The sequence below is a fragment of the Streptomyces sp. NPDC096193 genome (assembly GCF_040302905.1).
Lineage (GTDB): Bacteria > Actinomycetota > Actinomycetes > Streptomycetales > Streptomycetaceae > Streptomyces.
On record NZ_JBEOSJ010000013.1, the window covers coordinates 38,866 to 96,536 of the forward strand.

Here is a 57,671-nt window from a genome sequence, read left to right on the forward strand (position 1 = left end):
CGAACGACGGCGCGCCACTCACTCCTGCGCCGGGTCCTGCGGGGCACTCATTCCAGCCCGTCCGGCGTTTGAGGATGCGGCCGCAGGCCGTGCGGCACACGCGGGGGCTCAGTCGAACGACGGCGCGCCACTCACTCCTGCGCCGGGTCCTGCGGGGCACTCATTCCAGCCCGTCCGGCGTTTGAGGATGCGGCCGCAGGCCGTGCGGCACACACGGCGACGCGCGGCCGAACAAGGCCCCCGCACCGGACCGCGAGCCCGAGGCGCAAGCCCGGGTGCCGCAACCCCCGGACCCCCACTCCCGCCCCACCCTCCGCTCACCCCTTCAGCAACGCCTCCGCCCCGTCCAGCGACCTCTCCACCGTCAGCCGGAAGAACGCGAGGTCCTGCGCCCCCGGGTCCTTGCTCCGGGCCACCGCCTGCGCGCCCGCCGCCGCGAGGCCCGGGCGGGTCGGGTCCGCCGCGAACGCGGCCATCGTGCGGCCCATGTCCGCCCGTGCGCTCGGGAAGAAGCTGTCGCGGTCGTCCTCCACCGCCACCAGCATGAACGCGCTGTTCAGCAGATAGCGGTAGATCTCCGTCGCGTGGTCGCCGAACCCCGCGAGCAGGAGCACCTTGATGCCGGTGTCGATCGTCGGCAGCGCGGACGGCACGTTCGGCCCCACCACGACCAGCCGCCGCGCCACACCCGGGTACTGCTTCAGGACCTCGCGCCCGTCGAAGGTGAGCGAGCTGAACCAGTCGCGCCACGGAACATCCGGATCCGGTACCGGTATACGGCCGATCACCTGGTCCGTGACCGCCATGACGACCGCTTCCCGGTCACCCACGTGATGGGCGACCACACCGGGCCAGACGTCCAGCTTGGTGGCGATCTGCCGGATCGACCAGCCGTCGAGGCCGCGTTCCGCGGTCAGTTCGACGGCCGCGTCGATGATCTTCTCCGCCGTGATCGGCGGCAGGCCCGCCGAGGCGCGTGAGCGACGGCGCGGCGCTGACTCAGACATGACGAGAAACCTAACGCTGAGGGGAAGTGGCCGGAGCGACTTGACGCCCGGCGACCCGCAGGGCATAGAGTCAGCCTAACCTATTAGCCACTGTCTAAGAGGTGCCCGAACAGACCTGCCCGCTGCCGATACCGCCGCTCACGGCGCTGGTCGAGGCGTGCCCCGCTCGCTCGGGCCGCCGGCCGACCCGACCTGCCGACCGGCGCAATTGTCCGCATTTCGGCTCGCTCCCTGAGAGGCTCCGCGTCATGCGCAAATGGATGCCGCTGCTGGCGGTCTGCTTAGGCACCTTCATGCTGTTGATCGATGTGACCATCGTCAGCGTGGCGCTGCCCCAGATGACCGACTCACTCGACGCGTCGTTCTCCGCCCTGCAATGGGTGGTCGACATCTACGTTCTGGCGCTCGCCGCACTGCTGATGGCGATCGGTTCGCTGTCCGACCACACCGGCGCCCGCCGGGTCTACCTCGCCGGCCTGGCCGTGTTCGCCCTGGCGTCCCTCGCCTGCGGGCTCGCGGACAGCAGTGGCATGCTGATCGCCGCGCGCGGTGTCCAGGGCCTCGGTGCGGCCGCGATGTTCGCCACCAACACCGCGCTGCTGGCGAGCAATTACCGCGGCAAGGACCGGGGCATCGCCTTCGGTCTGTGGGGCGCCGTCAACGGTGCCGCCGCCGCGGCCGGCCCGATACTGGGCGGCCTGCTCACCGAGCATCTGAACTGGCGGTGGATCTTCCTGGTCAACCTGCCCGTCGCGGCCATCGCCCTGATCGTCGGCCACAAGTACCTGACGGGCTCGTCCATCAGGACCGACCGCAGGGTCGACATCCCGGGCACGGTCGGCTTCACCCTGGCCTCCACCCTGTTGATCTTCGCCCTGATCCGTGCGGGCGAGGACGGCTGGGGCGCGGACATCACACTCGCGCTGTTCGGCGGCACGGTGGTCGCGTTGATCGCCTTCGTCCTGGTCGAACGCGGCCGGCGCGATCCGATGCTCGATCTGAAACTGCTGCGGACACCGTCGTTCGGCGGACTGATGGCGGGCGCGGTCGTCTTCAGCGCGGCCGCCTTCGCCAATCTGGTGTTCGTCTCCGTCTGGGCGCAGTCGGTCCTGGAGCTTAGCCCGGTGAAGGCCGGACTGATCCTGATGCCGCTCAGCGGAATGTCCTTCGTGGCGGCGGGCCTTGCCGGCCGCTTTCTCGCGAACGTCCCGCCCCAGTGGCCGATCGGCGCCGGTCTGCTGCTGATCGGCGCCGGCACGCTGCTGGAGATGCTGCTCACCGGCACCTCCGGCTGGACGGCGCTGCTGCCCGGCATGCTGCTGACGGGTATCGGTGTCGGTATCGCCTCGCCGATCCTCGCCTCGGCCGCGCTGGCCGCCGCGCCGGCGAGCCGGGCGGGCATGGCGGGCGGAGCGGCGAACACGTTCCGGCAGCTGGGCTTCGCCGTCGGCATCCCGGTGGTCGGCGCCATCCTGTCCGGCGCGATCGGACGGAAGCTGGCCGACAACGGCTCGTTCGCCGATTCCGACGCGGCGGCCGAACTGGTCACCGGCGGAAGGTCGGCGAGTGTGGTCGCCGAACTGCCCGCCCAGGCGCAGGCCGCGGGCGCGCGGGCCGTCGAGGACGCGTACGCCGCGGGACTCGACCAGGTCTTCCTGGTGAGCGGGCTCGCCGCCCTGCTGGCCGGGGTGCTGGTCCTGCTGCTGGTGCGCCGCTCTCCCGAACACCACGACACCGCGGTACCGGACGACGACGACCGCCCGAAGGCGGCGGCGGAGGGTTCGCTCCGGCCCGTGTGAGAACCGTTTTCCGGGGCCCGCGGCCAACCGCGCGCGGGCCCCGGAAAACGGATGACCGTCCGGTCGGTAGGTCGGCCTTGACGAATTCCTAAATCGGAATGATCGCTTCCGTGAATTTTTCGCAATAGAGTGATTGCGAGCGGAGCGTAGGTCGGTGCTTTTGGCGCCGGTTTTGTCTATACCTGCTTGAAGGGTGGGGGGATGGTTGAGGATTGTACGGGGTTCCGGACTGCGTGCCGCGCGCATCAAGGCAGGATTAACGCAGGACGAGGTGGCCAGACGCGCCGCCATCAGCGTACGAACCGTCCGTCACATTGAACGCGGGCACGTGAAGAATCCGCGGCACGAGACCCTGGCCCGTATGGCCGAGGTCGTCGGATATGAGGCCGCGGCTCCGGACGACGCCCCCGATATCAGCACCCCTGCCGAACCGCCCGCATTCGCCCAGGAGATACGGCTGCTCGGACCGCTCACCGTCCTGAGCGCCGACGAGCCCGTGTCCATGCCGCTCAAACAGCGCGCCCTGCTCGGCCTGCTGGCCGTGCAGCCCGACCAGATCGTCAGCCACGAAGAGATCGCCGACGTCCTGTGGAACGGCGAGGCGCCGCCCGCCTACCCGCAGTTGGTGCACACCTACGTCGCCCGGCTGCGCCGCATCATCGAGCCCGGCCCGGGCCACGGCGGCACCACCCGCAGGATCAGCACCGTCCGCGGCGGATACATCTTCAACAGCGGCGGAGTGCGACTGGACCTCACCCGGTTCGAGGAGCACGCCGCCCTGGCCGCCCGGACCGCGACGGACGACCCGTCCGCCGCGCTCGACCTCTACCGCCAGGCCCTGCGCTGCTGGCAGGGCCGGCTGCTCCAGGACCTGCCCCAGCTCTGGCACCACCCCTCCGTGGTCAGGGTGGCCCAGCGCCACATCGACGTGGCCATCGAGTTCGCCGATCTCGCGCTGCGGCTGAACCGCTCCGCGTTCGCCGTCGAGTACCTCAGGGTCGCCTCGTACGAGGAACCGCTGCACGAGTCGCTGCAGGCCCGGATCATGCTGGCACTCGCCGGTTCCGGCCGCCGTGCGGCGGCCCTGCGCCTGTTCACCGACCTGAGGATGCGGCTCAAGAAGGAACTCGGCGTGGAGCCGAGCGAGGAGATCTGGCAGGCACGCAACAGCATCCTCGTCCAGGACGGCGCCGAGAACCGCCCCGAGGCCGCCGGCCCCGCACCGGGCGAACGGTACGGCGCGCCCGACCACTCCTGGAACGGGCCGCCCGCGGCCCGCACCCCGCCGCCCTCCTCCGCCCGTCCCCGCAGCCTCGCCCCGCCCGCACAGCTTCCCCCGGTGATCGCCCCCTTCACCGGCAGACAGCAGCAACTGGCCGCCCTCGACGGGCTGCTGGCACAGCGGCACAAGGGATACGCGGCGGTCGGTATCGCGGCCATCCACGGTCCCTCCGAGATCGGGAAGACCGCACTGGCCGTCCGGTGGGCCCACCAGCGCCACGACGAGTTCCCCGACGGGCAGTTGTACGCCGACCTGCAGGGCAGCGCCGACCCGTCGGAGCGGCCGGTGAACCCGAGCACCGTGCTCACCCGGTTCCTGCGCTCCCTCGGCGTGCCCGACGAGTGGATTCCGGACAACCCGGAGGAGGCGTCCGCCCTCTTCCGCAGCCTGCTCGCCGGCCGCCGCTTCCTCGTCGTGCTCGACGACGCGGCGGACGCCGCCCAGGTCCGCTGCCTGCTGCCCGGGACACCGGGCAATGTCGTGCTCGTCACCAGCCGGGCACCCCTCATCGACCTGGTGACACGCGAGGGCGCCATGACCATGGCCCTCGACGTCCTGTCCGCCACCGAGGCGTACGAGCTGATCGAGACGTATCTCGGTCCGGAACGCACGGCGGCGGAACCCGAGGCCACCCAGGAACTGGCCGCCGTCTGCGGGCAATATCCGCTGGAGCTGCGCATGGCCGTCGCCCGGCTCGCGGCGACGCCGCACGTCTCCATCCGCGCACTCGTCTCCGAACTCGGCCGCGGCGGTGAGGCGGACAACCTCTACCCGCTGCGCGCCCACCGCGGCCGAGCCGTACGAACAAAGCCGCTGACAGCCGGCGGCAACGGCTGACATGAGCGCTGACAGCCTTACGCCAGGCTGACAGGAAATTCCGTCCCGTCCGCTCCGAAGGAATCATCGCAGCTCAGCGCAGGAATTCCGCGGGCCGCAGGTTGACAGGCCGATTAACCGCACGTAAATCGGCGTTTGCGGCAGCGGAGTTCGGTTGCCCCGGCAGAGGGGCCCACCTAGGGTCACGATCGCGGGCAAGTCCCGATTGGCGGCCGATCCGGCCAATGCTGATGATTCTTAGGCGCCTCGATGTGCGAGGCGCCCTTACGGGGAAATGCCGAACATTCCCCGAAGGCATGCAATAAGCCGTTTGGAGAGGATGGGAAATGGCGAACGTGACGGCCGAAGAAGCCCAGAAATGGCTGATCGAGGAGATCGCCCAGCGCCTGGGTGTGGCGGCGACAGAGGTTCCGCCCGACCAGTACTTCGACGAGCTCGACCTCGACAGCACCCAGGCGCTGATCATCGCCGGTGAGATGGAGAACTGGCTGGGCTTCGAGCTCGGAACGACGGCCCTCTGGTACCACCCCACCATCGAGGCCCTCGCCGCACACATCGCCGAGGAGAGCGAGAAGCGCACCGCCGCGGCGTAGCGCCACGGCGCACCGGACGGCCACTGCCGGACGGTGCGGCCAGGCGAGCGCGACCAGCCGGTTCCGTACCGCTGGTGCCCGGCAAGGCCCGACGAGGCACCGAGAACGTGCCGTTCGGCCGGAGCGGAACCCCGCCACCGACGGCCTTGCCTCCCACATCGCACCAGGCGACTCCGGTACGGCGCCGGCCGCCCGCCCACCGCCGCGACAGTAGCCGATCCGGTCCGCCGCCCCGAGGGCGGCCGCCGACCGCCTCGGTCCCACACGGACCGGGAGCCGGGGCGCCGAGACCGAAGTCCCTGTTCGCCCAGATCCAGAGAGACTTGCCGTGAACTCTTCGCAGGAATCCGACCTCGACCGTCGGCTCGCCCGGGACCCCATCGCCATCGTCGGCCTCTCCGCGCTCTACCCCAAGTCCAGCAATCTGCGGGACTTCTGGGCGAACGTCGTCTCGGCCGCCGACTGCATCGACGACGTGCCCGCCGGACACTGGGACGTCGACGAGCACTACGACCCCGACCCCTCGGTGCCCGACAAGACGTACTCCAAGCGGGGCGGCTTCATCCCCGACGTCCCGTTCAACCCGCTGGAGTTCGGCCTCCCGCCGAACACCCTCGAGGTGACCGACGTCCTCCAGCTGCTCAGTTTGGTGGTCGCCCGTGACCTGCTGAAGGACGCCGGGGCCGACAAGCCCTGGTACGACGCCTCCCGCACCGGGGTCGTCCTCGGCATCACCGGCGCCAACCAGCTCACCCAGCCGCTGACCGCGCGGCTCCAGAGCCCGGTTCTCAAGGAGGTCGTCCGCAGCTGCGGTCTCTCCGACAAGGACGCCGAGGAGATCGTCGCCAAGTTCCGCCTCGCGTACGCCCCGTGGGAGGAGAACTCCTTCCCCGGCATGCTCGGCAACGTCGTCGCCGGACGGGTCGCCAACCGGCTCGACCTCGGCGGCATCAACATGACCATCGACGCCGCCTGCGCCAGCTCCCTCGGCGCGGTCAGGACCGCGGTGAGCGAGCTGCTCGAAGGCCGCTCCGACACGATGCTGGTGGGCGGCTGCGACGCCGAGAACACCATCTTCATGTACCTGTGCTTCAGCAAGACGCCCGCGCTGTCCAAGTCCGGGCGCATCCGCCCGTTCGACAAGGACGCCGACGGCACCCTCATCGGTGAGGGCATCGGCATGCTGGCCCTGCGCCGCCTCGCCGACGCCGAGCGCGACGGCAACCAGATCTACGCGGTGCTGCGCGGCATGGGCACCTCCAGCGACGGCCGGTTCAAGTCCATCTACGCCCCGCGCAAGGAAGGCCAGATGGTCGCCCTGCGCCGCGCGTACGAGGACGCCGACTGCACGCCGTCGAGCGTCGAGCTCTTCGAGGCGCACGGCACCGGCACCGCCGTCGGCGACGCGACCGAGCTGAGCGCGCTGTCCGCGGTGGTCTCCGACGGCAACGACAGCCGGCAGTACGCGGCCGTCGGCAGCGTCAAGTCCCAGATCGGGCACACCAAGGCGGCCGCGGGCGCGGCCGGCCTGATCAAGCTGGCGCTCTCGCTGCACCACAAGGTCCTGCCGCCGACCATCAACGTCGACGAGCCGAACCCCGCCATCGACTTCGCCTCCGGGCCGTTCTACGTCAACACCGAGGCGCGGCCCTGGATACGCGACCCCGAGCGCCCCAAGCGCCGTGCCGCCATCTCCTCCTTCGGCTTCGGCGGCACCAACTTCCACATGGTGCTGGAGGAGCACGGCGACGGAGACGACCTGCGGGTCACCTACCCCGTCGCCCGGGTGCACCTATGGCACGCGCCCGACACCGCCGCCCTCACCGAACTGCTCGCCGACGGCGTGCCCGCGACCGGCGGCCCGGCCCCCGCGGGCCACGCCCGTGTCGCGCTGGCCGCGCGCGGCGAGGACGAACTGACGTCCCTGCGCGACCTGGCGCTCGGCGAACTTCGCGCCCGGCCCGACGCCGACGCCTGGTCGCACCCCAAGGGAGTCCACTACCGCCGCAGCGCCGCTCCGGCCGGCAAGGTCGGCGCGCTCTTCGCCGGCCAGGGCAGCCAGTACGTCAACCTCGGCCAGAGCGCCGTGATGGCGCTGCCGCCGCTGCGGGCCGCCTTCGACCGCGCCAATGTGCACTTCGAGGGTTCCGCGCCGCTGTCCCGCGTCGCGTTCCCGCCGCCGCTGTTCGGCGCCGATGTGCGCGCCGCGCAGGAGACCGCGCTCCAGGCCACCGCGTACGCGCAGCCCGCGATCGGCGCCCTGTCCGCCGGCCAGTTCCGCTATCTGTCCGAACTCGGCTTCGGTGCCGAAGGGTTCCTCGGCCACAGCTTCGGCGAACTGACCGCGCTGTGGGCCTCCGGCGCCCTCGACGACGACGCCTTCTTCGCCCTCGCCCGGGCCCGCGGCAAGGCCATGGCCCCGCCGCCGGAGTCCGGCTTCGACGCCGGCGCGATGGCCGCGGTCTCCGCCCCCGAGGAGCGGGTCGCCGAACTCCTCGCCGACCGCCCCAGCGTGGTCGTCTGCAACCGCAACGCGGCCGACCAGATCGTGGTCGGCGGCGCCACCGAAGAGGTCGAGCGCCTGGTCGCCGCGGCCAAGGAAGCGGGTCTGCGGGCCAGTCGGCTGCCGGTGTCCGCCGCGTTCCACACGCCGTTCGTCGGCCACGCCGTCGACGCCTTCCGCGGTGATGTGGCGCGCGTCGAGGTCCGCCGGCCGAACGGCACCGTCTTCGCCAACACCCGCGGCGCGGCCTACGGCGACGACATCGACGCCAACCGCACGGTCCTCGCCGAACAGCTGATCAACCCGGTGGACTTCGCCGCCCGCGTCGAGGAGATGTACGCCGCCGGGTTCCGCGTCTTCGTGGAGTTCGGTCCGAAAAGCGTCCTCACCCAGCTCGTGCGCCGCATCCTCGGCGACCGTGAGCACACCGTGGTCAGCCTCGACGCCGGCCCCGGACGGGACGCGGACGTCGCGCTGAAGCAGGCCGTCGCCCAGCTCGCCGTCCTCGGACTGCCGCTCGCCACCACCGACCGCTATGTCGCCGAGGCCGTCGCCGACGTGCCCGCCAAGGGCATGTCGATCCTGCTGAACGGCATCAACTACGTCTCGCCCGAGCGCAGGGCGGCCTACCGCGACGCGATCGACAACGGCTACCGGATCGCCGTCCCGGCGACACCCGCGGTACCGGCTCCCGCCGCGGCCCCGACCCCGTCACCGGTGGCCGCAACGCCCCGACCGGCCCCGGTGACGGTCCAGCCCCCGGCCCCCACGCCCGCCGCACGGCCGGCAGCCGCGTCCGCCCCCGCCGCACGGCCGGCAGCCGCCTCCGCACCGGTCCCGGCCCCGGCCGCGACCGCCACGGCGGTGCTTCCCGCGCCCGCGGCCGCGGTGGCGCCCACCCCCGCCCCCGCTCCCACCGTCATGGAGACAGCCCACGTGGACAGTGATCGCCTGGCCGGTCTGGTGGCCGACCATCTCGCCCTGCACGACGACTACCTCAACGGCCAGTTGCAGAGCGCCGAGCGCCTCACCGGTCTGCTGGAGCGCGCCGCCGACCAGGGTCAGCTCGGCCAGGTACTGGCCGGGGTGAACGCCGTCAAGGAGCACGGCCTCGACATCGGCCGCAGCCACCTGCGCGCCAACGAGATCCTGCGCGACCTGGCCGGCCTGGAACTCGGCACCGCGCCCGCCCCGGCGGGCCGCGTCACGGCGGAGCGGACCGCGCCGGCCGTGGCCGCGCCGGTCGCGCAGCCGGTGGCCGCGGTACCCGTCCCGGCCGCACTCGCCGCCGCCCCGGCCACCGCCCGGCCCCTGGCGCCCGCACCGCAGGCGCTGCCGGCGGCCCCGGTGGCCACCGCGCCCGCCATCGCCGCCCCGCCCGCCATCGACGCACCGGTCGCGGCCGGCCCCGCGCCCGCGGGTCTGGACGCCGCGACGGTGGAGGCGGCTCTGCTGGAGGTCGTCGGTCAGAAGACCGGCTATCCGGCGGACATGCTGGAGCTGGATATGGACATCGAGGCCGATCTCGGCATTGACTCCATCAAGCGTGTCGAGATCATGGGTGTGCTCCAGGAGCGGTTCGAGGGCGGGATGTCCGCCGGTCCCGAGCAGTTGGCGGAGCTTCGTACGCTGCGTCACATCGTGGAGTTCATGAGCGCCAACGCGGCGCCGCAGGCGACCGCGCCCGCCACCTCCGCGCCTGCGGGTCTGGACGCCGCGACGGTGGAGGCGGCTCTGCTGGAGGTCGTCGGTCAGAAGACCGGCTATCCGGCGGACATGCTGGAGCTGGATATGGACATCGAGGCCGACTTGGGCATCGATTCCATCAAGCGTGTCGAGATCATGGGTGTGCTCCAGGAGCGGTTCGAGGGCGGGATATCGGCCGGTCCCGAGCAGTTGGCGGAGCTTCGTACGCTGCGTCACATCGTGGAGTTCATGAGCGCCAGTGCCGCACCTCAGGCTCCCGCTCCCGCAGCCGCAGCCCCGGCCGGTCCGGACGCGGCGCGTGTCGAGTCCGTTCTGCTGGAGGTCGTCGGTCAGAAGACCGGTTACCCGGCGGACATGCTGGAGCTGGATATGGACATCGAGGCCGATCTCGGCATTGACTCCATCAAGCGTGTCGAGATCATGGGTGTGCTCCAGGAGCGGTTCGGCGAGAGCATCTCCGCCGGTCCCGAGCAGTTGGCGGAGCTTCGTACGCTGCGTCACATCGTCGACTTCATGAGCGCCAGTGCCGCACCTCAGGCTCCCGCTCCCGCAGCCGCCGCTCCCGCCGGTCCGGACGCGGCGCGTGTCGAGTCCGTTCTGCTGGAGGTCGTCGGTCAGAAGACCGGTTACCCGGCGGACATGCTGGAGCTGGACATGGACGTCGAGGCCGATCTCGGCATTGACTCCATCAAGCGTGTCGAGATCATGGGTGTGCTCCAGGAGCGGTTCGGCGAGAGCATCTCCGCCGGTCCCGAGCAGCTCGCCGAGCTTCGTACGCTGCGTCACATCGTCGACTTCATGAGCGGCGGCGCCTTTGAGACGGCTCCCGCCGCCCCGCAGACAGCCGCCCCCGCGGGCGACACGCCCGCGGCCGCCAAGCCCGGCGGCGGCATCGGCCGCGCGCAGGCCGCGCTCGTCGATCTGCCCACCCCCGACCGGCTCGTCGGCGCGTACGCCGAGGGCTCGGGCGCGCTCGTCGTCGACGACGGCGCCGAGCTCGCACCGGCGCTGGTGAACCGGCTCATCGAGTCGGGCCGCCATGTGCACGTCCTGCGTCTGCCGGGTGTCGCCGAGCGCATCAGCGGCGTCAAGGACCACGCCCTGTCCGGCTGGGGCGTGACCGAACTGGCCGAGCAGATGGAGGAGATCCTCGCCGACCGCATCAGCCTGGTGCTCGACCTCTCCGCCGCGCGGGGTGCCGACTGGTCCGAGGGCGTACGCCGCCTCGCCCACACCCTGCTCGCCGCCAAGCACGCCGTCCAGCCGCTGACCATCGCGGCCGCCTCCGGCCGTGCCGCCTTCGTCACCGTCACCCGCCTCGACGGCGCTTTCGGCCTCGGCGGAGTCCCCGAGGAACTCGCCCCCGCCGGCGGGGCCGCGGGTCTCGTCAAGACCCTGGCGGTGGAGGCCCCGGAGCTGTTCTGCCGGGCCGTCGACATCGCCCCCGCGCTGAGCCCGGACGCCGGAGCCACGCTGCTCCTCACCGAGGTCGAGGACGCGGTCACCGACACGGTCCAGGTCGGCCTCGACGGCGCCCGCCGCGTCGGTCTCACCCTCGCCGAGCAGTCGCTGACCGCCACCGACACCGAGACCGCGCCGCAGCTCACCCCCGAGGACCTGCTCGTCGTCACCGGCGGCGGCCGTGGCATCACCGCCGCCTGCGTCGTCGAACTGGCCAAGCGCCACCGGCCCGGACTGCTGCTCCTCGGCCGCACCCCGCTGGAGGAGGAGCCCGCCTGGGCACAGGGTGTCGACGCGCCCGCTCTCAAGGCCGCCGCCGCCTCCCACCTGAAGTCCGCGGGGGAGAAGCCCACCCCGAAGCGGGTCGAGCAGCTCTACCAGGCCGTCATCGGCGCCCGTGAGATCCGCAGGACCCTCGCCGACGTCGAGGCCGCCGGCAGCCGGGCCGAGTACCTGGCCGTGGACATCACCGACCCGCAGGCGACCGCCGCCGCGCTCGCCCCGCACAAGGCCCGCATCACGGGTCTGGTGCACGGCGCCGGCGTCCTCGCCGACCAGCTCATCGCCAACAAGAAGGCGTCCGAGGTCGAGCGGGTCTTCGCACCCAAGCTGACCGGACTGCGCACCGTGACCGCCGCGCTCGACCCCGAGACCCTGCGGCACGTCGTCCTCTTCTCCTCGGTCGCCGGATTCTTCGGCAACCGCGGCCAGTCGGACTACGCCATGGCCAACGAGGTCCTCAACGCCTGGGCGTCGTCCTGGAAGCAGCGCCACCCCGCTGCCCGTGTCACCTCCCTCAACTGGGGTGCCTGGGACAGCGGGATGGTCTCCCCGGAGGTCAAGGCCGTCTTCCAGGAGCGCGGCATCACGCTGATCCCGGTAGACACCGGAGCCCGGATGTTCACCGAGCAGTTCGCCCCGGAGCGCGCCGGTGACGTCGTCACGGTGCTCGGCCCGACGACGCCCCTGTCCGAGCCCGAGCGGACCGCCACCACGGCCACCGTCACCGTCGAACGCCCGCTGGCGGCGCTGGAGACCGAGCAGATCCTCACCGACCACGTCATTGGCGAATCCCCCGTCCTCCCGGCGGTTGTCGCCCTCGGCTGGGCGATCGGCGCGGTGGAGCGCGCGGGCGGCACCGAGGTGCGCCAGGTGCACGACTTCTCGGTGCACAAGGGCATCGTCTTCGACGCCGACCGGCCGCAGCGCATCAGCCTGGCGATGACCCCCGACGGCGACAACGTCCGTACCGCGATCCACGCCGTCGACGCGCAGGGCGCCGCACGACCGCACTACGCGGCCCTCGTCACTCCGCAGGCCCCGCCCGCCGCGGGCACGGTCGGCGCACTGCCCGCGCTCGGCACCGGCCGCGACGCCGCCGAGCTCTACAGCGACGGCACGCTCTTCCACGGCCCGTCCCTGCGGGGCGTACGCCGGGTGCTCGCCGAGGACGCGTCGGTGAACCGGCTGGTCCTGGAGTGCGCGCTGACCGAACACCGCCCGGCCGGCGGCGCGTTCGCCGGCTCCCGCTTCGCCCCCGGCACGGCGGACCTGCTGCTCCAGGCGGGCCTCGTCTGGGTGCGGCTGTTCCGCGGCACCGCGGGGCTGCCGTTGTCCGTCGGCCGCGTGGACCTGCACCACCCGCTGCCCGACGGCGAGCCCTTCGTGATCGTGGTCGAGCCCGCCGCCACCGGCGGCAACGGCTCCGGCGCCTCGCTCACCATCACCGCCTGCACACCCGACGGACGGGTGCTCACCCGCTTCGACGGCGTATCCGTGGTCTCGGCCCCCCAGTTGGCGGCCAAGTTCATCAGCGGCTGATTCCGCTTCGTACCCGACGCAAGCGATCGGGTCGGCCCGGACGGCGCACACCCGTGCCCGTCCGGGCCGGCCCCGCCCCTCAGAAGGGACCCGAAAGCTCTCATGAGCAAGTACGCCATCGTTGGCCTCTCCTGCCTGTTCCCGGGAGCGGAGACACCTGCCGAGTTCCGGCAGAACCTCCGCGCCGGGGCGGACAGCCGCCGGGAAGGGGGCGAGCAGGTCTTCGGGCCCGCCCTCGACGCCAGGGACACCGACCCGCAGCACGGCATCTACTGCACGCGCGGCGGCTTCATCACCGACTTCGCCTTCGACCCGTCCGGCTACCTGCTCGACGCCGGTCACCTCTCCGGCCTCGACCGGATCTTCCACTGGTCCCTGCACGTGGCCAGGGAGGCCCTGCGGGACAGCGGTCACCTCGACAGCCCCGAGATCCTCGGACGCACCGGACTGATCCTCGGCAACTACTCGTTCCCCACCCCGACCTCCGCCGGGGTCAGCGTCCCGCTGGTCCAGGAAGCCGTCCTGGAGGGGCTGCGCCGTGCCGGGCATCCGGCACTCGGCGCCCTCGCCGACGAGGAACGGCGCATCGACCACGCCGGCCTGCGGCCCGAGGACCTGCGTGTCAGCGGCTCACCGGCATCGGTGGCGGCGAGCGCGCTCGGGCTCGGCGGTCCCCGCTACGCCCTGGACGCCGCCTGCTCCTCCGCGCTGTACGCACTCAAGCTGGCCTGCGACCACCTCGCCGCCGGCCAGGCCGATCTGGTGCTGGCGGGCGGTGTCTGCGCGCCCGACCCGACCCTGATCCACCTGTCCTTCTCCGATCTCCAGGCCTATCCCCGCGACGGGTTCAGCCAGCCCTTCGACGACCGGTCCGGCGGCATCCTCACCGGCCAGGGCGCCGGCATGGTCGCCGTCAAGCGGCTGGCGGACGCGCTGCGCGACGGCGACCGCATCCACGCCGTCGTGGACGGCATCGGCCTGACCAACGACGGCAGCGGACGCCATCTGCTGGTCCCGCAGGGCGGCGGCCAACTCCAGTCGTACGAGCTGGCGTACGCCCGGGCCGGGGTCGACCCGGCGACCGTCGACTACCTGGAGTGCCACGCCACGGGCACCCCCATCGGCGACGCCACCGAGGCCGAGTCCGTCGCGGAGTTCTTCGGCGGCGCCGGCCGGGTGCCGCTGATCGGATCCGTGAAGGGCAACATCGGCCATCTGCTCACCGTCGCCGGACTGAGCAGCATGCTCAAGGTCGTCCTGGCGATGGGCGACGGCCACATCCCGCCGACCATCGGTGTGGAGCGGCCCGTCACCTCCAAGGACGGCCGTGTCGGCGACGCGACCCTCGTCCGCACCGGCCGGGAATGGCCGAGCGGTGACGGGCCGCGCCGGGCAGCGGTCTCCGCGTTCGGCTTCGGCGGCACCAACGCACACGTGGTGCTGTCCGAGCCGGCCACGGCTGCCGCCGCGACCGAGACGGACGAGGCCGCGTCCGTGCCCGCGCTCGACATCGTCGGACTCGGCGCCCACTTCGGCTCCCTGGACTCCCTCGACGCCTTCGAGCGTGCGGTCCACGACGGCAGCGACGCCCTGGTCCCGCTGCCCGAACGCCGCTGGCGCGGGCTGGACCAGACCCGCGGCGGCTCCCTGGAGGACGCCACCGGCGTCTCGCCCGACGCGCTGCCGAGCGGCGCGTTCGTCGACGGCCTCGGCATCGATCCGGTCGACCTCAAGATCCCGCCGGCGGACCTGCGGACGTACAACCTCCAGCACGCGCTGGCGACCAAGGTGGCCGACGAGGCGCTGCGGGACGCCGGCTACAGCCGCGATGTGCCCAAGGGCAGCAGCGCGCCCGAGCCCCGCCGGATCGCGGTGGTCGTGGGCATGGAGATCGAGCCCATGACCCATCTGCGGCTCACCCGCCGCACCCTCGGCGCCTTCGTCCGCGAGGAGTTCGCGCGGGCCGGTGTCCCCGTCGACGAGGAGCAGCTCGCCGCGTTCAGCGCGGTGGGCCGGGACGCGGTGGTCGACCCCATCGTCGCCAACGAGGTCCTCAGCTTCATCGGCAACGTCATGGCGAGCCGTATCTCCTCGCTGTGGAACCTGACCGGCCCTTCCTTCACCGTCTCCTCCGACGGCTCCGGGACCGCCGAGGCCCTGGAGGTCGCCCGGCTGCTGCTGCTCGACCCCACCATCGAGGCGGTCCTCGTCGGAGCGGTCGATCTCGCGGGCTCGGCGGAGAACCTGCTGCTTCGTCCCGATGTCGTCGCCGAGGCCGGACTGACCTTCGGCGAAGGCGTCCGGGGCCGCCGGATCGGCGAGGGGGCGGGAGCGGTCGTCGTCACCCGGCCCGGTGAGCGGGAGCGGCCCGCGTACGCGCGGCTGGACGCCGTCGCCATCCGGCACGCCGTGCCCGTGGACGGCGCGGTGCCCGAGGCGGACGCCGCGGCCCTCGCGGCGGCGGCCGGCGAAGCACTCACCGCCGCCGGCGTCACGGCCGGCGACATCGGCTACCTGGAGGCCCACGCGGGCGGCACCGAACTCCAGGACCGCGCCGAGATCGCCGCCCTGGCCGCCGTCTACCCGGCCGCCGGCGCGGACGTGGCCCTCGGCAGCGCCAAGGCCCAGATCGGCGACGCCGGCTGCGCCGCCACCATGGCCGGGCTCATCCGCTCCGTGCTGTGTCTGCACCACGGCTATCTGCCCGGCACCCGCGGCTGGACCCGCCCGGCCGGCGACCTGGCCGAGGACTTCACCGCTTCCGCGCTCTACGTCCCGGACGCCTCCCGGCCCTGGATGCGGCGGACCAAGGGCGCCCGCAGGTACGCGGCCGTCAGCTTCATCGGAGCCTCCGGCGCGCACGGCCACCTCGTGCTCTCCGCCGATGCCACCCGCGGCGGCGTCACGCGGTCCGACTGGCAGCGGGCCGGCGGACCCGTCGTCCTGGCGCTGTCGGCCGACTCGTTCGACGCGCTGCACGCCACGATCGAGTACCACCTGGAACTGCTGGCCGTCGCCGACCCGTACGTCCTCGCCCGCGAGGCGGCCCGCGAACTGCCGGGCAGGAAGCTGCGTGCGGTCCTCGTCGGCCGGGACCGTGCCGAGCTGCGGGCCCAACTGGAGCTCGCGGTACGGGACCTGGCCGATGTGCACGCCAAGGGAGGGGAGTGGGCCACTCCGGCCGGCAGCTACTTCACCGCGCGGCCCATCGGACCGGACGGCAGGGTCGCGCTGGTCTACCCGGGCGCGTTCAACTCCTACCCGGGCCTCGGCCAGGACTTCTTCCGAGCCTTCCCGAGCCTGCTCGACCGGTTCGAGGAGCAGGCGGACGAGCCCGAGCGGCAGCTGCGCGCCACCTCGCTCTACCCGCGCAGCAAGGTCGCGGTGGGACGGCGCGAGCTGATGGCGCTGGAGGCGGGGCTCGGCGACGACGTGCCGTTCATGCTCGCCACCGGCACCAACTTCGCGATCCTGCACACCGATCTGGTCCGCGACCTCCTCGGCGTCAGGGCACACGGCGCGTTCGGCTACAGCCTCGGCGAGTCGAGCATGCTGTTCGCCACCGGCGGCTGGCAGCTCGGCGGCCGTCGCGACGACCTGATCAGCAACACACCGATCTTCCAGGACCGGCTGTGCGGCCCGCGGCGTACCGTGCGCGAGCTGTGGGACGTACCCGCCGACGCCGCGGACGAGTCGCTGTGGGCCAGCCATGTGCTGCTCACCGACGCGGATGCGGTACGCGCGGTACTGCCCCGCTACGACCGCGTCCACCTCACCCACATCAACACCCCGGCCGAACTGGTCATCGCCGGTGACCCGGTCCAGTGCCGCGCTCTGGTGAAGGAACTCGGCTGCCCGGCCGCCCGCTCGCCGGTCAACGTGGTCATGCACTGCCCGGTCGTGGACGCCGAACTGGACGGTCTGGCGGGGCTGAACGACTACCCGACGGGCTCGTTCGGTGATCTGGAGCTGTTCAGCGCCTACGACTACGAGGCGTTGCCCGCGCTGGACCGGGCGGAGATCGCCCGGCGCATCGCCTGGACGCTGCGCTCCACGATCGACTTCGCCCGTCTGGTGCGCGACGCGCACGACCGGGGCTTCCGCTACTTCATCGAGGTCGGCCCCGGCTCGACCTGTTCGCGCTGGGTCCGTGACACGCTCGGCGACGCCGAGCACGTCTCGGTGTCGGTGGACCGCCGCGGTGTGCCGGCGACGAAGTCGGTGGCACAGCTCGTGGCGCGGCTCGTCGGCAACGGTCTGGAACTGGATCTGACGCCCCTGCTGGGCACCGCGGACACGGCGGCCCGCTCGGCGCGTTCGACGCGGTTCCGGGTGGGGGGCGGAGACCCGGTCCCGGCCCGTGTGGCCCGCGGGATCGCGGCCACGGCGCCCGGCGCCTCGGCGGCCGCGCCCAGCGAAACCACTGCCGCGCACCGGACGCCGTCGACCGCCGCGCACATCACGCCGGTTCCGGTCGCGTCGACCGCCGGCGCGCATCCCGGTGCCGCGACGCCGGCCACCGGCTCACCTCTGGCCGCCACCGCGTCCGTGAGCACCTCCACGGCCCCGGCCGCCCTCTCCGCGCCCGGCGCTCCGGCGCACTCCGGTGCCGCGCCTTCCGTCCCGCCCGCAGCCGCGACCACCCCCGGCGCTCCCGCCGGGCCCGGTACGCCGCGTCCCGCCGTACCGTCCGCGCCCGTTCCGTCCGTACCGCCGGAGGACCCCGTCATGCCTGCCGATCCGACTCTCGCTGACGCGGAGGTCATCGCCTTCGACGGCACCCCGATCTCCTTCCTTCCCTGGGCGCCCGCGCCCGGGGAGTCGGAGGCCGTCGCGCCGGCCGCCGAAGCCGTGCCCGCGCCCGCCGCACCCGCCCCCGTCGCCAGCGTCCCGCCGTCCGGCGCCACGGCGGCGACGACGGCGACGACGGCCGCGGCGGACGCCGTGGCCACCGAATCGCCGACTCCCGCCGCCGACCTGGTCCGTGAGATCCGGCAGCAGATGGTCGCCACCCACTCGGTGGTGATGGAGACCCAGCGCATCCTCCAGGGGGCCACGCTCTCCCGCGTGGAGGCGCTGCTCGACGGAGTCGCCGCCCCGGCCTCCGTGCCTCAGGCGGCCACCCCGCCGGCCGTCGCACCCGCTCCCCGGACCGAGCCCGCGGCCCTGCCGCCCGCCCCGGCACAAGGCCCGCCCGCCCCGGCTCGGGCTCCGGCCGCCCCGGAGAGCGAGATACCGGCCGCCGCCGAAGACCGCGAGGTCAAGGAGGGCGTGATCTGGGACGAGGCGGACCTCCTGGAGTTCGCCGTCGGTTCCGTCGCCAAGGTCTTCGGGCCCGAGTTCGGCGTCATCGACGGGTACGCCAAGCGGGTGCGGCTGCCCGCACCGCCGTACCACTTCGTCACCCGTGTCACCGAACTCAGCGGCACCACCGGGGAGTTCAAGCCCGCGACCATCACCACGGAGTACGACGTCCCCGAGGACGCCTGGTACGCCGTCGACGGAGGCGTCCCGCCGGCCGTGACCGTCGAGGCCGGCCAGTGCGACCTGCTGCTCGTCAGCTACCTCGGCATCGACTTCCGCAACAAGGGCGAGCGCGTCTACCGGCTCCTCGACAGCACGCTGATCTTCCGCGGCAACCTGCCGCAGGTCGGCCAGACGCTGCGCTACGACATCTCCATCGACCGCTTCGTGCACCAGGGCGACACCACGCTCTTCTTCTTCAGCTACCAGTGCTACGCCGACGGGGAGCTGATCCTCGAACTCCACGACGCCTGCGCCGGGTTCTTCAGCAAGCAGGAGCTCGACACCCCGCTCGGCGTCGTCATGACCGAGAAGGAGAAGGCGGCGCGCGCGGCACTGCCCCGGGGGTACTTCAAGCCCCTCGCGTACACCGAGAAGAACCATCTGACCCCCGAGGACCTGGAGGTGCTGGCGCAGGGCCGCCCCGGCGACGTCTTCGGCCCGGACCACGCCCAGGACCCCGGGATCAACCCCGCGATCCGGCTCCCCGACGCCAAGCTGCGCATGGTCGACGAGGTCACCATCGACCGCAAGGGCGGCCCGCGCGGTCTCGGCACCCTCAGCGCGACCAAGCGCCTCACGCCGGACGCCTGGTACTTCACCTGCCACTTCCCGGACGACCACGTCCTGGCCGGCTCGCTCGTCGCCGAGGGTGCGGTGCAACTGCTCCAGATCTATCTGATGCACCAGGGCATGCATCTGACGCTGCCGGACGCGCGCTTCCAGTGCGTGACCGACGTCCCGATCGAGGTGCAGGTCCGCGGCCAGATCACCCAGGCCCACGAGGAGATCCGCTACGAGGTCGAGGTCATGGAGCTCACGCTCCTGCCTCGTGCCACGGTCATCGCCGACGTCCTCATCTACCTGGGCGACAAGCCGGTCATCCGGATGAAGGGCCTCGGACTCCAGGTCCGCGAGAAGGACGGCTCGCCCTACCGCCCCGAGGCGGGCGGCATCCCGCAGTTCCTCGGCCGCCGCAACAGGAACGGCGAAGCCGCCATGATCAACGAGATGCACCTGGCGCATGCGGCCAAGGGGCATCTGGACATCGCGATGGGCCCGGAGTTCGAGGTCTACCGCGACAGCCGCGCGCCGTACATCCCGAACGGCGCCTTCCAGTTCGTCGACCGTGTGATGTCCCTGAAGGGCACCCGCGGTGATCTGCGCAGCCCCGGCTCGGAGATGGTGACCGAGTACGACTCCCCGGCGGACGCCTGGTACTACGAGCAGAACTCCTACCCGCACATGCCGAACGCGGTCTACATGGAGACCTCGCTCCAGGCCGCGATCTTCCTCGGCTACTACCTCGGCGCCACGCTCGAACGCCCCGAGGAGCAGTACGCGATCCGCAACCTCGACGGCAAGGCGACCCTGGTCAAGGACATCGATCTGCGGGGCAAGACCATCCGCCACCACTCCAGGCTGCTGATGACGAGCGCGGTCTCCGGCGCGGTGCTCCAGAACTTCAGCTACGAACTCTCCGCCGACGGCGAGGTGTTCTACGTCGGCGAGTCGCTGTTCGGCTACTTCAGCGACGCGGCCCTCGCCAACCAGGTCGGACTCGACAACGGCACGTACGTCGCGCCCTGGATCGAGACCGAGAAGCCGGACCCCTCGCGGGTCCGCCGTATCGAACTCCCCGAGGGCGCACCGGCGTTCAGTGACCCCAACGGTGGTCATCTGCACCTGCCGGGCGGGCAGTTCGCGCTCGTGGACCGGGTCGACCTCGTCACCGACGGCGGCCGGCACGGCCAGGGCTATCTGCACGGCCACCGCGCCATCCGACCCGACGAGTGGTACTTCGACTGCCACTTCCACCGCGACCCGGTGATGCCCGGATCGCTCGGCGTCGAGGCGATCCTCCAGGCCATGCGGCTGTTCGTCATCGAGCAGAACCTCGCCGAGGGCATGGAGCAGCCCCGCTTCGCGATGGCCACCGACGTGGAGACGGCCTGGAAGTACCGCGGCCAGATTCTGCGGCACGACAAGGAGCTCCGGTTCGACGTGCACATCAAGGAGGTCCGGCGCGAGGCGGACCGGCTGCTGGTCATCGCCGACGCGGATCTGTCGAAGCCGGGCCTGCGCATCTACGAACTCACCGACGTGGCCATCGAGGTCCGTCCCGTCGGGGCCTGACGGCCCGCACCCGCGCTCAGCCCAAGGAGCTTCGTTCCCCATGAATATTCGCGACACCCCTCTCCGGTGGTCCGGAGAGCGGTACCCCAGCACGGACCCGGCGGGGATCTACAACGCCCTGGCCGATCTCGACCAGCCCTGTTTCATCGTCGTCACCCCGGAAGGGATCGGTGCCGTCTCCGGCGGCGCCGTGACCTCCGGAGGCGGCACCGCCGGGCTGCCGCTGCTCGCCGCCGCCCAGCCGCTGCCGCCGCGGCGGCTGGGGTCGGCCGCCTTCCTGGCCGCGCACGGTGTGCACCAGCCGTACATGGCCGGCGCCATGGCCGGCGGCATCGCGTCGGCCGACATGGTCGTCGCCCTCGCCCGGGAGGGCTTCCTCGCCTCCTACGGCGCGGCCGGGCTGCTGCCCGGCACGATCGAGAAGGCGCTCGGCCGGTTCGCCGCCGAGATCCCGGGACTGCCGTACGCGGTCAACCTCATCCACAGCCCCAGCGAGGACCGTCTGGAGCGGGAGGCCGTCGAACTGTTCCTGCGGCACGGGGTGCGGTGCGTGGAGGCGTCCGCCTACATGGACCTCACCCCGCACGTCGTGCGCTACCGGCTCGCGGGGCTGTACCGCGAGGCGGATGGCACGGTCGTCGCCGCCAACCGGCTGATCGCCAAGATCTCCCGGTCCGAGACGGCCGAGCGGTTCATGCGTCCCGCCCCGGCCACCCTCGTCAGCGCCCTGCTGGACCAGGGGCTGATCACCCATGACCAGGCCGCCCTCGCCCACCATGTGCCGCTGGCCGACGACATCACGGTGGAGGCCGACTCGGGCGGCCACACCGACCGCCGGCCGTTGCCCGCTCTGCTGCCGACGATCCTGCGGCTGCGCGACACGGTCCAGCGGGAGCACCGCTACACCGTGCCGATCCGGGTCGGGGCCGGCGGCGGCCTCGGCACCCCCGTCGCGGTGGCGGCCGCCTTCGCGATGGGCGCCGCCTATGTGGTGACCGGGTCGGTGAACCAGTCCTGCCTGGAGTCCGGCGCGTCCACGGCCTCCAAGGCGATGCTCGCCGAGGCGGGCATCGCCGACTGCGAGATGGCCCCCGCGGCGGACATGTTCGAGATGGGCGTGGACCTCCAGGTGCTGAAGAAGGGCACCCTCTTCCCGATGCGGGCCAAGAAGCTCTACCAGCTCTACCAGGCCCACGACGGCATCGAGTCCATCCCCGCCGCCGACCGCGCCAAGCTCGAACAGCAGGTCTTCCGGCGCCCGTTGGACGACGTGTGGCAGGAGTGCGTCGGCTACTTCGAGCGGCGTGACCCGGAGCAGCTCGCCCGCGCGGCCGGCAACCCCAAGCGCCGCATGGCGCTCGTCTTCCGCTGGTACCTGGGCATGTCCTCGCGCTGGGCGGTCACCGGTGACACGGACCGGGCGATGGACTACCAGATCTGGTGCGGCCCGGCGATGGGCAGCTTCAACGACTGGGTGACCGGCAGCTATCTGAAGACACCGGGCAACCGCCGAGTCGCCGACGTCGCCCACCACCTGATGCTCGGCGCCGCGTTCCACACCCGGCTGGCCCAGCTGCGCAGCTCCGGGGTGCACATCCCCGCCACGGCCGGCGACTACCGCCCGGTCCCGCTGGAGACCCCGGTCCACGACTCGCCGGCGGGCATGCGATGAGCCCGCTGACCCCGGAGCAGCTGGAGGAGCTGCTCGGCGATCCCGGGGACGACACCAACCCGCACGGCTTCACCGCGGCGGTCGAGCGCGACGAGCGGGACGAGTTCCCCACCGCTCTGTGCGACGCGCTCGTCGGCGCCGGGTTCCATCTGAACTACCTCCCCAAGGAGTGGGGCGGCACGTTCGAGTCCTTCGACCGAAGCCTCACCCTGGTGCGCTCCGCGGCCCGCCGGGACGTCAACATCATGCCCGGCACGATGTTCAGCATCATCGCCGCGACCTGCCTTCAGCTGCACGGCACCGCCGATCAGCAGCGCCGGGCCGCGGAGATCCTGTGCCGCGGCGGCGCGGTGGCCTTCGCGCTCACCGAGGCCGGGCACGGCAGCGATCTGCTGTCCGGCGACGTCAGCCTGTCGGACGGGGTGCTGGACGGCGAGAAGTGGATGGTCGGCCTGGGTATGCGCTGCGAGGCGGTCTATGTGGTCGCCCGCACCGGCGGCCGCGGTCCCGCCGCCTTCTCGGCGGTGCTGCTGGACCTGGCGGAGGTGCCCGAGGGCCAGTTGGAGCGGGTTCCCGCCGTACGTACCGGTGGGATGCGCGGTATCGACCTCGCCCGGATGCGCTTCACCGGGCTGCGCGTGCCGGACGGCGCTCTCGTCGGACGGCTGGGCGAGGGCCTGGAGGCCGCGGTCAAGGCACAGCAGGCGGTACGCCTGATGAGCATGGCCGGCAGTCTCGGCATCGCCGACAGCGCCGTACGCCTCGCGCTGGACTTCGCCTCCGTCCGCAAGGTCGGCCGCACGGTCCTCACCGAGTCGCCGCACCCCCGCCGTGATCTGGCGGTCGCCGCGGCCGCGCTGCTGGCGGCGGACGTGGTGGCGCTGACCGCGGCGCGAGGCGTCCACGTCCTGCCCGAGGTGTTCAGCGTCTGGGCGCCGGCCGCCAAGCACGTCGTGGCCGAGTCCTGCGACGAACTGATCCGCCGCTGCGGCACGGTGCTCGCGACCCGCTCGGTCCTGCGCGAGGGCGAACGCGGTGCCGGACTCTTCCAGAAACTCCAGCGGGACTCCGGCGTGGTCCGCGTGATCGACTCCAGCACGCTCGCCAATCTGCGCTCGTACGCGGGGCAGTTGCCCACCCTCACCGAGGGCGGCAGCGCCCCGGATCCCGAGGCGCTGGCCGCCGTCTACACCCTCGGCGCGGACCTCCCCGCGTACGAGACGGCCCGGCTCGACATGTTCGCCCGGGGTGCCGACCCGGTCCTCGCCGGACTCCCGGACGCCGCCGTGGCGGTGGCCGAGATCGTCGAGGACGAACAGACCGGCACCCTCCTGCGGCAGTTGGCACAGGCCGTCGCCGGGCTCGGGGAGCTGACGCGCGCCGCACAGCAGCGCGGCGCCGACCCCAACGCCCTGGTGGACGCCGCCGAACGGTACGCCTGGCTGCACGCCGCCGCGTCCTGCGTCCACCTGTGGCACGCCAACCGCGACCGGTCGCTGTACGGCACGACACCCGGCTCCGCCGGCTGGCTGGGCGCCACGCTCGGCTACCTCCTCGCCCGTGCCGACGGTGTCGACCCCCGCCGGCACGGGGCCGTTCTGACACCGGCGCTCGACGCCGTCGCGACGCTGCGGGAGACCGACCAGCTGTTCACCGCCCTGCCCGTGCGGCTGGCGCCGACCCGATAGGAGTCCGCATGTCCCAGGCCGATCTCACCGCACTGGCCGAAGAGCTCGAGAAGTACCTCGGCGACCCGTTCGACGACGGCAGCCGGATGTCCTTCCGCCGCGTGATGGACCACGACGAGCACGAGGAGTACCCCCACGGCTTCGTCAGCCAGCTGCGCCGCTGGGGCGTCCACGAGTACTCGCTCCCCGCCGAACAGGGCGGCCGCGCGGGCAATGTGGAGACCGGGTTCAACCTGATGCGTCTCGTGGCCCGCCGCGACTCCTCCACCGCCACCTGCCTGGTGATCACCAACCTCAGCTTCATGCCGCTGTGGATCGCGGGCAGCGAGGAGCAGAAGCGTACGGCGATCGAGCGGATGAAGCGGGGCGGCGGCCTGTCCTGGGGGCTGTCCGAGCGCGAACACGGCAGCGACCTGATCGCCAACGAGATGTTCGCCGAGAAGGTCGACGGCGGCTGGGAACTCACCGGCGAGAAGTGGCTGATCGGCAACGCCACCGTCGCCGACACGATGATCGTCTACGCCCGTACCGGCAAGCGCAACGGCCCCGCGGCGTACTCCGTCTTCATCGTCGACAAGTGGGAGCTCGCCCCGGACGCCGTCGAGGAACTGCCCGTCGAGAAGCTGCACGGCCTGCGTGCGCTCGACCTCAGCGGGCTGCGCCTCCGGCGGGCCTTCGTCCCCGACTCCGCACTGGTCGGGGCCGAGGGCCAGGGCCTGGAGATCGCCCTCAAGGCAACCCAGGTGGCGCGCAGTGTAATCGGCAGCCTGCCGCTGTCGGCCGTCGACACCGGTCTGCGGCTGACCCTGGACTTCACCGAGGGCCGGGTGATCTTCGGCGGCACGGTCAGCGACGTCCCCTACAGCCGCCGCCAGCTGACCGAGGCGTTCGCGGACCTGATGATCGCCGACGCGATGAGCCTGGGCGCGGTGCGCTGTCTCCAGGCAGCCCCCGAGCAGCTCAGCGTGTGGTCGTCGGCGGTCAAGTACCTGGTGCCGACGCTGCTGGAGAGAACCATGTCCCAGCTCAACACGGTCCTCGGGGCCCGCTTCTTCCTGCGCGGGCACCCACACTACGGCCCGTACCAGAAGATGCTGCGCGATCTGCTCGTCGCCAACATCGCCGACGGGAACACCGTGGTGAACCTCCGCAACCTGGGCCAGCAGCTGGACGGACTGCTGACCACGGCCCGCGAGGCCTCACCCGAGATCCGCAACGCCGCGGCGGTGCGCGCCGAGACCCTCTTCGGCATGGACCGCGAACTGCCCGTGTACGAGCCCTGGAAGCAGGAGCTGTTCAGCCGCGGCATGGACGACGCCGTCCTGGCCGCGCCCGACGGTCTGCGCCGGCTGCGGGCCCTGGCGGAGAAGGCCGAGGGCACCGATCGGGACCGCCTGGAGCGCGCGGCCGACGTGGCCGAGGAACTGCTCGACCGCGCGGGCCCGCTGGCCGACAGCGCGACCGCGCTCAAGGCCGACCTCGGGCGGGCCTACGGCCAGTCCGCCGAGCTGTTCGAACTGTCCAAGGAGTACTGCCTGTTGCACGCCACCGCGGCGTGCGTGCTCACCTTCGTCCACTCGCACGGGGCGCTGGAGAGCCCGCTGCCGAGCGGCGCCCTCCTGCTGCTCCAGCTGGAACGGCTGCGCCGGCACCTGTACCCGCACGAATCGATCACGGACCAGTCCGTCGTCGACGAGGTGATGGAGGTGCTGCGCCGGCTCCACCGGGAGGACCGGCTGTTCTCGCACTGGCAGTTCCAGCTCGCCAAGCGCGCCGGTGATCTCTCCGCCGCCCGCCTCTGAGCGGCCGGGAGTGCCCCCGATGCATCCCGACCCGGCGTTCCTGTGGCTGCTGCCCGAGCGCGCGGTGGACGACTTCGCCACCGCCCTCGGCGGCACCCGGCTGCTCACGGAAGGCGAACGGGCCGCGCTCGGCCGGCGGCTCACCGACGGTGCGCGGCGCAGGTACCTCGGGGCGCGGCTGCTGTGCCGCTACGCGCTCAGCGCCCGCACCGGCCGGCCGGTGGACCGGTGGCGCTTCCGGCGCGGCGAGCACGGGCGGCCGGAGGCCGAACCGGACCCGGAGGGCGTGCGGTTCAACCTCTCGCACACGGAGGGGCTGATCGCCTGTGTCGTCACGCGGGGCCGCGGGTGCGGGGTCGACGTCGGTCCCACCCCCTCGCCGGCCGAGCTGGTGACCCAGCTGGGCCGCCGGCTCGCCCCGGCCGAACGCGCCGAACTCGCCGCCTCGCCGCCTCGCCTGCGAGGCGCGCTCGCCGGTGAGCTGTGGGTGCTGAAGGAGGCTTATCTCAAGGCCCTGGGCACCGGGCTGTCCCGGAGCCTCGGCGGGTTCTCCTTCGGCCCCCGCGCCGACGGCCGTATCGCCGTCCACGACCCGCAGCAGCCGGCCGGCACCGACTCCCGGTGGTGGTTCGACCTGCTCTACCCCGGCCCCGGACACGTGGTGGCCGTCGCCACCGAGGACGGGCACCCCGGGGCCCTGCGCCGCACCGACCTCTCCGACCTCTCGCTCTCCGACATCTCATGCGTATGAGACCGACCCTGAAGGACATCTCCATGTCGCAGCCCACCAGTCCGCGTGTCGCCATCGTCGGAGCCGGTGTCGCCGGCCTCTCCGCCGCCTACCACCTGCGCAACCGCGCCCGGATCACCATCTTCGAGCGGGAGGACCGCCTCGGCGGCCACGCCAACACCGTCGAGGTGGAGGAGAACGGCAGGACCCTCGGCATCGACACCGCGTTCGTCGTCTTCAACCGGCCCGCCTACACCAACCTCTGCGAGTTCTTCGAGGAGCTGGGCGTCGACGCGGTCGAGCACCGCGGCGCCTTCAACTTCTTCGACCTGGACACCGGCCTCGAGTACGGCACCAAGGAGCTCGACATGAGCGAGGAGGAGGTGTCCGCGCGCTACTCCGAGGAGTTCCTGACCATCTGGCGGGAAGCGCGGCGCTTCCACACCGAGGGCCGCAAGGACTTCGTGCGCAAGAAGGCCGACATCCCGCTCGGCGAGTACCTGGACCGCGGCGGCTACAGCCAGGCGTTCCGTCACTCGTACGTGATCCTGCTCTGCTCGGCGGTGTGGTCCATCCCCGCCGAGCTGATCTGGCAGATGCCCGCCAGCACCGCGATCGCCTTCTTCATGGGCCACGACGAGGGCGGCCTCGGCGGCCGCCAGGTGGACTGGCGGACGGTGGGCGGCGGTTCGATCTCCTACGTACGCAAGGCGATCGCCGCGATCGGCCCGGAGATCCGCACGGGCGAGCCGGTCACCGCGATCCACCAGGACGACGAGGGCGCGGTGGTCACGACCGCGCGGGGCAGCGAGCGCTTCGACTACGTGGTGATCGGCGCACACGCCGACGAGGCCCTGGCCCTGCTGGACAACCCGACCGAGCGCCAGACGGAGGTGCTCTCCAAGGTCGCGTACAACGGCTCGACGGTCATCCTGCACACCGACCCGTCCGTGGTCCCGGCCGACCGCGACCGCTGGGAGGCCTGGAACTACGGCAAGGTCGAGGTGGACGGCCGGCCGAGGACGTATGTCGCCTACTACATGAACAAGCTGCACGGATTCACCGCGGAGAAGGACTACTTCGTCACGCTGGACTACCCGGGCGAGGTGGACCCGGAGACGGTCATCGCGGAATTCCCCTACACGCACCCGATCATCGACGTCGATGTCCGCGAGATGCAGAAGGACATCTACAACGTCAACGAGGGGACGCGGGTGAAGCTGTGCGGTTCCTATTTCCACGCCAAGCGCCACGGCGTGGACCAGATCGGCTCGCACGAGGCGGGTTACTCGTCGGGAATGGAGATCGCGGCGCAGCTCGTCAGCGAGCTCTGACGGGGACACGAGAACGCCCCGGGGAATCCGAGAGGGATTCTCCGGGGCGGCTTTGTTTCTGTGCGCGGGTGCCTGCGCCGAGGTCCCGGTCAGGGCGGTCGGGAGATTCCGCTTTCAGGCGCTGCCGTGGGCCATCAGCGCGGCATGAGGCAGCACGAGCACACCGTCACGCCCGGCGAACTCCGCGCACAGCGCATCGAAGTGGCCCTTGACGGCCTGAACGACGGCGGGCGACTGGCTCCGCACGATCTGCCCGATCGTCGCCACCCCCGCCGCGGGGCCGCTCCACCACTCCTCGGGAGTCGCCCGGTGGTCCCACGCCAGGGTCTCGCAGACGGCGTCCTTCAGGCCCGCATCGGCCAGCAACGCGGCGAAGCCCTGTTCATCGCGAGGAAAGTCGTCGCCGGGAGCCAACGCGGGCAGGTGGGCGGGACGGCTGACGCCCGCCGCCCGGACGGCACGCCCGAGCAGCGCCTGCCCGGCGGCTGCGGGAGCCGCCCAGATCGTGATCGCCGTCCGGCCGCCCGGCCGCGTCACCCGTCGCATCTCCTCCAGAGCCGCCCGGGGCCGTCCGACATGATTGAGAACGAAGTTGCCGACGACGGCGTCGAACTCGTCGTCGGCGAAGGGAAGGTCCGGCAGGGCGGCAAGACGCACATCGGCCGCCGGCACGTTCCGTGCGGCGACAGCGATCATGCTCGGTTCGGCGTCCACCGCTGCCACGTTCGCTCCGCGCTCGCACGCGGCCGCGGCGGCCGTTCCCGTGCCCGTCCCCACGTCCAGCACCCGCATGCCCGGCGCGATCCCGGCGGCGTCGAGCAGCCTGGGCACCGGATACGCGCAGAGCCTGGCGAAGCTGCCCGCATACGCATGGGCCTGCGCAGCCCACGCACGGCGCTCCGATCTGTCGAACGCTGTTGCCGTCATCGGTCCCTCCCCGGAGCCACCCAGGGAATCACACGCCGCCCGTGTGCAGCGCCTGTCCGCTGAGGAGTTCGGTCAGGAAGCCCATCACCGAGCGTGCCGCCGGGTCCTCCTTCTCGATGCGCTTCACCGTGAAACGCGTCCGGGTGAACTCGGGGGCGGCGGTCGGAGGGGGTTCCGCTTCGAGGCGGGTGCGGGCGTCGGGGGTCTCCGACTCGGCGCCGTACAGCACCGGGGACTGCACGCTGATCTGCTCCAGGCGCGCGGACAGCAGCGGCGTGTGGCCGTGTTCCGCGGTGAGCCGGTGCCGGGCGCGGGTGTAGACACCGATCGCCTCGGCGCCGCGGCCGGAGCGGCACAGCGCCAGCATCAGCTGGTCGTGGAAGCGCTCGCGCAGCGGATGGGCGGCCGTGACCTCCTCCAGCTCCGGGATGATGCGCCGGTGCCGGCCGGTGCGCAGCGCGGAGTCGAAGAGGATCTCCAGCGCCTGCTGGCGTTCCTCCTCCAGGCGGGCGACCAGCGCGGCGCAGACCGGACCGTGCGGGCCGCCCTCCAGGGCGGTGCCGCGCCAGAGGCCGAGGGCGCCGCGCAGGGTCGCGTACGCGCTCTGCGGTTCGGTCCGGTAGGTCCGCTGGGCCTGGGCCACCGCCAGGCAGAACTGGCCGCTGTCCATCTCCGTGCGGCGGGCCTGGAGCAGGTACCCGGACGCGTGGGCCACCAGGCGCGGTGTCGCGGCCCGTTCCGGTTCCGCTTCCGCGAGCGCCTTGCGCAGTCCCGACACATGGGCGTTGAGCGTGTTGCGGGCCTTCTTCGGCGGCAGCGCACCCCAGAGTTCGCGTACCAGCCGTTCCCGCGGGACCGGGGAATTCGCGCGGGCGAGCAGTGCGCCCAGCAGCATGCGCTGCTTGGGACTCGTCAGCGGAATGCGCCGATGCCGTTTCTCGTCGTACAACTCGGGCGCGCCCAGAATTCTGAACTGCATGCTCTTGCCTCCCCGTGCGCGGTGCACGGTATTCACCGTGCTGCATTCAGCACACGAGGAGACCATTCGTACGACCGGGCGGGCCTGAGTTGCGGCTACTCACTTCCCCGCTCCCACCCCGGTGTTCCGCGCCGTGCGCGGAGCGGGAGTACACCACCGGGGTGAGTACCGATCACTCATGTGTCGATCCCGCACACCGTGATGGCATGGACGGCACACGTGGGTCCGCTCGATTTCGGGGACTCGGGGTGCCGTTCGGGTCAGCCGCGGTGCCGGATCGTCGACTCGGCCTCCTGGGCGAGCCGGCGCAGTGCCAGCAGCGCGGGTTCCAGCAGGAAGGTCAGCAGCACGGCCCGCTCGGCCTTCTCGAGCGGATCGTCCGGTGCCTGGAGCTGGTCGAGATCGAGCACGGCCGTCTTCTCGGCGAGTTCGGCGTACGGGACGAGATCGTGCCAGTCGTAGTCCATACCGAGGGAGCGCAGGGTGTGGAGAGTCTGGGTGATGACCTGGCGGGCGGGATTGTGCTCGCTGACGGTCCAGCCCATCTCGGAGATGAGCGCCGTCACACCGGAGTGGTCCTCCTCCTCGCCGCCCTCGTCCTTGCCGCCGCCGGCCGGCCACACGCCGAAGACGAGACCGAGCAGCTCATGGGTGTCGGCCTTGCCCTCGGAGATGGTGTCGAGGACGTCCTTGGCTGCGTTGACCGTCAGACCCCGGACGCCGATGAGGGCACGGATCAGCCGGAGGCGTCGCACATGCGACTCGCCGTACTCCGCCTGGGTCGCGGCTGTGGCGCGTCCGGGCGGCAGCAGCCCTTCGCGCAGGTAGTACTTGATGGTCGCGGTGGACACCCCGCTGCGGCGGCTCAACTCGGAAATTCTCACCCTGATCCCGCTTCCCACTGGCAATTGGGCAGCACTACTGTCTAATATAGATACTGCCACTCACCAACTGTGGATGCGAGGATACCGTGCCGACTCTTCCCTGGGCGACGCCGAACCCGGCCCGGCCCGACACCACCGCCTTCGTCATGGCCTCGCGTCTCGACGTGAAGTCAGGCAAGGACGTTCCGCGCTTCTTCCTGAAGTCGCTCTCCGCCTGGGGGCAGGTGCGCAAGGCGCCGGGCGCCCTCGGAGCCTCCCTGGAGGCCCAGCTCCTGAAGGGCGTCTTCTTCACCCTCTCCGCGTGGGAGGACAAGGAAGCCCTCTACACCTTCGCGCGGACCGAGCCCCACAAGAGCATCATGACCGGGCTGCGCTCCGTCATGAGCGAGTCCACGTTCACCTTCTGGGAGGTGCCGGTGGCAGAGCTGCCGATCTCCTGGAAGGACGCCAAGCGGCGCATCGAGGACCAGGCGCGCGCGGACGCCGCAAGCGGCGGCAGCGCCCCCCGCTGACCCACCGACTCCCGGCCCGGGGCCTCCCCCGTCCCCGGGCCGGGGCACTGCACGGCCGCCGGCGAGCCCGTCACGAGACGACGCGCGCCAGCAGGGAGCCGTCGTAGCCCTTGGTGCCCACCGTCTGAACCGCCGTGGCGTCCAGCCGCGGCTCGTTCGCCACCAGTTCGTACATACGACGGATTCCGACGACCGCGGGGTCGGTGCTGTTCTCGTCCACCACCGCACCGTTGCGTACGGCGTTGTCGACGATGATCACGCTGCCGGGGCGGGACAGCGTGAGAGCCCACTCCACGTACCGCGGATTGTTCTCCTTGTCCGCGTCGATGAAGATCAGGTCGAACGGGCCTGCCCCCGGTTCCTTCGCCAGCAGCGGCAGCGTGTCCAGCGCCGCCCCCGTCCGCACCTCGGCGATCTTGTCCAGGCCGGCGCGGGCCAGGTTGGTCCTCGCCACCTCCGCATGCTCGGCGCTGTACTCCAGCGAGATCAGCCTGCCGCCCTCGGGCAGCGCCCTGGCCAGCCAGATCGTGCTGTAGCCGCCCAGCGTGCCGATCTCCAGCACCGTGCGCGCGCCCTGGACGCGGGCCAGCAGATGCAGCAGCTTGCCCTGGTTCCCGGCGACGGCGATGGCGGGGAGCCCGGCACTCTCGCTCTCCGCGAGGGCCGCGGCGAGGGCCTCGTCGTCGGGGGCGAGGAGGTCGGTGATGTAGCGGTCGACGGCGTTCCACTGCTCCTGAGTCATCCGTCCAACCTATTCCAGGCCGGGTCGTTCCCCTCCGCTCCCGCTCCCGCTCCCGCTCCCGCTCCCGCTCCCGCACCCGCGGGACCGTCCCCGACGTGCCCCTTCCCGTCGGGCCCGTACCACCGTCCGGACACGTCTCTCATAGCAGCGGCGGCGGCGCGTGGACGGGCGGCGGCGGGATCACCGGCCGGCGCCGGCGGGCCCGTACCCGCAGAAGGACGAGCACGGACACCAGCGCGAGTCCGCCGCCGACGGTCAGCAGCCACACGGGAAAACCGCCGACGGTCAGCAACTCGTCCTCGTACACCACCCGCCGGAAGGGCGTGTCCTGTTCCGCGGCCCGCAGGACGTGGTCGCCGTTGATCCGGTCCGGCCGCGGGAACCGCTGCTCCAGCGCGGTCAGAAACCTCCCGCCGCCGCCCGTGAACGCGTCCAGCGCCGCGCTCCGGCCCGCCGCCCCGGCGAACAGCACCTCCGGCTCGTCACCGCCGATGGCGCTCTGCGGCTCCATCCGGTGCGCGGCCAGCACGAACAGCCCGAGCGACTGCGGGTTCTTCGCCAGCCGGGACAGCCGCATCGGATAGACCGGCCGGTCGCTGGCGAAGCGCAGCGTCAACGGGTCCAGCGTGCCGCGCAGCACGGCGTCGTCGGCATCCGGTGCCAGCCGCACCGCCACGTACTCCCACTTCTGCCGCACATACGGGCGCAGCTCGGTCTCCAGGCCGTCCGGCAGGTCGAAACCGTTGGTTTTCAGCCAGTTTCGCAGCGCCTCGGGGTCGGTCGCCGTCAACCGGGCGACATCGAAATCGCCGAGCCTCTCGCGTCCGACGACCCCCACCCCGGGAGCGCCGCTGCCCGGGGCAGGCGCTCCGGCCGAGTCGCCCGCCGAACCGTCCGCGAGGGGCCAGTCGCCCTCGCGCGGCCAGAAGTAGTGGCGCGTCCTCTCCTGCGGCTCGATGGCCCGCTCCAGTTCGTCGAACAGCGCCTGATCACCGAGTTCGACGGTGGCGCGGGTGGGTACGGGCATGATCCACGCGGCCTCGGGAGCGTCCCCGTCGACCGTGAACCGCATCTGGATCCGCTCGATGCGCCCGTCCCAGCTCACGATGGACGTCTCACGGTCGACGGCCATCCGCGATCCCCGGTCCGGGATCATGGCGCCGCAGCCGCAGGCGTACGCCGGAGCGATCAACGATCCGAGCTGGAGCGCGAACAGTGCCAGCACCACCAGGACAACGCGCTGCCGCAGCACAGGCGCTGACGTGCCGCGCGTGTGAACCCGCAGGTGTACGCGCCGGTGTTCTTGTATGTTCCCCCGCATACCTCCTCCGACGACGGCCCGGGGCCCGTGGTTCCGGGGCCCGTTGGCGAGATATTCGGTCAAAACGGGGTGACACTCAGGCAAAGAGGGGGTTGCCTGAGTCTCCTTCATGGGGCAATGCAAGGCTCTACGGACCAGGATCACAGGACGCAGGGGAGGCGCGGCGCGACGTGGCGAACGCGGAGCACAGCGTGCGCGGAAGTGCGACGACGGACTCGAGGATGGGCGCGGCGAGGGCGGCGCTGTGGCTCGTGGCCGCCGTCCTCGCGATACGGCAGGCGACGGCGGTACTGCGCCTGCCACCGGGGGAACGGCTCATCGACCTGGAGACCTGGATCGGTGAGAACGGGGTCCTGCACGTCAAGGGCTCCCTCTACGACACCGACCGGTTCACCGGCACCCCGTTCGCCGGGCTGGTGCTCAAACCGCTGACGCGCTCCGCCGAGCAGAGCCTCGGCGTCGCCTGGACCTTCGGGACCCTGCTGCTCGTGGTCGGGATAGGCCTGGTCGTCGCCCGCGCACTGCCGGGGCCCGTCTCCCGCCGCAGCGGTCTGCTGGCGGCGCCCATCACCATCAGCCTGCTGATGCTGTCGCTGCCGGTGCGCAACAGCTTCTACCTCGGGCAGACGAGCATCATCCCGGTCCTCCTCGTCCTCGTCGGCTGCTTCGTCGCCCGCGGGGAGAGATCGTCCGGTGTGCTGGTCGGCATCGGCGCGGCCCTTCAGCCCACCGCTCTTCTCTTCGCGCCCCTGCTGTGGTTCACCGGACGCAAACAGGCCGCCGTCACCTCGGCGGGGACCTTCACCGCGCTGTCGGCGCTCGCCTGGGCCGCACTGCCCGGCGACTCCTGGACCTACTGGGTCCACCACGTGGCCGGCGCCGGCCTCGGTGCCCGCCCCGACAGCCTCGCCAACCAGTCCCTGCACGGGGCGCTGTTGCGCCTCGGCCTGGAAGGGCCGCTCGAGATCACGCTGTACGTCGCGCTGGCCGCCGCGGTCGTCTGGTTCGGCCTGCGCCGCGCGGTGCGGTACGCGAAGGACGGACAACTCCTCCTCGCCGTCGCCCTCACCGGCTGTGTCGCCGTCGCCGTCTCGCCCACCGCCTGGCAGCACCAACTCCTGTGGGTCCTGCTCGCCGTGGTCGGCCGGGTCGGCAAGCGGGCGTCCGACCGGATGCTCTGGCCGGTTCTCGTCATTCTGGCGATGACGCTGCCCGGCAAGATGCTGCTGCCCAACATGGCCGTGATGCACCCGGTGCGCGACAACGCCCTGCTGATCGCGGCGCTCGCCGCCGCCGTCGCGGTGCCGTTCCTGCCGCGAACCTCGCCGTACTTCCGCCGCCCGGTCCCCACCGAGTACGTCTCCCCGGTCCCGTCGCGCTGGAGCCGCATCCCGCTGCTGCCGTTCTGGCGGCGCGTGCTGGCCCGCCCGAACCTGCTCCTCGAACTGCTGGTGATCCGGGTCGGCTACTCCGCCTACTCGCACATCCGCACCGCCGCCACCGGCAGCGTCGGCGCGGCCGAGGAGCACGGCCGGCAGGTCGTCGCCATCGAGCGGGCGCTGCACATCGACATCGAGCTGTGGGCCAACAAGGCCATGGCGAACGCGGAGTGGGCCGAGTCCTTCTTCAACTTCTACTACACGTCCTTCCACTTCGTGGTGCCGCTGAGCATCCTCGGCCTCCTCTACGTCCGCCGCCCGGTCGACTACCGCTGGGCGCGCTCCTCGCTCGCCTTCGCCACGGTCCTCGCCCTGCTGGGCTTCTGGCTCTACCCGCTGGCCCCGCCGCGGCTGATGCCGGGCATGGGCTTCATCGACACGGTGCACGGACCGCAGGACCTCGCGAACCCCGACTACGGAGCGATGACCGCGGTCACCAACCAGTACGCGGCGATGCCGTCGCTGCACTTCGGCTGGTCGCTCTGGTGCGGCCTGGTGGTCGTCCTGCTCGCGCCGAAGCTGTGGATGAAGCTGCTGGGCCTGCTGCACCCGCTGTTCACGGCCGGCGCGATCGTGGCCACGGCGAACCACTGGATCCTGGACGCGGTGGGCGGCGCGGCGGTCGTCGGCGCGGGCTTCGGCCTGACGTACGTGCTCTCGGGGCGCCGGAAACTGCTGCCGTCGACGGCAACGGCGACCGCCGGGGCGGGGACAGGACTTCCCAAGCAACGCGCGGCGGCCCCGGCGGAGACCGCTGAGGAGTCCGCGGTCCCGGCCGCCCCGAAGTGACGTGCACGGCCGAAGCGACGTACGGCCCGACGTGACGCGCAGGCCGATGTGACCTACAGCCCGACGTGAAGGGGCAGTTGATCCGCCCCTGGGCCGGATCGCCGCGGACGCGGGAGCCGCTGCCCCCGCGGGGACGGCGTTCGGGACTGACCTCAGGCGGCGAACAGCGCGGCGAGAGATGCCACGATCGCCAGGGCCGGCTGGGCGATGTCCGCTCCGCCGGCCAGAATCTCCCGCAGCCGCTCCAGACGGGTGCGCACCGCGGAAGCGTCCGGTTCCGGTTCCCCGGTGACACGGGCCAGGTCGTGCACCGCGCCGGCCGCCTCCGCGCGTCCGGTGTCGGACAGGTCGCGGCTGGACAGCACGAGTTCGAGCAGCCGGGTCAGTTCCGCGCCGCTGGTGCCGGACGCGTAGGTGTTCTGGAAGTCCCGTACGACGACGTCCTGCGGCCGGTTGATGAAGGTGGTGTTCGTACCCTGGAAGGAGAAGTTCTCCGACACCGATGCTCCTGAAGTGATGACGACGCGGCAGTCGTGGAAGGTGTGCGTGTGGCCCGGGTGGGCCGGCTCGGCGGGACGCAGCGCATCCCTGATCGACGCGGCGGCCTCGCGCACCCGGGCGAAGGCCTCCGCGTCGGCCTCCCGGTGGGCCGCGAGCGCGCGCAGCCCGGCCCGGGGTGTCTGGCGTGCCACCACCGGTTCCTCCCACCAGCGGTCGGGGACCGCCACCTGCCGGGGCGAGCCCAGGGCCTCGGCGATCTGCCCGAACAGGGTCCTGAAGTATGGGAGGGAGACGTCCTCGATGCGGAAGACGACCTTCTCGCCCCGGTGGACCGGCCCTCGACCTGCGTGAAAGAAGACGAGGCAGGGCAGGAGCCCGACGTCCAGACCGAGGAGCCCGGCGATCTCGTAGGCCCCCTGCGGGTCGTACGGCTGCCACTGGAGCCACCGCATCCGGGACATGACCCGGTAGAGGTCGGGCGCCAGGTGTCGGCGCCAGTACGTCCGGGCGGCGCCCCGGTCGGGAAGCCGTTCCACCACGAAGATGCGGGTCGCGGGCCCCGACAGGGCGTTGAGGTCGTCGAAGTGGGTGCGCACGTACGCCGCCAGCTCCACGTCCGCCTGGGTGTAGAGCAGGACGCCCCACAGACGTGGGCCGCCGTCCGGGGCGTCGGCGTTCTCCGTCAGCTGGAGCCGTCGGAGCAATTCGGCCGGGTTCGAGGCGGGAGCCAGGCGGTAGGAGGCTTCGGGCGGGTGCTCCACGCAGAGGACCAGGACGTCACCGTCCGCCAGGTCCGTCTCGGCGAGGGTGAGTTCCTCGGGCAGCCGCTCGCCGGTCACCGGCTCGGCGAACCAGGAGTCGACGGCGTTCGCCGTGTCCGCGGGGCACAGAGCCTTCAGCTCGCGGAGGGCCAGGGACGCGGGGACCGAGACCTCGAAGGTGTCCGCAAGCGTCCGCCGGTCGAGGTCGGTCCACCGCCGGAGGCCGGCGTCGCCGTCCCGGCCGATGGCGAAGGCCCCGCTGCCGATGGCCTCGTCCAGCGCACGGGACACCCGGACGCCGTACGGCTGATGCCTGGTGTCGACGTGGTCGCCCTCGCGAATATCGATGTGCAGCCGCAACTGTCGATCCCCTGACGTCACTTGCGCGTGAGAGAAGTATGGACGACGGGGGCGGGCGAGGGCCATGGCGGATCCGGTGCGACGGGAGGCAGGGGCGGGGCGTGGGTGAGGGGCCCCCCGCCTCCCGCGTTCGGTGGGCAGATCCCCGGGCGCCGGTGCACGGCCCCGGGCGCCGGTCAGCCGTGGACGACCTGGAGTTCCTTGATCCCGTTCAGCCAGGCCGAGCGCAGCCTCCGGGGGTCGCCCGCCAGTCGCAGGTCCGGCAGCACGTCCGCTATCGCGTTGAAGATCAGGTTGATCTCCATCACCGCCAGCGACTTGCCGAGGCAGAAGTGCGGGCCCCCGCCGCCGAAGCCGAGGTGCGGGTTGGGGTCGCGGGTGATGTCGAACCGCTCGGGGGCGTCGAAGGCCTCGGGGTCGTTGTTGGCGGACGAGTAGAAGATTCCGACGCGGTCGCCCATTCTGATCCGCTGACCGCCGAGTGTGAGGTCCTGGGTCGCGGTGCGCTGGAAGGAGACGACGGGGGTCGCCCAGCGCACGATCTCCTCGGCCGCCGTCTCGGGACGCTCGCGCTTGTAGAGCTCCCACTGGTCGGGATGGGTGAGGAAGGCGTGCATGCCGTGGCTGATGGCGTTGCGCGTGGTCTCGTTTCCGGCCACCGCCAGCAGGATCACGAAGAAGCCGAACTCGTCGTTGGAGAGGTTGCCCTCGTCCTCCGCGGCGACCAGCGTGCTGACGATGTCCTTGGCCGGGCACTCCTTGCGGGCCGCGGCGAGGTTCATCGAGTACGAGACGATCTCCATCGCCGCCTCGGCGCCGATCTCCTCGGTGATGGCGTACTCCGGATCGTCGTACGCCGCCATCTTGTTGGACCAGTCGAAGATCTTGGCACGGTCCTCCTGCGGTACGCCGATGAGTTCGGCGATCGCCTGGAGCGGGAGTTCCACCGCGATCTCGGTGACGAAGTCGAAGCTGCCGTCGCTCTTCGCTCCCGCCCGCGCGTTCTCCACGATGCCGCGGGCCCGTGAGCGCAGGGCCTCCTGGAGGGACCGCACGGCGCGGGGGGTGAAACCGCGTTGGACGATCTGGCGCACCCGGGTGTGTTCCGGCGGGTCCATGTTGAGCATGATCAGCTTCTGGACCTCGATCTGGTCCCGGCTGATCGATTCGTTGAAGCGGATGACCGCGGTGTTGGTGTTGGACGAGAACAGCTCCGGGTGGGTGGAGACATGCTTCACGTCGGCGTGCCGGGTGACCGCCCAGTACCCCTCGTCCTGGAATCCGGAGATGCCGGCCGGCTGCGCGCACCACCAGACCGGCGCGGTCTGCCGCATCATGGCGAACTCGGGGTGTGGGACGCGGGCTTGGAGCAGATCGGGGTCGGTGAAGTCGAACCCTGCGGGCAGATGGGGGCAGTCCTTCGGCAGCTTCAACGTCAACTCCAGGGTCTCGCGGCGGGGTCCGGCGGCGGTGCCCAGGGGCACCCAGTCTCTGACGACCCATCAGAATTGACCGAAAGCTAGTAACGAGTTCTACAAGTGGCAAGGGCCACGGCGGGAACTGTTGCGCGCCAAGTCCGCAGCAGGGGCGTGCAAGGCCCTTGCGTACCGGGGGTAGCACTCATAAGACTTCTCAGAGAACTAGAACGCGTACTAGTTCTCGTGCGACGGCGCCGGGACGCCCCGCACATGTGGAGGAGAGGACGAGCTCATGGCCGCGGAACCCGTCATCGTCGAAGCCGTACGCACCCCCATCGGCAAGCGCTCAGGCGCGCTCGCCAATCTGCATCCCGCCTATCTCCTGGGCGAGACCTACCGTGAACTGCTCGGCCGTACCGGCATCCAGGCCGACTGCGTCGAGCAGATCGTCGGCGGCACGGTCACCCACGCCGGCGAACAGTCCATGAACCCCGCGCGCACCGCGTGGCTGACCATGGGGCTGCCCTACGAGACGGCGGCGACGACCGTGGACTGCCAGTGCGGATCCTCGCAGCAGGCGAGCCACATGGTCGCCAACATGATCGCGGCGGGCGTCATCGACGTCGGCATCAGCTGCGGGGTCGAGGCGATGTCGCGAGTGCCGCTGGGCAGCGGTTCCAAGCACGGTCCGGGCAAGCCGTTCCCCGACGAGTCCAACGTCGATCTGCCCAACCAGTTCGAGGCCGCCGAGCGCATCGCCCGCCACCGCGGACTGTCCCGCGAACGCGTCGACTCGCTCGGACTGCTGTCGCAGGAACGCGCGCGGGAAGCCTGGGCCGAGGAGCGCTTCAAGCGGGAGACCTTCGCCGTCCAGGTGCCGACGACCGAGGAGGAGCAGGCCGCGGGGCAGGGCATGTGGCGGCTCGTCGACCGTGACGAGGGGCTGCGCGACACCAGCATGGAGGCGCTGGCCCGGCTGAAGCCGGTCATGCCGACGGCCGTGCACACCGCGGGCAACTCCTCGCAGATCTCGGACGGCTCGGCGGCCATCATGTGGGCGTCGAAGCGGATGGCGAGGGCGCTCAAGCTGAAGCCGCGCGCCCGGATCGTCGCGCAGGCGCTCGTCGGCGCGGACCCCCACTTCCACCTCGACGGCCCGATCGACGCGACCCGCGCCGTCCTGGGCAAGGCGGGGATGTCGCTGCGGGACATCGATCTGGTGGAGGTCAACGAGGCGTTCGCGTCGGTGGTGCTGAGCTGGGCGCAGGTCTTCGACCAGGACCTGGACAAGGTCAACGTCAACGGCGGAGGCATCGCGCTCGGCCACCCGGTGGGCGCCACGGGAGCCCGGCTGATCACCACGGCGCTGCACGAACTGGAACGGCGTGACCGGGAGTTCGCACTGATCACGATGTGTGCGGGCGGCGCGCTGTCGACGGCGACGATCATCCAGCGGCTGTAGCGGGCGGGACTCTCACCCGGGCGGGACTCTCACCCGGGCGGGACCGTCACCCCGGGCGGGGCGGTTACCCGGGCGGGGTCCCTCCCGGGCCCCGGGCCAGGCCCGGTCCCGGGTCTGCCGGTCCCTCGAACGTGACCGTACCCGCCGGCGCGACCGCGCCCTCGAACGCGACCGGGGCCTCGAACGCCGCCCGCCGCGTGGCACGGCGCAGCGCCTTGAGGACGGTCGCGCCGATCGTGAGCGTCAGGACGACCGTCAGCGCCGCCCGCCCGAGGTCCCAGCCGATCGACGTCGCCGCGCAATAGGCCAGAAAGCGCACCAGGTTGTCGTGGACCGGATCGCCCGGCCGGAAGGAGATCCCCGACGACAACCCGCCGATGTACGTCCAGCCCTGGAGGTTCATGATCGTGCCGTAGGCGAACGCGGCGACCGCGCCGTACGCGCCGAGCATCAGCATCTCGGCACGGCCGCGCAGCCGCTCGGCTCCCGGCAGCAGCCCGGCGCCCATCGTGAACCAGCCCATCGACAGCATCTGGAACGGCATCCAGGGCCCGACACCGCCGGTGAGCAGCGCGGACGCGAACATCGTGACCGAGCCGAGGACGAAGCCGAAGCCCGGCCCCAGCACCCGGCCGCTGAGGACCATCAGGAAGAACATGGGCTCCAGGCCCGCGGTCCCGGCGCCGAGCGGACGCAGCGCCGCCCCGACCGCGGCGAGCACGCCGAGCATGGCCACCGCCTTGGCGTCCATGCCGCTGTCCGCGATCGTCGCGACGACGACGGCCACGAGCAGCGGAAGCAGCGCGGCGAACAGCCAGGGCGCGTCCGCGGAGTGGGCGAGCCCCGACCCGGGGTCGGCGAGCAGCGGCCAGCCGAAGGCGACGACTCCGACCGCACTCACCAGCGCGAGCGCGAGGACGGAACGGGGGCCGAGGCGCACCGGACGTGTCGTCATCGCAGCGCTACCCGGACCTCGGAGACGGTCAGCCAGGGCTGGGGGGCCAGGATCTTGGCGACCTGCGGTGCGAAGGCGGGTGACGAGACGACGACGTCGGACGTCGGTCCGTCCGCGACGATCTCGCCGTCGGCCAGGATCACCACCCGGTGCGCCAGTTCCGCGGCCAGCTCCACGTCGTGGGTGGCCAGGACGATGCCGTGCCCCTCGCGCGCGAGACCCTGGAGCACACCGACGAGCCGGGCCTTCGCCGCGTAGTCCAGTCCGCGGGTGGGCTCGTCGAGGAGCAGCAGCGGCGGACGCCCGGTGAGCACGACGGCCAGCGCGAGCGCGAGCCGCTGTCCCTCGGAGAGATCGCGCGGATGTGTTCCGTCCCGCACGCCGGGCAGCAGTTCGCCGACCAGCGCCCGGCAGGAGCCCGGCGCGGCGCCCGCGTCGGCGTCGGCGGCCGCGCACTCGGCGGCGACGGTGTCCGCGTACAGCAGGTCCCGCGGCTCCTGCGGCACGAGCCCGACCTGCCGGATCAGCTCGCGGGGGCTGGTCCGGTGCGGGGTGAGACCGCCGACCAGGACGCTGCCCGAGGCGGGTTCGACCATGCCGACGAGGGCGGAGAGGAGGGTCGACTTCCCGGCGCCGTTGCGCCCCATCAGCGCGACGGTCTCGCCGGCGCCGACAGTGATGCCGACTCCGCGCAGCGCCTCCACGCGCCCGCGGCGGACGCCGAGCCGGGTGGTGGCGGCGAGGTGTTCCGGCAGCCCCGTCCGCGCCGGGCCCGTCCCGCGGCTCGCGGACGCGCCCCTCACCGGTATGAACTTCCGGCGTCCGGAAGGCCGGCCGGTGGCCGAAGCCCGGTCCGTACCCACAGCCCGGTCCGGGACCGCGACGCGGCCCGGGCCCCGATCGCCCTCGTCCGGTCCGGTCCTCGTGGGGGAGAGGCCCGCCAGACGCTCCCGGAGGCCGGACGCCCGGCGCCGGGCGTCCCGTACGGACAGCGGCAGCGGGTCCCAGCCCGCCAGCCGTCCGAGGCCCACCACGGGCGGGTACACCGGCGACGCCGCCATGACCGCGGCCGGTTCACCGATCACGGGAGCCGTGCCGGGGCCGGGCAGCAGGACGACCTGGTCCGCGTACTGCACCACCCGCTCCAGCCGGTGTTCGGCCATCAGCACCGTGGTGCCCAGGTCGTGCACCAGCCGCTGGAGGACCGCCAGCACCTCTTCCGCCGCGGCCGGGTCCAGCGCGGACGTGGGCTCGTCGAGGACCAGCACCCGCGGGTGCGGGGTGAGCACCGAGCCGATCGCGACCCGTTGCTGCTGGCCTCCGGAGAGCGTCGCGATCGGCCGGTCGCGCAGCTCCGCCAGGCCGAGCAGATCGAGCGTCTCCTCCACCCTGCGGCGCATCACCTCGGGAGCGAGACCGAGCGACTCCATGCCGTACGCCAGCTCGTCCTCGACCGTGTCGGTGACGAAGTGGGCCAGTGGGTCCTGGCCCACCGTGCCGACGAGGTCTGCCAGTTCGCGCGGCTTGTGCGTGCGGGTGTCACGGCCTCCGACGGTGACGCGGCCGCGCAGGGTGCCGCCGGTGAAGTGGGGCACCAGGCCGGACACCGCTCCCAGCAGTGTCGACTTGCCGACCCCCGACGGGCCGACGAGGAGCACCAGCTCCCCTTCCGGAACGGTCAGATCGACGCCGCTGATCGCGGGCGCCGCGGCATCGCCGTAGGTCACCGACACGTTGTCGAAGCGGATCACGGGGTCGACTCCTCGGATACCTCGGGGACGGGCGCGACGAACGCCGGCAGCAGTCCGATCAGCGTGCCGACCGCGGGCCACAGCGGCAGCGTGGGGGCGGTCAGCGGCACGACGCCGGGGTGCAGCGCCTGGGGGTCGTAGCTGCCCGCGCGGATCATCAACGCCGCGACGGCCACGCCCGATCCGGCCACCAGCCAGGACCGCGGGCCGAAGCGGTCGGGGCGGTAGCGGCTGCGTACGGAGCGCCGGCCGCCGAGCCACAGTCCTGCCAGCGCGGCACCGAGCCCGCCGACGAGGACGGGCAGTCCGTACGCGGCGCCCTCCGCGGCCAGCAGCCCGTAGGTGCCCGCGCAGACTCCGAGGAGTCCGCCGAGCGTGAGCACGGTGGTCGTACGGCGGACGGCGGGCGGGACCTGCGCACTGCGCCCGTACCCCCGCGCGTCCATCGACGCGGCGACCGCGACCGAACGCTCCAGCGCACCCTCCAGCACGGGCAGCCCGATCTGCGCGATCGCCCTGATCCCGCCGGTGGGGCGGCCGCGCAGCCGGCGGGCGGTGCGCAGCCGGACGACGTCGGACACCATGTTCGGCGCGAAGGTCATCGCGACGACGACGGCGACACCGGCCTCGTACAGCGCGGCCGGCAGCGACTTGAGCAGCCGGGCCGGATTGGCGAGGGCGTTCGCGGCGCCGACGCAGATGAGGAGCGTGGCCAGTTTCGCGCCGTCGTACAGTGCGAACACGATCTGCTCGGCGGAGACCCGGCCGCCGATCCTGATGCCGCGGACCCAGTCGGGAAGCGGAACCTCGGGGAGCGTGAGCAGTATGTGTGTGCCGGGGATGGGGGAGCCGAGCACCACGGAGAAGAGGACACGGACGGCGATGACGATGAGACCGAGCTTGACGAACGCGCCGTAGGAACGGGCCCACGGCGCGTCCGTGCGCCGGGCCGCGACGACGTATCCGGCCACGCCCACGAGCAGCCCGAGGAGCAGGGGGTTCGTGGTCCGTGACGCGGCGGTGGCGAGCCCGAGGGCCCACAGCCACCAGGCGCCGGCGTGCAGGGAGTTGCCGCGGTGCGCCGCGGGGGCGCGCAGCCGGTGCCACGGGGAACGGTGTCCCCGTGCCCCCGCGCTGTCCGCCGGTTCGCGCCGCACGCCGGTGTCCGTCCTCATCCGCGTCGGCGCCGGGACTGCCACACCGCGGCGGCTGCCAGCAGCCCGATCGCCGCCACGCCCGCCACCAGTCCGAGCGACGGACCGCCGTCCGAGCCGGCGGGGTCGGCGGCCGTCGCGGACGTGGCCGGGGAGGAGGAAACCCCCGGGGAGGAGGAGTCGGCCGGAGCCGCGATCTGCTCGCCGCAGCCCGCCGCCGGATAGCCCGAGATCCCGCACAACAGCGCCTGGTTGTTGTACCGCAGGGGCTTCGCCACCGACGCCAGCGCCTCCGCCGTCGTCGCGTCGGGTGCCACTTGGGCGCACGCGGCCCGCAGCGCGGGCGGTGCCTCGCCCTTCGGCGCGTCCTGGGCGGTGCCGGGGTCGATGACCAGCGCGATCCGCTTCGTGCCGGGCTTCGGAGCCGTGCCCGCGCAGATGGCCGCGAAGTCCGGCGCCTCGCGCGGTCGCGCCGAGTCCGAGCTGTCCTCGCTCACGGAGAACCGGAAGCCGTTGACCGCGCCGTCGTCGGGACGCGCCGTCGCCGGGCCCTCGGTGGCGTAGGCCCAGGTCCCGCCACCGGCGCCCTGCCAGAACGACCAGTAGCGGTAGCCCGCCGCATGGGCGGGCCCCGCGCCCAGCACCGTCAGCGCGGTGCCGAGCACGAGGACCCAGGCGAGCAGTCGCGCCCGCATCACTGCTTCTTGCGGCGGCCGCTGAACAGGATGCCCACGCCGACGCTGGCCACGAAGAACGCGCCGACGATCCACCACACGCCGATGCCGGAGTCGTCCTTGCCGTCCTTCTCGGACGCGTCGGGTGTCTCGGACTTCTCGGACTTCTCGGCGCCGGGCGCCTGCGGAGCGGGTCCGGTCGCGTTCAGCTGCCGCACGAGGTCGGCGCCGCCGAACTTCTGCGGGTCCGCGCCGACGGCGTGGGCGGCGAGGATCAGCTGCGCGTACGCCGCCGGGCCCGATGCCTTCGCCCAGGCCGCCGAGTTCTTCTCCAGCCACGTCACCGTGTCGGCGGCCTGGTCGGAGTGGCCGGCGGCGGACAGGGCTGTCACCGCGTCCGCCGTGTTGCCGAAGTCGGGCTGCGGGGCGGGGTTCTCGGCCCCGGGCATCGGCGCCGAGTCGAGGTGACCGGTCTTCTTCAGCGCGGTCACGAGGTAAGCGGCGCCGTTCTGCGCGGCCTGCTCCGGCGTGGCCCCGGCGGCGCACGCGGCGGGAGCCGCCGGCTTCGGCCCCTCGACCGCGAGGCCCTTGCCGAGCGCGCCCAGCACGCCCGCCGCTGTCGAGTCGGCGACTGTCCCGGGCTGCTTCACCTGGAACACGAAGGCGCCGGCGTCCTTGCCCGTGCAGGGCTTCGCGAAGGTCAGCAGAGCGTCGTACGGCGACTTCCCGCTCTTCGCCTTGACCGCGGCCGGCTTCTCGCCCACCGACGCGAGCGCGCCGATCACGACGGAGGTGGAGTTGGCGTCACTCGCACCGCCGGGGTTGTAGCCCCAGCCGCCGTCCGCGTTCTGCACCGACTTCAGCCAGGCGACCGACTTCTCCACCGCGGCGTCCTGGCCGCCGAGCGCGGCGAGTGCCTGGACGGCGGCCGCGGTGGCGTTGGAGTCCAGCGGGAGCTTGGCGTCGCACGGCTTGGAGGCGTCCGCGCGGTACGAGGGGAAGGCGCCGTTGTCGCACTGCTGGCCGGTCAGCCAGTCGACCGCCACGGTCGCGGGCGTGACCTTCACCGTGTCCTGCGCGAGCAGGGCCAGCGACTGACGCCAGACGCCGTCGTAGGCCGGGTCGGTCGTGCCGTACAGACCCGAGGGCAGCACGGTGGACGGCGACGGCTTGGGGGTGGGAGCCGCGAAGGCGGCCGGCGCGGCGGCCGCGACGACGGCCATGCCGAGAACGGCGGACGCGGCGACCGCTGCGGTGGTGCGGCGAACGGGGGTCATGGCGGGCGGGCCTCTCCTGCGGGAGAGCCGGGCACGGGCACACGTGGGCACCAGGGCTCCGGCTCCGTATTCCTCGACGGTGCCGGCCTCCGGCGGTTGCCGGGGCACGAGCCGGTCACGGCCGCGTACGGGGCAGTCCGGCTCACCGCCGGCGACGGCGGTTCACGGTTGCGGGTCAGCGCCGGATTTGCACCGGCTTCCCCCCGTACGGGTGTGATGACGACTCGCTCACTGTACCGGCCGGTCACGAGGCCCCCTCCGGGCGGATCCCGCCCACGGCGGCGGGGCCCGTCCGGGGGAGCGGCGGCGGGTCTGTCCGGAGCGGGCGGCGGGGTCGGCCGGTGCCGTCCGCCAGGGGCGGGCGGCGGGGTCGTGGCCGGGCGGGGAGGCGAGTCGTATGCCGGGGTCGGGCGGCGAGGCGAGTCGTACGCCGGGCTCTGGCAGCGAGGTGAGTCGTACGCCGAGGTCGGGCGGCCCGGTCGGAGAGCCGGAGCCCGGCGGCCGGTCAGAGCGCGACGTACGTCGCGGGCGTACCGGACAGCATCTCCGCGCGCCCGAGTTTCACCAGTCGGCGCAGATGCGCCTCGGCCTCCGAGACGGCGATGTTCCGCGAGCCGTAGGGGATCTCGTCCCAGGGCCGGTTCCACTCCATCCGCTCGGCGGTCTGCCACGGTGTGAGCGGCTGGGCCAGCAGGTCGAGCAGCCCGGTGAGGCGCTCCTCGTGATGGCCGAGCAACTCCCGTACGCGGCCCGGGGCGTCGGCGAACGCGTGCTGGTGCGCCGGCAGCACTTCCGCGGGCGCGAGGCGGCCGACGCGCTCCAGGGAGTCGAGGTAGTCGCCCAGCGGGTCGGTGACGGTGGCGTCGTCGGGGTCCTCGTAGAGCCCGATGTGCGGGGTGATCCCGGGCAGCAGATGGTCTCCGGAGAACAGCCGCCCGTGCCCCGGCAGCCCGGCCGGATGGTCCTCCTCCAGATGCAGGCAGACATGGCCGGGTGTGTGGCCGGGCGTCCAGATCGCCCGCAGCCGCCGGTCCTTGAGGTCCAGCAGCTCGCCCGGCACGATCTCCCGGTCGGGCAGCGCGGCCCGCAGTCCCGGCAGCGTCCGCATCCGCCCCTGCTCCCGGGCGGCCCGCAGGGGCGCGACATGCTCGTCGGGCGCGCCGGCCCGGCAGAGCTTGTCGGCGAGGTAGTCGAGCCATCGCGCGGGCTCGGCCTCGCGGGTCCGGCGTACGACGTCCGCGTCCGCCGCGTGCATCGCGATCCAGGCCCCGGACGCCTCGCGGACCTGCCCGGAGAGGCCGTGGTGGTCGGGGTGGTGGTGGGTGACGACCACCCCGTGAATGTCGGTGATGCGCACCCCGAGCGAGTCCAGTCCCGCGTCGAGGGCGTCCCAGGAGGCGGGGTCGTCCCACCCGGTGTCGACGAGGACGGGTCCGCGACCGGTGTCGAGGAGATGGACGAGCGTGTGCCCGAGAGGGTTGTCCGGGATGGGCACCTCGATGGACCAGACGCCGCCGCGGTGGTCGATCACCTGGGGCATGGGGGCCTCGTCTCTGTCCGGCGGCAGGGCCACGCCCTCCCACTATAACTAGAACGGGTTCCAATGGTCGCCCAAGTCGACCGGTTTCCCGCGCGGTTGGCGGCACGCCTTCCCCGGGATCGTGGGTGTGCTGACGCCGGCGGGCTTCTTCGTCACCGCCATTGCTCCCCATAACTAGAACTGATATCAGTTCTGAAACAGTGTCAGAAACAGCCCGGGTGCAGGAGGCAGCAGCCATGACCGAGCTCGTGGAACACGGAAAGCTGTTCATCGGGGGCGAGTTGGCCGACCCCGCCGGCGGCGGGACCATCGAGGTCGTCTCACCCCACACCGAGCAGGTCATCGGCCGGGTCCCGCACGCCTCGCGCGCCGACGTCGACCGCGCCGTGGCCGTCGCGCGCAAGGCCTTCGACGAGGGCCCCTGGCCGCGGGCGACGCTGGAGGAGCGCATCGCCGTCGTGAGCCGGATCAAGGACGCGATCGCCGTACGGCACGAGGAGATCGCCCGCTCCATCAGCTCGCAGAACGGCTCCCCGTACTCCTGGAGCGTCCTCGCCCAGGCGCTCGGCGCCATGATGGTCTGGGACTCGGCGATCGCCGTCGCGCGGGACTTCCCCTACGAGGAGACGCGGGCCGGAGCGCTCGGGCCGATCCTCGTGACGCGCGAGCCCGTCGGCGTGGTGGCGGCCGTCGTGCCGTGGAACGTCCCGCAGTTCACCGCCGCCGCCAAGCTGGGCCCGGCGCTGCTCGCCGGATGCACCGTCGTGCTCAAGCCGTCTCCCGAGTCGCCGCTCGACTCCTACATCCTCGCCGAGATGGCCCAGGAGGCAGGCCTGCCGGAGGGCGTGCTGTCGATCCTGCCCGCCGACCGCGAGGTCAGCGAGTACCTGGTCGGGCACCCCGGCATCGACAAGGTCTCCTTCACCGGCTCCGTCGCGGCGGGCAAGCGCGTCATGGAGGTCGCGGCACGTCATCTCACCCGCGTCACCCTGGAACTCGGCGGCAAGTCGGCGGCCGTGATCCTGCCCGACGCCGACCTCGACACCACGATCGCCGGGATCGTGCCCGCGGCCTGGATGAACAACGGCCAGGCCTGCGTGGCCCAGACGCGCATTCTCGCGCCGCGCAGCCGCTACGACGAGATCGCCGAGGCGCTCACGGCCGCGGCCGCCGCCCTGGTGGTCGGCGACCCGCTCGACCCGGCCACCCAGGTCGGCCCCCTCGTCGCCCGGCGCCAGCAGCAGCGCTCTCTCGACTACATCCGGATCGGGCAGGAGGAAGGCGCCAAGATCCTCACCGGGGGCGGGCGCCCGGCGGCGCAGGAGAAGGGCTGGTACGTGGAGCCGACGCTGTTCGGCGGCGTCGACAACTCCATGCGGATTGCCCGCGAGGAGATCTTCGGCCCGGTCATCTGCCTGCTGCCGTACGGCGACGAGACGGAGGCGGCGAAGATCGCCAACGACTCCGACTACGGGCTCAGCGGCAGCGTGTGGACCTCCGACGTCGCACGCGGCATCGACTTCGCCCGCCGGGTCAGGACGGGTACGTACAACGTGAACACCTTCAGTCTCGACATGCTGGGCCCGTTCGGCGGCTACAAGGACTCCGGTGTGGGCCGGGAGTTCGGCCCCGAGGGGCTCAGCGAGTACCTGGAGCACAAGATGATCCACCTGCCGACCGCGCACGGAGCCGTCTGATGGGGGACCGCTGGCACGTCGAGGTCGACCGGAGCGTCTGCATCGGCTCGGGCCTGTGCGTCGGCAACGCCCCGGAGGGCTTCCGCCTCGACCCGGCGCGCCAGTCGCACCCACAGGAGACCGACACCGACGCGAACGAACGGATCCTGGCGGCCGCGGAGTGCTGCCCGGTCGAGGCGATCGCGATCACGCTGCTGGACAGCGGGGAGCCGGTCTTCCCCCCGGAGGAGTAGCCGGCCGGGCCGGGCCCGCTCACGCCCCGCGCCGCGCCGCGGCCGCCCTTGTGTGATCAGTGACCGCGCCGCGGGTCCGTCAGGTCGATCAACCGGCACACCGTCTCGATGTCGATCTTGACCTGGGCGATCGAGGCCCGGCCCGAGAGCCAGGTGATCAGTGCCGAGTGCCAGGTGTGCTCGATCACCCGGACCGCGGAGAGCTGTTCCGGGGTCGGGTTCTCCAGGCCCATCGCGTCCAGGATGATCGCCGTCGTCTGGCGGGAGACCGTGTCGACCTCGGGACTGACGCTGCGGTCCGCGAAGGTCAGCGCCCGCACCATCGCGTCCGCGAGGTGCGGCTCGCGCTGGAGGGCGCGGAAGGCCCGCATCAGGGTCTCCGCGACCCGGTCAGCGGCGTTCTCCCCGGCCGGAGGGCGCTTGCGCAGTGTCGTGTGCATGTGCTGGAGCTGGTCCTGCATCGTGGCGACCAGCAGATGGATCTTGGAGGGGAAGTAGCGGTACAGCGTGCCGAGGGCCACCCCCGCGGCCTCGGCGACCTCGCGCATCTGCACCGCGTCGAAGCCGCCGCGGCTGGCGAGCTGGGCGCTGGCGTGCAGGATGCGACGACGGCGCGCCTCCTGGCGCTCCGTCAGGGGCGGCGACGCCGGCCCCGCCGGCTTGGCTTCGGCTGTCATGGGTCCCGTTCCACGCGCGACTTCGGATCGCACAGCATGGCAGCGGTCCCGTCGTGGCGCGAATCACCTGATCCGGCTCTTACGGCGGTGCTACCAGCCGGTAGATTCGAAGCTCCTCGAACGATCAAGTCTGAAACTTGTTCTAGATTAGCGCGAGCGGTTACGCTCCGGCGAAAACGCATGAGAAGGGGGCCGTGAGTGACCGTTGAGGCCATCGAGGCCGGCCCTCGTCCAGGGCCGTCCGGCGGCGGTGACGCACCGCTGCGCATCGCGCTCCTCACCTACAAGGGCAACCCCTTCTGCGGCGGCCAGGGTGTCTATGTGCGCCACCTCTCGCGCGAGCTCGCCCGTCTCGGACACAGCGTCGAGGTGATCGGCGCCCAGCCCTACCCCGTGCTCGACGAGGGCGTGCCGCTCACCGAGCTGCCGAGCCTCGACCTGTACCGCAGCCCGGACCCGTTCCGTACGCCCCGCCGCGGCGAGTACCGCGACTGGATCGACGCCGTCGAGGTCGCCACCATGTGGACCGGCGGCTTCCCCGAACCGCTGACCTTCTCGCTGCGGGCCCGCCGTCATCTGCTCGCGCGCCGGGGCGAGTTCGACGTCGTGCACGACAACCAGACGCTCGGCTACGGACTGCTGGGCGACCTCGGCGCACCGCTCGTCACCACCATCCACCACCCGATCACGGTGGACCGGCAGCTGGAGCTGGACGCCGCGGAGGGCCGCCGCCGCCGTCTGTCCGTACGCCGCTGGTACGGCTTCACCCGCATGCAGAAGCGCGTCGCGCGCCGGCTGCCGTCCGTCCTCACCGTCTCCGGCACCTCGCAGCAGGAGATCGTCGAGCACCTCGGTGTGCGCCGTGACCGCATCGACGTCGTCCACATCGGCGCCGACACCGACCTTTTCTCGCCGAATCCCGCCGTGGCCGAGGTGCCGGGACGCATCGTGACCACCTCCAGCGCCGACGTACCCCTCAAGGGCCTCGTCCACCTGGTGGAGGCACTGGCGAAGCTGCGTACCGAGCACCCGGCGGCCCATCTCGTGGTCGTCGGCAAGCGCGCCGAGGACGGGCCGGTCGCCCAGCTGATCGAGCGGTACGGGCTCGAGGACGCCGTGGAGTTCGTCAAGGGCATCACGGACGCCGAACTCGTCGACCTCGTGCGCAGCGCGCAGGTCGCCTGTGTGCCGTCGCTGTACGAGGGCTTCTCACTGCCCGCGGCCGAGGCGATGGCCACCGGAACGCCGCTGGTCGCCACCACGGGCGGGGCGATCCCCGAGGTCGCGGGCCCCGACGGCGAGAGCTGTCTCGCGGTGCCGCCCGGCGACGCGGGCGCGCTGGCGGCGGCGCTGGGCAGACTGCTCGGCGACCCCGAGCTGAGAGCGCGTCTCGGTGCCGGTGGCCGCGAGCGGGTGCTGTCCCGTTTCACCTGGGCCAGAGCGGCACAGGGCACGGCCGAGCGCTACCGCGAGGCCATCGCCATGGGCCGTTCCACGGCCAAGGAACCAGGCCGCCCCGCGGCCCCAGTGGTGGGGAGCAACCACTCATGCTGACCGTCGACTTCTCCCGCTTCCCGCTCGCCGCGGGCGACCGGGTCCTCGACCTCGGATGCGGTGCCGGCCGGCATGCGTTCGAGTGCTACCGGCGTGGCGCGCAGGTCGTGGCGCTCGACCAGAACGGCGAGGAGATCCGCGAGGTCGCCAAGTGGTTCGCCGCCATGAAGGAGGCCGGCGAGGCCCCGCAGGGCGCGACGGCCACCGCCATGGAGGGCGACGCGCTCAACCTCCCCTTCCCCGACGAGTCGTTCGACGTCGTGATCATCTCCGAGGTCATGGAGCACATCCCCGACGACAAGGGCGTGCTCGCGGAGATGGTGCGGGTGCTCAAGCCCGGCGGACGCATCGCGATCACGGTGCCGCGCTACGGACCCGAGAAGATCTGCTGGGCCCTCAGCGACGCCTACCACGAGGTCGAGGGCGGGCACATCCGTATCTACCGGGCCGACGAACTGCTCGACAGGATCAGGGAGGCCGGTCTCGAACCGTACGGCACCCACCACGCGCACGCGCTGCACAGCCCCTACTGGTGGCTCAAGTGCGCGTTCGGCGTCGACAACGACAAGGCCCTGCCGGTCAAGGCGTACCACCAGCTGCTCGTCTGGGACATCATGAAGAAGCCACTGGCCACCCGGCTCGCCGAACAGGCGCTGAACCCGCTGATCGGCAAGAGCTTCGTGGCCTACGCGACCAAGCCGCACCACCCGGAGGTCGGGGCGTGACTGTGCCCAGGCGCAGCCACGGCCGTACCGAACATCTGGTCCTGCCCGGGGTGCTCACCGCCGAACAGGCCGCCGAGACCGTTGCCGGGATCGTCGCCGTGCAGCGCGAGGACGGGGCGATTCCCTGGTTCCGCGGTCACCACCTGGACCCGTGGGACCACACCGAGGCCGCGATGGCCCTGGACGCGGCGGGTGAGCACGAGGCGGCTTCCCTCGCCTACGACTGGCTGCTGCGGCACCAGAACGAGGACGGCTCCTGGTACGCGGCGTACCACGACGGGGAGGCGTCCCGGGCGACCGACCGCGGCCGGGAGACCAACTTCGTCGCCTATGTCGCCGTCGGCGTCTGGCACCACTTCGTGGCCACCGGCGACGAGGCGTTCCTCGACCGGATGTGGCCGTGCGTCCAGGCGGCGATCGAGTTCGTCCTGCGGCTCCAGCAGCCCGGCGGGCAGATCGGCTGGAAGCGCGAGGCCGCCGAGGACGGCGGTGCGGCGGTCACCGACGCGCTGCTGACCGGCAGTTCGTCCGTGCACCATGCCCTGCGCTGCGCCCTGGCGATTGCCGAGGAGCGCGAGGAGCCGCAGCCCGACTGGGAGCTGGCGGCGGGCGCCCTGGCGCACGCCATCCGCTGTCACCCCGAGCGCTTCCTCGACAAGAGCCACTACTCCATGGACTGGTACTACCCGGTGCTCGGCGGTGCGCTGACCGGAGTGGAGGCGTCGGAGCGCATCGAGAAGCACTGGGACGACTTCGTCGTGCCGGGCCTCGGAGTGCGCTGTGTGCTGCCGAACCCGTGGGTGACCGGCGGCGAGAGCTGCGAACTCGCCCTGGCCCTGTGGGTCATGGGCGAGTCCGACCGTGCGCTGGAGATCCTGCAGTCCGTCGGCCATCTGCGGGCCGAGGGCGGTATGTACTGGACGGGGTACGTCTTCGAGGGCAGCCCGGCCGTGTGGCCGGAGGAACTCACCACGTGGACGGCGGGCTCCCTGCTCCTCGCGGTGGCCGCGCTCGGCGGGGACGAGGCGACCACCGCGGTCTTCGGAGGCGAGCGCCTGCCGCGGGGGCTGGCTCCCGACTGCTGCACGGCGTAGGGCCTGTTGCCCGTTCCCGGGCAGTACGCCGTGACCGGGCAGCCGGCGGGTGCCGGCGGCTGCGGGCGCCGGCGGTGCTAGTGGCGGCGCAGCCTGCCGGCCACGGCGTGGCCGACGAAGAGGTAGACCACGGCCGCGAGGCCGTATCCGGCGACGACGCGTGCCCACGCCTCGTCGAAGGTGAACAGGTCGTAGGACCAGCCGGCGAGCCAGCGGGCCGCGTCCTGGACGAAGTTGACCAGGTCGTTGGCGCGGTTGGCGTCCAGCAGGTACATCAGGATCCACAGGCCCAGGATGAAGGCCATGACATCCGCGACGATCGCTATGACCGTCCCGGCCTGGTTGCTTCCAGTGCGATGACGAGGACTCATAGCCCTCGGATTGCCGCTTGTGCCCGTGTGAAACCCCCTGTGTTCGAACACGTGGCGCAGTAGATCTCCGCGGGCGGCAGAAGCCTTTCCTACAGGGCGAGTTCGGCGAGAACACGCATGGTGTGCGGATCCGGGGCGGTCACGAGCAGATCGGTGACCGGTCCTGATCGCCATGCCTCCAGGCGTTCCGCGATCCGTGCGCGGGGCCCTACGAGCGAGATCTCGTCGGCGAAGGCGTCCGGCACCGCGTGCACCGCCTCCTCGCGCCGCCCCTCCGCGAACAGCCGCTGGACCTCACGGGCCTCGGCCTCGTAGCCCATGCGCGCCATCAGATCGGCGTGGAAGTTGCGGGCCGCGTGTCCCATGCCGCCGATGTAGAAGCCGAGCATCGTCTTGACCGGCAGCAGGCCCTCGGCGAGGTCGTCGCAGACCTGGGCACGGGCCATCGGCGCGATGACGAAGCCGTCGGGCAGGTCCGTGAGCGAGGCCTTGTACACGTCGGTCCGCAGCGGGGACCAGTACAGCGGCAGCCAGCCGTCGGCTATCCGGGTCGTCTGCGCGATGTTCTTCGGCCCCTCGGCCCCGAGCAGCAGGGGCAGCGAGGCACGCAGCGGATGCGTGATGGGCTTCAGCGGTTTGCCGAGGCCGGTGGCGCCGTCGCCGCGGTAGGGGTGCGTGTGGAAGCGGCCGTCGAGCTCAACGGGGGCCTCACGCCGCAGGACTTGCCGGATGACGTCGATGTACTCGCGGGTCGCGGTGAGCGGGCTGCTCGGGAACGGACGGCCGTACCACCCCTCGACGACCTGCGGTCCCGACAGACCGAGGCCCAGCATCATCCGTCCGCCGGAGAGATGGTCCAGGGTGAGCGCGTGCATCGCGGTCGCGGTGGGGGTGCGGGCGGCCATCTGCGCCACCGCCGTGCCGAGCCGGATGCGCGAGGTGTGCGCGGCGATCCAGGTGAGCGGGGTGAAGGCGTCGGAGCCCCAGGCCTCGGAGGTCCACACCGAGTCGTAGCCGAGGCGCTCGGCCTCGCGGGCGAGTTCGAGATGGCCGGGGTCGGGGCCGCGGCCCCAGTAGCCGAGAGCAAGTCCGAGTCGCATGCCAGAGACCCTCCGGAGCCTTGTCCCACAACTGCTGACGGTGCGTCAGGATACGCCGACGGCCCACAGCCCGGGAAGGGCGGGGGGCCGTCGGTCGGGCCAATGGGCGGATCAGCCGCGCTGGATGCCCGAGGTGTCCTGGAGCACGCCGCGGCGGCCGTCCTGCGTCTGGGCGATCAGGCCGGGACCGCGCTGCTCGACCGCGAGGTACCAGGTACCGGGCGCGAGTTCGGCGATCGGGGTCGGCGAACCGTCCTCGCCGTACAGCGGACGGGCCACCGGCACCGCGAACCAGAACGGCGTGAACTCGGCACCGGACTTCTGCGGCGCGGCCGGACCGGGCTGGGGCTGCCCCGCCTGCGGCTGACCGGGCTGCGGCTGGCCGCCGTAGGGCTGCTGCGGCTGACCGGGCTGGCCGGGCTGGCCGGGCTGCACACCGTACGGCTGCTGCTGGGCGCCCGGGTAGCCGTAACCACCCTGCGGCTGACCGCCGTAGGGGGCGGGAGCGGGACGCGGGGCACCGAGGAGCGGGGCCTTGAAGGCGGGCACGATCAGCGAGCACACGGCGCCGGCCGCGAGGACGAGAGCGGCGATGAAGCCGAGGATCAGGCCCACGCCCGCGTCCACGCTCTCACCGAAGTCCAGCGGACCCGCCGGGTCGAAGATCGCGCCGATCGCGGTCCACGCGGTGAAGACCGCCAGCGCGACGCCGACCTGGCCGAGGTCGAGCCCGATGACCCGCGGCGGCTGGGGCAGCGCGTGCGAGAGAGTGATCAGCACCGCCGCGATGATGCCGGCCAGGTAGACACCCAGAAGCAGGGTCCCGTTGTCCCAGGCGGTCGGCACATCGCCACAGTTGTTGCCCGAGCAGTCGAATGTGTCGAGGAACGAGGCGATGAACAGCAACACCGCTGCTCCGATCACCACGCCGTCGCCTCGAGTGAGGGAGCGGATGTTCACGTGAAAAGTCCTTCGTCGGTCGTCTCATCGGGGCGGTCGTCGCTGCCGCCGGTTCGGCGGTGTGCACAACGCGGAGCTCGGGGGTGACTCCCCATCGTAGGGATGAATCTATCGTCTGGCTGATCCGGTCGTCTGCCCGGTACCGGGACTTACCTCGTGAGGTAGCTTCCGATGCCGTCCGCGATTCCCTGCGCCGCCTTCTGACGCCAGCCGGAGCTTGTCAGAAGTGCCGCGTCCTGTGCGTCACGCATATTGCCGCATTCGATGAACACTTTGGGCACGGTGGACAGATTGAGACCGCCGAGATCCTTCCGCACGTCCAACGCCGTACCGTCGCCGACATAGTTGGAGGGTGCGCTTCCGGTCGCCCGGACGAACTTCCCCGCAATGCGCTCGCCGAGATCGCGGGACGGGCCGACGATCGCGGTGGTGTCCGCGCCACCCGCCGTGACCAGGGCGGGAAGGATCACATGGAAGCCGCGGTTGCCCGAGGCCGAGCCGTCGGCGTGGACGGAGACGACCGCGTCCGCCTTTGCCCTGTTGCCGATCCGGGCCCGCTCGTCGACGCAGGGACCGAACGCCCGGTCGTTGTCATGGGTGAATTCGACCGTTGCGCCCTGCTTTTCCAGCAGAGTGCGAAGACGTTGTGAAACATCACGCGTGAATGCGGCCTCGGTGTAGCCGTCATTGGTGGACGTACCCGTTGTGTCGCATTCCTTGCGGTTGGTTCCGATGTCCACGAGCTTGTTGATCTCGGAAGTGTGCTGGAAGTTGCCGGGATTGTGTCCCGGGTCGACCACCACGACCTTTCCGGCGAGGGGACCCGCCCCGCCGCCCTTCGCAGGCGCGGAAGGGGTGGGGGCGGGCTTCGAGGTGGCCGGCGGCGTCGGCGAGGCGGTGTCGGAGGCATCCGGTCCCGGCTTGCCCGCGGTGGTCTGACCGCTCGGCAGCGGCAGCACCTTCGGCGGCTCGCTGTCGTCCGGGCCGCTCATCGCCAGCCAGACCAGCCAGCCCGCCAGAGCACTCGGCACCAGAGCGGCGATCGCGACGGTGAGGGTGCCGCGGGCGCGGTGCGGGCCGGGGGAGTGCTGGTTCTCGTCGTACGACACGTTCGCGATGCTAGTGCCTGTCAGCTTCCCGGTCCGGTGCGCCGCAGGACGCGCAGGGAGCCGGTCACCGAGACCTCGGTGAACGCCCCGGACGCGAGTGCCCGCAGATACACGCGGTACGGGGCCTGGCCGCCGTCCGCGGGGTCCGGGAACACGTCGTGGATCACCAGCAGTCCGCCGTCGGCCACATGGGGTGCCCAGCCCTCGTAGTCGCCTCCGGCGTGCTCGTCGGTGTGGCCGCCGTCGATGAAGACGAGGGCGAGCAGGGTGTTCCAGATGCGGGCCACCTGGGGCGAGCGGCCGACGAGGGCCACGACGTACTCCTCCAGACCCGCGTGGAAGAGCGTGCGGCGGAAGGTGGGCAGGGTATCCATCCGCCCCACCTCGGGGTCCACCAGCTCCGGGTCGTGGTACTCCCAGCCCGGCTGCTGCTCCTCGCTGCCCCGGTGGTGGTCGACGGTGACGGCCGTCGTGCCGGCCTCACGGGCGACGTCGGCGAGCAGGATCGTCGAGCGCCCGCAGTACGTGCCCACCTCAAGGAGGGGCAGTCCCAGGGTGGCGGCCTCGGCAGCGGCCGCGTACAGCGCGAGGCCCTCGTTCAGGGGCATGAAGCCCGTGGCGGCCTCGAAGGCGGCGAGGGTCTTCGGCGCGGGAGCGGCGGCCATGGGTGGATTCCTCCAGGTCGTACGGGTGTCCGGGCCCGCCCATGGTGCCGTACGGCGCGGGCGGCGGCCGACAGGAACCCCGGTACCTGACCTACCGTCAGATTGAAACGTGTTCTAGTCTGCCGCTCATGGGCATCGGAATCAC

Annotated in this window: 39 protein-coding genes (1 of these 39 running past the window's edge); 19 read left to right on the forward strand and 20 right to left on the reverse strand. The window is 72.0% G+C overall.

The annotated features are described in order from the left end of the window. Positions 1-317: 317 nt before the first annotated feature. A complete protein-coding gene (locus ABTX78_RS19945; protein ID WP_352208096.1) occupies positions 318-1,007 on the reverse strand; it encodes a TetR/AcrR family transcriptional regulator in 690 nt (229 codons plus the stop codon). A 248-nt stretch (positions 1,008-1,255) separates the two neighbouring features. Here ABTX78_RS19945 and ABTX78_RS19950 point away from each other — a divergent pair, with 248 nt between their 5' ends. From ABTX78_RS19950 to ABTX78_RS19995, 10 genes are all read left to right on the forward strand, one after another. Further along, positions 1,256-2,806: an MFS transporter gene (locus tag ABTX78_RS19950; RefSeq protein WP_352208097.1), complete on the forward strand. Its 1,551-nt coding sequence runs from the start codon at positions 1,256-1,258 to the stop codon at positions 2,804-2,806. A gap of 193 nt (positions 2,807-2,999) precedes the next feature. Further along, positions 3,000-4,925 carry a BTAD domain-containing putative transcriptional regulator gene (locus ABTX78_RS19955; RefSeq protein ID WP_352208098.1) on the forward strand — a complete coding sequence of 642 codons (1,926 nt, stop codon included), beginning with the start codon at positions 3,000-3,002 and terminating at the stop codon, positions 4,923-4,925. Between the two features lie 326 nt (positions 4,926-5,251). Beyond that, positions 5,252-5,518 carry an acyl carrier protein gene (locus ABTX78_RS19960; protein WP_352208099.1) on the forward strand — a complete coding sequence of 89 codons (267 nt, stop codon included), beginning with the start codon at positions 5,252-5,254 and terminating at the stop codon, positions 5,516-5,518. Between the two features lie 328 nt (positions 5,519-5,846). After that, a complete protein-coding gene (locus tag ABTX78_RS19965) occupies positions 5,847-13,010 on the forward strand; it encodes an SDR family NAD(P)-dependent oxidoreductase (RefSeq protein WP_352208100.1) in 7,164 nt (2,387 codons plus the stop codon). Positions 13,011-13,112: 102 nt separating this feature from the next. After that, positions 13,113-20,669, forward strand: a complete 7,557-nt coding sequence (locus tag ABTX78_RS19970; RefSeq protein WP_352208101.1) for a beta-ketoacyl synthase N-terminal-like domain-containing protein — start codon at positions 13,113-13,115, stop codon at positions 20,667-20,669. 40 nt (positions 20,670-20,709) lie between these two features. Further along, a complete protein-coding gene (locus tag ABTX78_RS19975; protein WP_352208102.1) occupies positions 20,710-22,341 on the forward strand; it encodes a PfaD family polyunsaturated fatty acid/polyketide biosynthesis protein in 1,632 nt (543 codons plus the stop codon). Further along, the gene (locus ABTX78_RS19980; protein WP_352208103.1) at positions 22,338-24,029 is read left to right on the forward strand and encodes an acyl-CoA dehydrogenase family protein; all 1,692 of its coding nucleotides are present in this window, start codon (positions 22,338-22,340) and stop codon (positions 24,027-24,029) included. The genes ABTX78_RS19975 and ABTX78_RS19980 overlap by 4 nt, the downstream gene beginning before the upstream one ends. Positions 24,030-24,037: 8 nt before the next feature. Then, positions 24,038-25,831, forward strand: a complete 1,794-nt coding sequence (locus tag ABTX78_RS19985) for an acyl-CoA dehydrogenase family protein (protein WP_352208104.1) — start codon at positions 24,038-24,040, stop codon at positions 25,829-25,831. Between the two features lie 19 nt (positions 25,832-25,850). After that, positions 25,851-26,582, forward strand: coding sequence for a 4'-phosphopantetheinyl transferase family protein (locus ABTX78_RS19990; protein ID WP_352208105.1), 732 nt, complete (start codon positions 25,851-25,853; stop codon positions 26,580-26,582). Then, complete coding sequence (locus ABTX78_RS19995) at positions 26,579-27,895, forward strand: NAD(P)/FAD-dependent oxidoreductase (protein WP_352208106.1); 1,317 nt, start codon at positions 26,579-26,581, stop codon at positions 27,893-27,895. The genes ABTX78_RS19990 and ABTX78_RS19995 overlap by 4 nt, the downstream gene beginning before the upstream one ends. 114 nt (positions 27,896-28,009) lie before the next feature. Here ABTX78_RS19995 and ABTX78_RS20000 read toward each other — a convergent pair whose 3' ends face one another. The 3 genes from ABTX78_RS20000 to ABTX78_RS20010 all read right to left on the reverse strand — a co-directional run bounded on the left by ABTX78_RS20000 (position 28,010) and on the right by ABTX78_RS20010 (position 30,685). Next, positions 28,010-28,822 carry a class I SAM-dependent methyltransferase gene (locus ABTX78_RS20000; protein ID WP_352208107.1) on the reverse strand — a complete coding sequence of 271 codons (813 nt, stop codon included), beginning with the start codon at positions 28,820-28,822 and terminating at the stop codon, positions 28,010-28,012. Positions 28,823-28,850: 28 nt separating this feature from the next. Beyond that, complete coding sequence (locus ABTX78_RS20005) at positions 28,851-29,801, reverse strand: AfsR/SARP family transcriptional regulator (RefSeq protein WP_352208108.1); 951 nt, start codon at positions 29,799-29,801, stop codon at positions 28,851-28,853. A gap of 260 nt (positions 29,802-30,061) precedes the next feature. Then, complete coding sequence (locus ABTX78_RS20010) at positions 30,062-30,685, reverse strand: MerR family transcriptional regulator (RefSeq protein ID WP_352208109.1); 624 nt, start codon at positions 30,683-30,685, stop codon at positions 30,062-30,064. Positions 30,686-30,771: 86 nt separating this feature from the next. Between ABTX78_RS20010 and ABTX78_RS20015 the strand changes: the two genes are divergently transcribed. Next, the gene (locus ABTX78_RS20015) at positions 30,772-31,197 is read left to right on the forward strand and encodes a DUF3291 domain-containing protein (RefSeq protein WP_352208110.1); all 426 of its coding nucleotides are present in this window, start codon (positions 30,772-30,774) and stop codon (positions 31,195-31,197) included. A 70-nt stretch (positions 31,198-31,267) separates the two neighbouring features. On the opposite strand, the gene ABTX78_RS20020 is transcribed toward ABTX78_RS20015, so the two are convergent. Then, positions 31,268-31,939, reverse strand: coding sequence for an O-methyltransferase (locus ABTX78_RS20020; protein ID WP_352208111.1), 672 nt, complete (start codon positions 31,937-31,939; stop codon positions 31,268-31,270). Positions 31,940-32,078: 139 nt separating this feature from the next. Beyond that, positions 32,079-33,191, reverse strand: a complete 1,113-nt coding sequence (locus ABTX78_RS20025) for a DUF2330 domain-containing protein (RefSeq protein ID WP_352208112.1) — start codon at positions 33,189-33,191, stop codon at positions 32,079-32,081. 239 nt (positions 33,192-33,430) lie between these two features. Between ABTX78_RS20025 and ABTX78_RS20030 the strand changes: the two genes are divergently transcribed. Further along, entirely contained in the window at positions 33,431-35,488 is a 2,058-nt protein-coding gene (locus ABTX78_RS20030) for a bifunctional glycosyltransferase 87/phosphatase PAP2 family protein (protein ID WP_352208113.1), read from the forward strand. Positions 35,489-35,640: 152 nt separating this feature from the next. Here ABTX78_RS20030 and ABTX78_RS20035 read toward each other — a convergent pair whose 3' ends face one another. Then, positions 35,641-37,110 (reverse strand): ubiquitin family protein, encoded by a 1,470-nt coding sequence (locus ABTX78_RS20035; protein ID WP_352208114.1) that lies wholly within the window; start codon positions 37,108-37,110, stop codon positions 35,641-35,643. A 176-nt stretch (positions 37,111-37,286) separates the two neighbouring features. Next, positions 37,287-38,543 (reverse strand): cytochrome P450, encoded by a 1,257-nt coding sequence (locus tag ABTX78_RS20040; protein ID WP_352208115.1) that lies wholly within the window; start codon positions 38,541-38,543, stop codon positions 37,287-37,289. Between the two features lie 277 nt (positions 38,544-38,820). Here ABTX78_RS20040 and ABTX78_RS20045 point away from each other — a divergent pair, with 277 nt between their 5' ends. Beyond that, positions 38,821-39,990 (forward strand): steroid 3-ketoacyl-CoA thiolase, encoded by a 1,170-nt coding sequence (locus ABTX78_RS20045; protein WP_352208116.1) that lies wholly within the window; start codon positions 38,821-38,823, stop codon positions 39,988-39,990. Positions 39,991-40,054: 64 nt separating this feature from the next. Here the strand turns inward: ABTX78_RS20045 and ABTX78_RS20050 are convergent, their stop codons facing one another. The 6 genes from ABTX78_RS20050 to ABTX78_RS20075 all read right to left on the reverse strand — a co-directional run bounded on the left by ABTX78_RS20050 (position 40,055) and on the right by ABTX78_RS20075 (position 47,341). Continuing rightward, positions 40,055-40,945: an ECF transporter S component gene (locus ABTX78_RS20050; protein WP_352208117.1), complete on the reverse strand. Its 891-nt coding sequence runs from the start codon at positions 40,943-40,945 to the stop codon at positions 40,055-40,057. Then, complete coding sequence (locus ABTX78_RS20055; protein WP_352208118.1) at positions 40,942-42,696, reverse strand: ABC transporter ATP-binding protein; 1,755 nt, start codon at positions 42,694-42,696, stop codon at positions 40,942-40,944. Before ABTX78_RS20055 ends, ABTX78_RS20050 begins: the two co-directional genes overlap by 4 nt. After that, complete coding sequence (locus ABTX78_RS20060) at positions 42,693-43,871, reverse strand: energy-coupling factor transporter transmembrane component T (protein ID WP_502993906.1); 1,179 nt, start codon at positions 43,869-43,871, stop codon at positions 42,693-42,695. The genes ABTX78_RS20055 and ABTX78_RS20060 overlap by 4 nt, the downstream gene beginning before the upstream one ends. Then, the gene (locus ABTX78_RS20065; RefSeq protein ID WP_352208120.1) at positions 43,868-44,545 is read right to left on the reverse strand and encodes an SCO2322 family protein; all 678 of its coding nucleotides are present in this window, start codon (positions 44,543-44,545) and stop codon (positions 43,868-43,870) included. Before ABTX78_RS20065 ends, ABTX78_RS20060 begins: the two co-directional genes overlap by 4 nt. Next, entirely contained in the window at positions 44,545-45,801 is a 1,257-nt protein-coding gene (locus tag ABTX78_RS20070; RefSeq protein ID WP_352208121.1) for an SCO2321 family membrane protein, read from the reverse strand. The genes ABTX78_RS20065 and ABTX78_RS20070 overlap by 1 nt, the downstream gene beginning before the upstream one ends. A 505-nt stretch (positions 45,802-46,306) precedes the next feature. Beyond that, positions 46,307-47,341 (reverse strand): Strvi_7410 family MBL fold metallo-hydrolase, encoded by a 1,035-nt coding sequence (locus tag ABTX78_RS20075; RefSeq protein WP_352208122.1) that lies wholly within the window; start codon positions 47,339-47,341, stop codon positions 46,307-46,309. A 236-nt stretch (positions 47,342-47,577) separates the two neighbouring features. Here ABTX78_RS20075 and ABTX78_RS20080 point away from each other — a divergent pair, with 236 nt between their 5' ends. Both ABTX78_RS20080 and ABTX78_RS20085 read left to right on the forward strand, forming a co-directional pair. Beyond that, entirely contained in the window at positions 47,578-49,038 is a 1,461-nt protein-coding gene (locus ABTX78_RS20080) for an aldehyde dehydrogenase (protein WP_352208123.1), read from the forward strand. Beyond that, positions 49,038-49,271: a ferredoxin gene (locus tag ABTX78_RS20085; RefSeq protein ID WP_352208124.1), complete on the forward strand. Its 234-nt coding sequence runs from the start codon at positions 49,038-49,040 to the stop codon at positions 49,269-49,271. The genes ABTX78_RS20080 and ABTX78_RS20085 overlap by 1 nt, the downstream gene beginning before the upstream one ends. A 56-nt stretch (positions 49,272-49,327) precedes the next feature. Here the strand turns inward: ABTX78_RS20085 and ABTX78_RS20090 are convergent, their stop codons facing one another. Beyond that, the gene (locus ABTX78_RS20090) at positions 49,328-49,948 is read right to left on the reverse strand and encodes a TetR family transcriptional regulator (RefSeq protein ID WP_313946617.1); all 621 of its coding nucleotides are present in this window, start codon (positions 49,946-49,948) and stop codon (positions 49,328-49,330) included. 198 nt (positions 49,949-50,146) lie between these two features. Here ABTX78_RS20090 and ABTX78_RS20095 point away from each other — a divergent pair, with 198 nt between their 5' ends. Genes ABTX78_RS20095 through ABTX78_RS20105 form a run of 3 tightly spaced genes read left to right on the forward strand, consistent with a single transcriptional unit; the run spans position 50,147 to position 53,321 of the window. Next, positions 50,147-51,502 carry a glycosyltransferase family 4 protein gene (locus ABTX78_RS20095; protein ID WP_352208125.1) on the forward strand — a complete coding sequence of 452 codons (1,356 nt, stop codon included), beginning with the start codon at positions 50,147-50,149 and terminating at the stop codon, positions 51,500-51,502. Beyond that, positions 51,496-52,227, forward strand: coding sequence for a class I SAM-dependent methyltransferase (locus ABTX78_RS20100; protein ID WP_352208126.1), 732 nt, complete (start codon positions 51,496-51,498; stop codon positions 52,225-52,227). Before ABTX78_RS20095 ends, ABTX78_RS20100 begins: the two co-directional genes overlap by 7 nt. Continuing rightward, the gene (locus ABTX78_RS20105; RefSeq protein ID WP_352208127.1) at positions 52,224-53,321 is read left to right on the forward strand and encodes a prenyltransferase/squalene oxidase repeat-containing protein; all 1,098 of its coding nucleotides are present in this window, start codon (positions 52,224-52,226) and stop codon (positions 53,319-53,321) included. Before ABTX78_RS20100 ends, ABTX78_RS20105 begins: the two co-directional genes overlap by 4 nt. 77 nt (positions 53,322-53,398) lie before the next feature. Here ABTX78_RS20105 and ABTX78_RS20110 read toward each other — a convergent pair whose 3' ends face one another. From ABTX78_RS20110 to ABTX78_RS20130, 5 genes are all read right to left on the reverse strand, one after another. Further along, entirely contained in the window at positions 53,399-53,692 is a 294-nt protein-coding gene (locus tag ABTX78_RS20110; protein WP_352208128.1) for a hypothetical protein, read from the reverse strand. A gap of 89 nt (positions 53,693-53,781) precedes the next feature. Beyond that, positions 53,782-54,792, reverse strand: coding sequence for an LLM class F420-dependent oxidoreductase (locus tag ABTX78_RS20115; RefSeq protein ID WP_352208129.1), 1,011 nt, complete (start codon positions 54,790-54,792; stop codon positions 53,782-53,784). 111 nt (positions 54,793-54,903) lie between these two features. Next, positions 54,904-55,752: a hypothetical protein gene (locus tag ABTX78_RS20120; protein WP_352208130.1), complete on the reverse strand. Its 849-nt coding sequence runs from the start codon at positions 55,750-55,752 to the stop codon at positions 54,904-54,906. 149 nt (positions 55,753-55,901) lie between these two features. After that, on the reverse strand, positions 55,902-56,861 hold the full coding sequence (locus tag ABTX78_RS20125) for an N-acetylmuramoyl-L-alanine amidase (RefSeq protein WP_352208131.1): 960 nt from the start codon (positions 56,859-56,861) through the stop codon (positions 55,902-55,904). 20 nt (positions 56,862-56,881) lie between these two features. Beyond that, on the reverse strand, positions 56,882-57,526 hold the full coding sequence (locus tag ABTX78_RS20130; protein ID WP_352208132.1) for a class I SAM-dependent methyltransferase: 645 nt from the start codon (positions 57,524-57,526) through the stop codon (positions 56,882-56,884). Positions 57,527-57,654: 128 nt separating this feature from the next. Between ABTX78_RS20130 and ABTX78_RS20135 the strand changes: the two genes are divergently transcribed. Beyond that, positions 57,655-57,671, forward strand: partial view of an acyl-CoA dehydrogenase family protein gene (locus tag ABTX78_RS20135; RefSeq protein ID WP_352208133.1) — the beginning only. 2,149 nt of this gene lie beyond the right edge of the window; 17 of the gene's 2,166 nt are visible here — the first part of the coding sequence; the start codon lies at positions 57,655-57,657; its stop codon lies off the right edge, out of view.

Excerpts from the sequence above, each read along its gene's own strand:
- ABTX78_RS19995 (WP_352208106.1), top strand. The coding sequence starts at position 26,579 with ATGAGACCGACCCTGAAGGACATCTCCATGTCGCAGCCCACCAGTCCG.
- ABTX78_RS20060 (WP_502993906.1), bottom strand. The coding sequence starts at position 43,871 with ATGAGGACGGACACCGGCGTGCGGCGCGAACCGGCGGACAGCGCGGGG.
- ABTX78_RS20000 (WP_352208107.1), bottom strand. The coding sequence starts at position 28,822 with ATGACGGCAACAGCGTTCGACAGATCGGAGCGCCGTGCGTGGGCTGCG.
- ABTX78_RS20085 (WP_352208124.1), top strand. The coding sequence starts at position 49,038 with ATGGGGGACCGCTGGCACGTCGAGGTCGACCGGAGCGTCTGCATCGGC.
- ABTX78_RS19990 (WP_352208105.1), top strand. The coding sequence starts at position 25,851 with ATGCATCCCGACCCGGCGTTCCTGTGGCTGCTGCCCGAGCGCGCGGTG.
- ABTX78_RS20050 (WP_352208117.1), bottom strand. The coding sequence starts at position 40,945 with ATGACGACACGTCCGGTGCGCCTCGGCCCCCGTTCCGTCCTCGCGCTC.
- ABTX78_RS20110 (WP_352208128.1), bottom strand. The coding sequence starts at position 53,692 with ATGAGTCCTCGTCATCGCACTGGAAGCAACCAGGCCGGGACGGTCATA.
- ABTX78_RS20100 (WP_352208126.1), top strand. The coding sequence starts at position 51,496 with ATGCTGACCGTCGACTTCTCCCGCTTCCCGCTCGCCGCGGGCGACCGG.
- ABTX78_RS20065 (WP_352208120.1), bottom strand. The coding sequence starts at position 44,545 with ATGCGGGCGCGACTGCTCGCCTGGGTCCTCGTGCTCGGCACCGCGCTG.
- ABTX78_RS20080 (WP_352208123.1), top strand. The coding sequence starts at position 47,578 with ATGACCGAGCTCGTGGAACACGGAAAGCTGTTCATCGGGGGCGAGTTG.
- ABTX78_RS20075 (WP_352208122.1), bottom strand. The coding sequence starts at position 47,341 with ATGCCCCAGGTGATCGACCACCGCGGCGGCGTCTGGTCCATCGAGGTG.
- ABTX78_RS19980 (WP_352208103.1), top strand. The coding sequence starts at position 22,338 with ATGAGCCCGCTGACCCCGGAGCAGCTGGAGGAGCTGCTCGGCGATCCC.
- ABTX78_RS20130 (WP_352208132.1), bottom strand. The coding sequence starts at position 57,526 with ATGGCCGCCGCTCCCGCGCCGAAGACCCTCGCCGCCTTCGAGGCCGCC.
- ABTX78_RS19970 (WP_352208101.1), top strand. The coding sequence starts at position 13,113 with ATGAGCAAGTACGCCATCGTTGGCCTCTCCTGCCTGTTCCCGGGAGCG.
- ABTX78_RS20070 (WP_352208121.1), bottom strand. The coding sequence starts at position 45,801 with ATGACCCCCGTTCGCCGCACCACCGCAGCGGTCGCCGCGTCCGCCGTT.
- ABTX78_RS20045 (WP_352208116.1), top strand. The coding sequence starts at position 38,821 with ATGGCCGCGGAACCCGTCATCGTCGAAGCCGTACGCACCCCCATCGGC.
- ABTX78_RS19945 (WP_352208096.1), bottom strand. The coding sequence starts at position 1,007 with ATGTCTGAGTCAGCGCCGCGCCGTCGCTCACGCGCCTCGGCGGGCCTG.
- ABTX78_RS19975 (WP_352208102.1), top strand. The coding sequence starts at position 20,710 with ATGAATATTCGCGACACCCCTCTCCGGTGGTCCGGAGAGCGGTACCCC.
- ABTX78_RS19985 (WP_352208104.1), top strand. The coding sequence starts at position 24,038 with ATGTCCCAGGCCGATCTCACCGCACTGGCCGAAGAGCTCGAGAAGTAC.
- ABTX78_RS19960 (WP_352208099.1), top strand. The coding sequence starts at position 5,252 with ATGGCGAACGTGACGGCCGAAGAAGCCCAGAAATGGCTGATCGAGGAG.
- ABTX78_RS20020 (WP_352208111.1), bottom strand. The coding sequence starts at position 31,939 with ATGACTCAGGAGCAGTGGAACGCCGTCGACCGCTACATCACCGACCTC.
- ABTX78_RS20090 (WP_313946617.1), bottom strand. The coding sequence starts at position 49,948 with ATGACAGCCGAAGCCAAGCCGGCGGGGCCGGCGTCGCCGCCCCTGACG.
- ABTX78_RS19950 (WP_352208097.1), top strand. The coding sequence starts at position 1,256 with ATGCGCAAATGGATGCCGCTGCTGGCGGTCTGCTTAGGCACCTTCATG.
- ABTX78_RS20115 (WP_352208129.1), bottom strand. The coding sequence starts at position 54,792 with ATGCGACTCGGACTTGCTCTCGGCTACTGGGGCCGCGGCCCCGACCCC.
- ABTX78_RS20005 (WP_352208108.1), bottom strand. The coding sequence starts at position 29,801 with ATGCAGTTCAGAATTCTGGGCGCGCCCGAGTTGTACGACGAGAAACGG.